The sequence below is a fragment of the Flagellimonas maritima genome (assembly GCF_003269425.1).
In the GTDB taxonomy this organism is placed as follows: domain Bacteria; phylum Bacteroidota; class Bacteroidia; order Flavobacteriales; family Flavobacteriaceae; genus Flagellimonas; species Flagellimonas maritima.
Genome location: NZ_CP030104.1, coordinates 1,679,275 through 1,736,945, shown reverse-complemented (window position 1 = coordinate 1,736,945; position 57,671 = coordinate 1,679,275). Strand labels below are relative to the sequence as shown.

Sequence of the window (57,671 nt, the reverse complement as noted above, 5' to 3'; positions counted from 1 at the left end):
CAAATTCCAGAATAGTTGTCTCATCTGGATTCCCTATGTTGATAGGCTCTACGTAATCGCTCATAAGCAAGCGGTAAATTCCTTCAATTTGATCGTCGATGTAGGTGAACGACCGTGTCTGCGAACCGTCCCCAAAAACGGTTAGATCTTCACCACGTAAGGCTTGTCCCATAAATGCGGGCACGACCCTACCATCGTTCAGACGCATTCTGGAACCATACGTATTGAAAATACGGACGATACGTGTGTCCAACCCATGATGACGGTGATAGGCCATAGTTATTGATTCCATAAAACGCTTGGCCTCATCATATACCCCTCTTGGGCCAATGGGACTGACATTGCCATAGTAATCTTCGTTCTGTGGATGTACCAAAGGGTCGCCATAAACTTCCGAGGTGGAGGCTACAAGTATTCTTGCTTTTTTCTCCTTCGCCAATCCCAGCAAATTGAGCGTTCCTAAAGAACCGACTTTTAAGGTCTCGATAGGTATTTTAAGATAGTCAATTGGGCTTGCAGGCGATGCAAAGTGCAAGATATAATCCAATTCCCCGCCAAGGTGCACAAAAGTCGAGACATCATGATGGTGGAATTCAAAATTTTCCAAGGGAAATAAGTGTTCAATGTTCTTTAGGTCTCCTGTTATCAAGTTGTCCATAGCAATCACATGATGTCCTTCTGCGATAAACCTATCGCAGAGATGTGATCCCAAAAAGCCTGCAGCTCCTGTAATTAGGGTTTTTTTCAACTGGTTTCTTTTTTTTGTTTGGTAGAAGGTTCAGCTTTTTTCTTGAGCGAATCAATTTTACGCTTTAAAAGAATTTTTTGCTTAAGGGTGGTAAAATTATAATTGTACTTGAAAAATATGTATCCCAAAAATATAACCACGCTAACCAACATAATTACCATGCCAAGATTTTTGGCCTTACTTCCCAAAATAATAAACAGAACCACGAAGAGCAAATTAAAGCAACCGATTATAAAGCTTGCCTGTTTATGAGAGAGTCCCCAAAAATCGATAAGTACGTGATGTACATGATTTCTATCCGGTGAAAACGGGCCTCTTCTGTTCGCTATTCTAATGGTAAAAACCCTAGCCGTATCAAATAAAGGCACAATTAAAATACTGATGGCAATTAATGGAGCATTTTCCAATAAAAATGGTAAGCCTTCATAGGATTCAGGTTTTAACGCCAAAAATTTCAAAGTAAGTACACTGATAATGAAACCCACAATCAATGAGCCTGTATCGCCCATAAAGATTTTTTTATCCGAAGAGATATTGAATCCAAAAAATGCCATTAAACAGGCATTCATAGTTATACTCAACAGCGCAAAGAAATACTCTCCTGAAAGGTAAAAGATAGTCGTGTAAATGACCATGATAACAATCCCTACAATAGATGCCAGCCCATCAATGCCATCAATCAGATTGTAGGAGTTGATTATGGTCAACATCAAAAAGCCTGCTATTGCCAAATATAGGAAATATGGGATTTCATAAATATTTAAAAACCCATTTAGTGATTCAATCACAAAACTGTCGTTAGCTAAAACGAATGCAATAGCCAATGTTTGGGCAATCAATTTTGATCCTGGGGAAAGTACGACCAAATCATCTTTAAGGCCAACAATAAAAAGTATGGTGAGGCCAGGTATCAAATAGATAGTTTCGTCAAATACATCACGCCCATTAATAAAGAAAAGAGCAAAAATAAGCGTGTAGAAAAAGGCCATTCCGCCAAGTGTAGGTGTTTTTGAGGTATGTGAACTTCTCTTATTGGGGTCGTCCATTAACCTTTTGTATTCAACCACACCAATTATTTTCGGTATGGTCAAATACGTGACCAAAAAAGCACCAATAAATACGGCTACCGCTGTTTCTAGAAAATACATTAGAATGGAGTACAGTTATATTTTATCAAATATAATTTTAAAAAAGAACTTCACTAGACTAAACTGTCTGGATAATCTGGTTGGTTCCTTTATCAAACGATACAACCATTCTATTCCCAATTTTATAAATAGCGCAGGAGCTCTTTTTTTCGTTCCTGAATAAACATCAAAACTTCCACCCAGTCCCATATACAATGCCTCATGTTTTTTTAGGAACTCAGCCATAACATATTCTTGTGCAGGGCTTCCCATCGCTATGAAAACCATATCCGGTTTTTTTTCTAGGATATCCTTGACCAAATTATCTTTGTCATCACCTTTTAAATATCCGTTTCTAAAACCTTTAATATTGATTCGAGGGTATTCCAGAAACAACTTGTCGACAGTTTTTTTTATAACCTCTTCAGAGGCTCCAACCAAATAAAATGATTTTGTTTCTTGATATTTTTTTATAATATCCAACCAAAGCTCGGCTCCAGCAATCTTTATAGAATTTATTCCTTTTTTTTTAAGTGCCCAAACAGCGCCTATTCCATCGGCGTAACCAATGTTTTGATTTATTAGCCTATCAAGCCGAGGGACTTTTTTATTCAATTTTTCTGCATTCAAAGCTACCAATATCGATTTTTTATCACAGATAAAATCAAGTAGTTGGTGTTTGCTTTTGAAAGCATAGATTTTCTTTCCGTTTATTTTAGCGGTTTTAATAGCTTTCATATTTGCAGGGAAAATATTTGGCCAGTATAAAAACTAGACATTAAATTAATATTTGATATCTACATTAGTAGGTAGTAATTTGATCGTTGTTTCTTTTGATACTTTTAATCAAACTCCTGAATTTTCTCAACGAATTTATCGTAAAAGCCTTGGGATGACCAATGATAACGAAATTATCGTGTTTATTATCAGTGTAGGCTTTATGCAATAGATTCGATTTTAAGCCATCCATAGATACAACAGAGTATGAAGGTAGGAACAATAACTTTAAGGCATGTAATCTTGACATTTTACTAGCGTTTCCATCTCCAAAACTACGGTGATGGGGATGGTTCACGACCTTATTAAGTATAAATTTCCAATAAAAGAACGGACTGATTTTTATCGAGGAAATAGGAATTTCCTTGAATCTGCCATTTGTCTCTTTTTTACAGGGATCCGTCTCAAACATCCACCAAGATTTATCTGGAGCTTTTCTAAAATCGTACCATTGGGCAGGTGTAGTGTTCCTTCCTTTGTAATAAACTGTACTATCAACCTTTATATCATTCTCCATAAAGGCTTTTTTTAATTTGTGAAAAGGCTGTATGCACCATCCGCCTGCGCGGTATACGAATGGTTGTTTACCCGTAATCTCCTTGAGTTCTTTGCTGTAGCTTTTAAAAATATCCACTATTTCATCCTCTGTAAATGAATCTAGACGATAGCGCGATAGGTTGAAAATCCATGACGTTCCATTATAAAATGAATCTTCCCAATGTGAATGAATATGTAATTGTATTTGATGGCCTTGCTGTGACAGAAATTTTATTTGAGAGGAAACAGCCTTATAATCCTCTTTAAGTCTAGGATAATCTTTCATGAATTTTTTTAGTGCCAAAAGATATCCTGAATCGACAAAAAAAACACATTTAAAATTAAATTCATCTGCAATTTCCAAAAGTCTTTTAGTTGGCTTAATCATACAGTTTTGAAATGAGCCAGAGTTGCCAAAAAAAAGCTCGTAATCTAGTGTAATATATATATTCAAAATCCTTTTTTTATGATTCTTTGCAAATCTCCATGCATATATGTATATAATTTTCCTCCTCTATTATCCATTGAATTGGTCTTTGGCTCTTTTAGAAATTGCTCCAATACAATTGGAATTTTATCCTGAAGTTTTTGTCGCATTTCTATAAATCCATCTGTTTTATTAATGTTTATTTCTTCTTTGGTTATGATAGCCCCTGTGTCAATTCCACTATCTATATAATGTAGGGTCAATTCGCATTTTCGATTTACCAAATAGTTCCATTCTATAGCATTCATGCCCCTAATTTCTGGCAACCTAGCGTAATGAACATTTACTATTCTTGATTTTACGCCTTCGACGAATTCCTTCGAAAGGATATGGTCGATTGCAACAAATAAATAATCATATTTGCCGTTCGCAATTTTAACAATAGATTTCTGTTCGTTAAATTTTCTAATTTTATAAACCGAAATCCCTTTTTGATTGAAAAATTCGATATTCTTGCGTTTACTGATTCCAACTTTTTTGGGAAGGACGACCCCGTTTCCGAATTTTCTTTTAATCAAATAAGCCTTTAAATATTCCAATAGATGTGTCTTACCATAAAATACATCAACATCATGTCCTAAGTCTAGGCATCTTTTTATGGCGACTTTTTTCCAATTGATATTATCTACCATAGGATAGTTAAACAGAAACGCTAGTCTCATATAAAAGCTTCTTTACTTTTTCTTTTAATAAAAGTACGTCCAAAAAATAACACAAGGTCCATGAAGGATATTTCATTGGAGAACCATACCTATAGATTGGAAATGTGTTGGATATATAACCTTTGGGGTTCATTTTTTGAAGGTACATTCCAATATCGAGCATATGAAATGCAGCACTGGAAAACCTATAATCCTTGGTAAATAAAGTATACCTCAAGAACAATTTGGAAATCAAGAATATTCCCGATAAACTCATACTATTGTCCCTTTTCAAGACGTTTGAGAAAATCGTTTTTCTTGACACAAAAAAATTATGTAGTGTTTCGTTGTGTTCGGTCAATATATCCAGAATACGGGAATCATGAGTGTCTTCGTATATATCAAAAAGTATATTGAGAAAGTATCCCAGCTCGTGACTAGTGGAAGATTTATGTTTCGTAAAAGAATTTGATTTCATAATTTCCGCAATGGATAATCCATTTGTCATCTTTATGGTATTAGATACAAGTTCATAATTGCTAATTCTGCCGGTCTGGTAATCAAACCTAAGTTTCAAAAGAAGTATATGAAGTGAGTATATTTTTAATTTCGATTCTGATACCTGGATTAAGTTTTTTATATGTTGCCCCAAAGAATGTTCGTCAAGGTTCTCGATTGTTAAGTATAATGTTAAAAAATTGAATAGCTCATTTTGATTCTTAATGTCCACATGTGTAAAAAAATAGTTTGAAAATCCGTTTGGCAATGTTTTTGTGCTATGAATTTTAACCAATAAATCAATATAGTACGATGTTGATTTTATGCACACTTTTTCAGACTTTAGCCCTAGAATGTTTATTTCTTTAATAACACCTTTTTCTTTGAGATAGTCTTGCCTCAAAATCTGTAAGGTTTTCGATAAATGGCGTTCGTCATTGTTTCCTGCAAATCGCCAGTATCTAAATACCCTAAAAAGAATAAAATGTGTGATTATGTCCAATGCCGATGTCATAAAATCAATATTTCGGAAATTTATTCTCTATCTTATAATTCATCCTTATAATTTCTCCATAAACTTTAAAAATTCCATTTCCACTTTTTGACTTTCGTATCTTTTTGCAGAGGTAACAGCATTTTCCTTAAATTGTTTGACCATGTTCTTATCAAGTTTTTGATACGCAATCAATTTCTTGGCCAAATCACCACTGTTTTCCCTTTCAAAAAAAAAACCATTATAACCATTTTTTATATAGCCTGTAGGGCCAGCAATATTGGTTGATATGACTGGGACTCCACACATTAGTGCCTCAATACCCACCAAACCTAAGCTTTCGTCCATATATGTTGGAAACACGAAAACACTAAATTGTGAGAAAATATCAGCAAGTCTTTTATGGGCCACACTGGGAATAACCGAAACGTTAATTTTTCTTTCTTCTATTTCTTTCAATATTTTTCTTTCGTCCGGTCCGTCACCTACTATAATTGCTTTAAAAGCTGGAAATCCATTTTTGGTTTTAAGGATCGATAGAGCTTCAAGAAAAATCCACCATCCTTTTCTATATGTAAAATAGGAAACGAACCCGAAAACCAATTCATCGCTCTTTTTCTTTCTGGGATAAAATATTCTTGGATCTACACCCCCTGAAGGATATACAAAGCATTTATCCTCTTTAACACCGAAAATGTCAATAATTTTGTTACGAAAGAAAGTAGATGGCACAATTATTTTTTGACAATTACTAACTACCGGTCGAAGCGGTTTTAAAAAAAACTTTTTCAAATTCGTATCGAAAACCGCGTCGCTGCCATGAAAATTAAGTATAAGCGGAATACCCCTCCATATATATAGATTCAACAAAAAGGGAAAGTATAGTGGAAAATGCACATATACCAAGTCTCTTTTTTTTACGGAAAATAGAAGTAGAAAAACTTTTAGGAACAATACCGTATATCCAAATATTTTTTTCAGGAGGCCTTCTTTCCTTGTCATAGTCAAAAGCTTTACTTCAAATCTCTTTGATAAGGTCTCGTGACATTTTTTGACAAAAATCCCGAACCGGACATTGTTATCCGACGGATACATATTTGAAATCAAGAATATGCGTTTACGCTTCTGTTTCGACATGATCCGTATTTAAAATTATAAAAGCCTTAATAAGAAAAATAGTTGAGAAGAATAATCACCCGAATAAACCTCGATTCTAAAACAAAGATATAGATTCTTTTGAGCGTTCCAGTAGTGTAATATGCTTCTTAGGGAAAATACTATATAAAAAAACGGTAAAAAACATTGCGATAAAAGTGATTCCAAAGTTCCTGTCAAAATAATTCTCGGTAAGACTGACACAGGTTATTATCAATCCTAATAGTGCGTAATTAAATTCCTTTGTCACAATAGCCAATCTTATGTTGGAGATTAAAAAGAATGAAAGAACCAATAATCCTATCGCACCAAAACGAATTGCAAATCCTATAAATTGGTTATGGGCATTATACCCTTCTTCAGCAGCATAAAATAACCCGTCTTTTTTAAACTGTTCTTTTAACCTTGGATATTCGTCGGCAACACCGTACCCAATAATCGGTTTTTCTTTTATCAATTTAAACGCGGATATATATCTAGAAAATCTGGGGTTGGAATGTGTTCTAGAATTGACCTTTCCCTCTGGGGTTGTCAACATCTCAAATCTGGCTATGTTTATAAAACGATCTCCTATATAGGTCGATGAAATTATATTGATGGACAAAATCAAAATTCCGCCGAATACGACAGTAAATAGAACAAGCTTCTTTATCTTCTTTAATCTTATATATTTTAGAGCCTTTTGTAGAGCCTTGAAAAAAACCAGTATAAATAAACCAATAAATACAACTCGTGAGTTCACAAGTAAAATACCTAAACATAATAAAATGATAGCTAGATTCTTTATTTGTTTTTTTAAATTAATATGTTTCAGAAACAACAATGCCGTCAGATAATATACGCCTAAATATGTTGGATGCTGATCAATTGGCCTTGTAAAATGAATGTAGGTATGGTAGTATCCCAAAATATCATATCCTATATGTAGAGAATCTTGGGAGGAAAAATACCTATAGAGATTGAATGCCGTCAAATATAAAATTGAAACTATTGATCCGTAGAACAATCCTTTTAATAGCATTCCTTTTATTTTTCTTAGTTCTAAGGGGCAGAAGTAGATAAAAACCAGCGGTACCAAAAGAAAAGATATTGTTTTTTCTAAATAATGAAAGCTATCACTGGAATAATCAGTATAGATAGCACCAAATAAATGAAGAATAAAGAGGGGCACAGTACTCAATAGAAGTATATTCCATTTAATACCCTTTAATATCACTTTACGATTTTTAACATGTTTATAGAACGAGAACAGCAATATGGAAACTAAAAAAAAGTTGCTTAGTCCCGTATATAGGGGAAGCATAAAGGCAAAAAGGAAACAAAATGCCGTTAAGTATCTCATACAACTCTCCTCAAATATGTCATAGCAAAAACAAATCCAATAAAAATTCCAGCGATACCCGATGAAAAAACATGACCGGCCAATGAAGATATTATCACCAATAGTATAAAGAATAAATAACTTAAGCGTGCAAATGGATAATTGACATTATCTTTTCTTTTGTAAAAGAGATAGCATGCTAAAAGAATAGTTCCCAAGAAAAGAAATATTCCGGTAACGCCATATGCAAAAAAAATATCCAAAAAATCCATTTCTATGGTATGGCCCGTTATTTCCTCATATCTGCTCTGCCCTATCCCTATTAATTTTTCCAATGTGTTATAATTATTTTTATAGATATCAAATGCTGTTTGAAAATAGAGGTTCCTACTGGAGAGTATAAGCGTTAACAGATCTACTTTATTGTAGTAATATAGAATCCTATTTTGAAACAGTTCAGAACTGACCACCCTATTAAGAAACCAAAATATTCCTAAAGGTATTACAACCGCGCTTACGACCATAAAGTTTCCCAGCTTTTTGGATGATGCCAATATTGCCAAGGGTCTAACTCTTAACAATAAAGCTACTAACAAAACTCCCAATATAGCGGATTTGGACCCTAGCACAAATGCTACATTTATTGTAAATGCAAAAAACACCCAGAAACGTATTTTTTTCCCCTTTGCGATGAGCTCAAACGCCAAAACTGCATAAAGGATTAAGAAAACTGTGGATATTTCATTACCTGCATAAATATATCCCTTACTTCCAATTCCTGATCTATACAATGAAAATCCCAAGCCTACAAACTTCATTAGAACATTGACGACAATAATTATATATGATATTCTAATAAAAAAAAATAATTTTTTAATCGTCCATATCCTATTCTGCAGAAACAGCTCTCTAAAGTAGACAAAGCAAATTATAGGTGTCAGGTATTTTACGATTTTAAGGCTATCTGAATATATACTTACAGAATACCCTTGTACAAACTGTAAAATAGTCGGGAGAAACAGAATGGAAAAAGTACATGCTATTATAAATAGAAAAAAAGCTTTTCGATGCAATCTAAGTAGTATGAGTAAAAGTATGCCCGTTTTATAAATTTGACTTATAGGAAATGTAAAACTGCTATTATTGAGTTTAAAGTAGCCGTTTATTGAATCGACCAGCAGTACTATACTCATCAGAAATATAATAAGCGCATCGATATGTTTTACTTTTATAACCAATATACATCTCATTAAAACAACATAAAAGTAGGAAGAAATAAAATTGTGAGAGCATCAGCCCGTTCCTAAAGCACAACAACTATACTCACATTCAATCTCTCAAATTTCCAAACAGTCCTAGAAAGTGCTAAAGAAAGAAAATGTGAATAAAATTGTCTTACTTTGATGCTTTTACGGTCATCGATTTTAAATCCTTAATTAAGATTGAAAAAATTAATAGAAAATAAAGGTCATTTCTTTCAGGCCTCTTGGCTTGGCATTGGAAATTCGATTGTTTCTATATTATCGATTTTATTGATGGTGGTCTTAAGCCGTTACTTAATGAAAGATGAATACGGTTCTTTCAGGCAAATCATGTACATCCATGTTACCATTATATCAATTATAGGTCTAAGTCTTTCAAAATTACCTTCCAACTATCTGCCTTTATTATCCTTGTCCCAAGGAAAAAATCTTATAAACAAAATTATGCTGGTCTTGGTTCCCACCGCAATAATTTTTGGTTTATTAATATATGCTGGAAACCCGTTACTATGTAAATTTTTTGGGAACCCTACGTTGAAGGAGCCTTTAAAAATCTTCTCTTGGGTAGTTCTTTTTACGATTCCTACATTGACAATCGAAGGAATTTACGCTACTTATAAAAAAACCCATTTATATGGCATTTATGTAGTAACAAGTAAGGTTTTGTTTTTTGTTTTATTAATAATTCCAATAGTAATTTACAACGCGAATTTAAATAAATTGATGTTATTTTGGGCTATTCATGCAATGTCATCACTTGTACTTGGAATCTACCTAATCTACCTCCCTTTTCTTAAAATCAACCCTTTGGATTGTAAGATATCATATAAGAATATTTTTAAATTTCTAGTCCCTCTAACTCTTACATCAGTTTTAGGAATTTTATTTACTTCTTCCGACCAATTTTATATTAGTAATTATTTCGGTGAAGAAACCTACGCCGATTTTTCGAATGGCTCAATAAAAATTCCCTTTATTGGTGTTCTGATCGGTTCAATTAGTGCAGTATTACATCCTTATTTTGTAAAAAAATTAAGTGATTCAGATTCGAGAAAAGAAATTACAAAAACCATACATAGCTCAATTTTAAAATCGATAACTTTAGTATACCCCATAATCATCTTCGTTTGGTTTTCAAGCAGAGACATTTTTTTTATTTTGTTTGGTGAAGAATATACAGATTCCGCTATTTTTTTTAAAGTAATTTCTATTTATAGTTTATTCTCGGTTTTTGTGTTTCTCCCAATTATAATTGCTCTAAAAGAAGTAAAATTCTATAATATTGTTCACGTTCTGGGTGTTTTGACGGTTTGGGCTTCGCAATGGTTAATTTTGAATTTTACCACTTCGCCCTTCGTAGTGCCAGTAATTTCTTTGTTGGTTAAAATTAGTATAATCGTTTTACTTATTTATAAAATAATATCACGACTACAAGTAAATTTCAGGAAATTAGTTCCCCTAACTTCTGCAATTACGCTTATTGTTGCATGTGTTTCAATATTAATTCCAATATATATTCTGAGAAATATGTTGATTTTAGAATTATGGCAAAATATTATTTTTGTAATAATCTCTTTTATAATATACTTTTCAATATTGTTTTTTACGAATAAGAGTTTCAAAGTTCGTTTTATTAATATATTTAAGCAATTTACTTCATCCTAATATAAGTTATCTCAAATATGGAAATCGATAAAATATGTATAACAATTTTACAAACTGGAAATATATGTAGATTATTTGCTGAATCCATAAGACAATAAGCTTCAAATTAAATTAACAACAAACCATTAAATACCTTTACGGACATGAGTTCTAAAATAGCCGTAGTAATCCCTGCATTCAAGGTTTCAAATTCTATTGAAGAGGTGATCCAAGGTATTCCAGAGATTGTTTCGAATATCATAGTCGTTGATGATAAATGCCCGAAAAATTCAGGTAAGATTGCTGGTAAGGTTCATATAAAGCAAGGACAGAAACTCCACATTATCTTCCATGACAAAAACAAAGGGGTCGGAGGTGCAGTGGTCAGTGGCTACAAAAAAGCTTTGTTGTTGAATAGCGATTGCGTAGTTAAATTGGATGGGGATGGGCAAATGGACATCAAATTTCTGGAGGTTCTAGTAGAACCTATATCAAAAGGATTGGCGGATTATTCAAAGGGAAATAGGTTTGTGGACTTTAAATCGTTAAGAACTATGCCGAAGGTTCGCCTCTTTGGAAACAGTGTTCTATCATTTGTACTTAAAATGGTCTCTGGATATTGGGATATTATGGATCCCACAAATGGATATACCTGTATATCGAAAAGAGCCTTAAAAAAGATAAACATGGAAAAATTAGCCAACCGTTATTTTTTCGAATCTGATATGCTCGTCAATTTGAACATCAATAAATGTGTGGTCAAAGATATTCCCATGCCATCAAAATATGGAGACGAAGAAAGCTCCCTAAACGTCAACAAGATATTATTTCAATTTCCCCCTTATCTTTTTGCTCGCTTTACTAGAAGACTATTCTTGAAATATTATATCTACGACTTCAATATGGCTTCGGTTTATATCTTAATTGGGTTTCCTATGTTAGTATGGGGGTTGTGTTTTGGATTATATAAATGGGTTGAAGCCCTTCAAAATAATACCTTAACATCAACGGGAACAGTAATGCTCTCTGTTTTGCCCTTAATTTTAGGCGTGCAATTAATCTTGCAAGCTATAAATATCGATATCAATTCCGTACCTAAGAAAAAAAATGAGGTTATTCACTAGAAAAGAACATTATTTTGAATTAATCATTGCGGTCATTTTCTGCTATGTTTTGGCTATGGGCCAACAAATTCGATGTCCAGGTCCAGACGCCAAACTCTATAGGGGTCTTTCCGTAAACATTTTTGCTGGAGAAGGCTACATAGATAATATTAGGAACGACTTTATTCTACCTTCCATTGGACACCCTCTGCTTTTGGGCATTTTTCAACAAGTAGAATTTGATGATGATATAGAAGTGATGATGTACTTATGTTTTCTATCCTTGGTCATTTGCTATCTTTTGTGCATTGTCTTGCATATAAAGTCTTATCTGAGTTTCTTTGCCGTATTCTTTCTGAACGATTTTTTACCAGCACTCACTGAGTGGGGAATTGAAGCTTCTTTGTTGTTCTCTATCTTATTGTTATGGTTTAGTGTTTGCCTGTTTTTTCGTTTTAAATCCTACCGCACTGCAATTTTCTTTGGTATAGCTTTGTTCATCAATCTTTTGATTAGACCCATGCTGGCTCCTTTATTTTATTTGGTGTTAATATCAGTATTTATTGCTTTCGTGTTAAACAGGGTCCAATTTAAACAGGAAGCTATTGCACTTGCAGTATCTGGAATCCTCTTTTTTGGTGTAAAGGGGTATTCAATGTTCGCATATGATGATTCCAGAATGGTTTCCGGAACTTATAGTGAGATTCCCCTATATTGTGCCTTTAACGAATTTATCCCCTTGGACAAGGAGTATAGATCCACCCATTGGAGAGCCTTATCAGATTCAGTCTATAAAAACGCTGTAAACTCTTTTGAGATGAAAACCACTTGGCAGGATAGAGCCCTATTGCTACGAAAAAAAACGGTACGCTTCATCAAACAAAATCCTGATCTGGCGTGGAATGGATATCTATGGAGATTGAAAAGGTACACCACGAATCAAGAATCTAAATATGGAACAGAACTTTTTTATATCTGGCTTTTTCTAGCTCCTTTCTTTATTGGAAATGCCAAGCGCACTTTAACATATAAATTGACTGTTGTTGGTTTACCTCTTTATGTTGTAGCGGTAATGTCAGTCTTCCCCTATATCGACATTAGATATGCTTTGACACCAAATCTATATTTTCTTTGTAGTATACTCTTTATGCTTTCATATTTAGATAAGAAATCCTATATAACCAATCAACTAGTGATTAGGTCAAAGATTGAGTCAAAAATGACTTAAACCTACTAATAGAGGGAATAATGATTACGATAACTATAAGTTTATAAACTTTGGAATTGACTTTTTCAATAGGTTGGCTTTTTTCAATTTTAGGAAATGTTATATGGTATCTATTGATCCCTGGTGCTATCCTAGTGACCCTAGTTAATTCTGAACGGAAAATTTATAAAAATATCTGTGTGTGTTTTCCGTGTGGATTTATTCTGTTCAGCTTTGTCTCATTTCTTGGATATTTGACCAATGCTTCCCTTGAGAGTATTAAAACAGTGATTCTTTTAATCAACGTGGTCGGTGTTATATTTTTTTTATATAGGGCTAGACAAAAGAAGATATTTTCATATCCACCTAAGATTAACATTTATTCGGACTCCTTTAAGGATTTAATTTTACTAAATGTTATCATCATCGGGCTCTTTGTTATATCCCTATACTCTGAATGGTATCCTAGGGGTGACGCCTCGATTCATCTTCAAGGTATTCAGAATCTTATAAGTGAGAAAAACTTGGTGTTTCCTTTTTATAGTCTATTCGATTATCCTATAATTCCAGATCATACTTATGATGCCTACTATGTACTGTTGGCAATGTTCAATATGGATTCAGGTATATCCTTAGATATCATCTGGCATTATTCTACTCCAATATTTATTCTATTTGTACCACTTGTATCTTATGATTTATTCAGATCACTTTCAGATGATAGGAAATTGGTAAGATTTTTTATTATATCATTCTTTATTTGTTCTACTACAATGCCTGGTTTGCTAAATGCGACCTTAACTGACGCATTAGTATACCCAAATAGATTTTACTTCTATCTAATACTGCCTCTAATGTTAAGTGTTTCTATAGATTATCTAAAGAAAGGCCATATTAAGAGTCTTGTGCTTTCTATTTTATGTATCAATACATTTTTCTTTGTGCATCAAAGTGGTTTTTTGTTTACTTTGTTATTATTGGGAGGAGCTTTTATATTAAATTTATTTTGCAAAGACTGGCGAGAATCGTTCAAAAAGTATTTAATCCTACTTATTTTTCTTATTGTTTCTTCTCTACCATTATTGTATCTTAAACTATCTCCAAACTTGAGCTTTATTCAAAAAGCTTCAGATGATATTTGGAAATCCCATTATCGCTTTGTGGAATTCTCTGAAGGTTTTTATGCTTTTCCTATAGGACGCTATGGTAAATGGGGGATGTTATTAGCCCTTTGTATTGCCATATACTTATTTATAAGAAAAAGAAAAGACAATAACTCGGTAATCTTGACAACGTCTCTTCTTACTGCTAGTATAATTTTTCCTTTACTTATCGTTTTCAACCCCATTATTGTTCCCTTTTTAGGAAAATTGATTTCATATCCTGCAATCGTTAGAATGTTAAGAGTCCCGATGTACTCTTGTATTTTTGCCTATGGATTCTATATTCTAATCAAGGACATAAAGATTTTAGCAAATAATAGTGCACTATCTAAATCAATAAAACTATTTTCTGTAATTGCTGTGGTTTATATGATAGCTATAACCCAAATAGCTGATAGGGATATTGGACATAAGGTTCCAATAATATCAGAAATCGTCAAACAAATACCATCAGGGAGTACCGTATATTCAGATCAAATGACGTGTTCAGACATGGCACAATTCAAAAAAATTAATGTTCCTATAATAAAGTTCAATGGTACAATTGATTTGGTACCGATAAATGAAAAAAAGATTGAAGTTCTTCATTTCTTTTCAAATGATAGTGATGAGAACTTCGTTCGTGAAGTTATTGAAAAGTATCATGTTGATTATGTTGTATTGAATAAATCTAAATTTTCAGGACGTATAAAATTAATTTTAAACAAATTGTTTATTAAGGTTTATGAAAATAAAAATTATTCACTTTACCAAACACCTGACTGAAACCAATATAAATCTATTAACATAAAACATAGTGTAAATGAAATCTTTCAAAGATGTAAAAAAGAAGTTTAAAAATACATTCCATAATATCCTTAAAACAACTCAAAATTATGAGTTGGATGAAGCTGCATTTCCTGCTTACGCACATAAAAATATCTTAATAGACCATCTTTTCTGGAAAAGAGTACAAGTAGCTTTTAACCATTCACAAAAAAACTCGGGCACCAAAAAAGCATTGGATTTTGGTTGCGGTTCTGGAGTACTTAGTTATCTTTTAGCAAAAAACGGATATAATGTTACGGGAGTGGACATAGAGTTCAGACCATTGGAACTTATTAGGGAAAAAGTAAATTTTCCTTCCAATATTGAATTTATTAAAGGTGATATTCTAGCGCTAAATCTTCCTCAAAAATCCTATGATGTTATTTTTGCTCTTGATGTATTGGAACACATTGAAAATTTGCAGGATTATATTGATTGTTTTAAAGGTTTATTGGCCGAGGATGGTGTAATAATCATTTCTGGGCCTACGGAGAATATTTTGTACAAAATAGGAAGAAAGATAGCCGGGCAGCGTTTTACCGGTGACTATCACGTCACCAATATTTCTAAGATTAAAAACGAATTTAAACAAAAGCTAGAAGTAAAAACCATAAAAAAATTGGTTTTTCCTTTGGTGCTGTTTGAGCTTTTTGAAGCCAGAAAAAGTAAATAAAACGTCATTTTCATCTACGCTATGGACCGTTTTGAATCCAGTCAATTTCTTTTTTCATCCTATTGGACCAGCTTTGTAGATTTCTTTCGGCCCAGGCTTTAGCGGTTTTTTTTAGACGAATTCTTTTTTCTTCGTTCATCAGTAAAGTTTCGAATTCCTTTTGAAGGTCAGATTTGTTATCGGGAGAAACTATAATACCATTCTTATTGTGTTCTATAACTTCTTTGGTAGTGCCATTATCTAATGTTATAATGCATTGTCCACATATCATTGCCTCAAACAAAGGATTTCCTAAATTACTAACATCGTAAAGTGACAAAAAGACATCCAACGCTTGCATGAGTTCGGCAACTTTTTCCCTGCTCTGTGCACCTATAAAATGAACCTTATCCGAAACTCCTTTGCTTTCTGCTAATTCAATCAAATCTAATTTGTGTTCTCCTTCGCCTACAACTATGAGATGAAGCTTTGGATGTTTCTTGGCAAACTTTTCAATTAAACCTATTGCACGGTCTACGCGTTTCCAATACGTGAGTCTAGATACAGTAAAAGCATAGAAATTTTTAGGGTCCAAACCCAGTTCTCCAATGGTCGCTGTTCTACTCTTTGTTTTTTGGAAACTTTGAAAATTAAATCCATTGCGGATAAACAATAGATTATTGTCATTGACATTTGCATTCCAATATTTAAGTGCTTCATCTCCATGGGTTCCATCATTTGTCATGATATATTTATCAGCCTTGTTCCTTAATATGCGGAACATTTCATATTTTCTTAAACAATAAAAATATTCTCTGTACCTATTGCCCAAAATAGTTCCCTGGAATCGATTTACCACAATCGACTTATCTTTGTATTTTCTCTTTAACATAGAAATGGCATGAACTGCTTGGGCTTCATAGGCGTATAGGATAGAAGGTGTCTCCTCCAAATTGTTCAAATAATCTTCTAGGGCATTCAAAAGGGTCTTTGGCTCATAATATAGTCTATTCAACTTGCCCAAAAATCTAGGTCCAAAAAAAATAGGCCCTTTTATTTTTTTTACCCTTAGAGTATTCAAGCCCGGTAAATCCAAATCTATATTTTGAGAATGGCTGATATTTAGTTTTTGGACATATTTTTGATATGTAATATAAGTTATTTGAAACCCATTATCAGAATATCCTTTTATAGTTTCATACAAGCTTGGGGCGCCTGCTCCAGTTTTCATTGACCAAGGTTCCAAAGCACTTAGGAGTACAATTGTTTTTTTCATCTTATAGAGCCATTATTGATTTAAGGTTTCCCAAATATCTTATTTCAATTATTTCGCTTTGTCCGCTTACTATCTGCCCAAATATCAAGCGCATCAAATATAAAAGAGTATACTATCTACAGAACAAGTTGGATTGAATAGTACTTTTTAATCAGCTGTTGTTGATTAGCTCATTTACGATTATTTCGGCCGCATTACCCTTTCCATAAAGATTAAGAGAGCTATCGACTTTATTATCCAAGTGACTCTTAATATTCTCATAAAGGGTTGAATCGTCAACATTCATCAATTTATTTACATTATTATCCACTAATTCGACCCACTCGGTACTATCTCTTAACGTTATGCAAAATTTATTGAAAAAATAGGCCTCTTTCTGTAAACCTCCACTATCAGTTATGATAGATGAACAGTTATCTATTAAATATAGCATCTCCAAATATCCCACTGGTTCAATACAATTAAATTTTACTGGTATTCCACTTGCCTCTATAATTTTCTTTGTTCTGGGATGCATTGGCCATAGAAAATTTTCACCATCAGAAGCAAGTCTATTGAGAGTCTCGATTATATTTTTCAATCTCTGGGAATCATCAGTATTCTCCTGTCTATGGATAGTTACTAGTATATAACTACTTTCATTTACAAGACCTATAGGTCTTTTCATTTTGGTTTTATAATGTAATGCACTATCGTACATAATATCCCCTGACATATATATTTTGGAATCCTTGTTTTCAAATCCTTCGCTTCTCAGGTTGTCGACCGCTATTTGCGTGGGACAAAATAAGATGTCACTTATTTGATCCGTAAGTATTCTATTGATTTCCTCTGGCATACGCATTTCATATGAACGTAATCCAGCTTCCACATGTGCTACCTTCATATGTAGTTTTTTAGAGGCCAATGCTCCTGCGATAGTAGAGTTTGTATCTCCATAAACTACGGTCCAATCCGGTCTTTCCAATAGAAGGATTTTTTCTATTTCTTCCAGCATTCTTCCAGTCATTGCACCGTGCGAAAGACTATTTATTTCTAAATTGTACTTTGGTTCTGGAATTTCCATTTCCTTAAAAAAAATAGCACTCATATTTACATCAAAATGCTGTCCAGTATGTATGATAATCTCTTCAATTTCATTTCTTTTTGCAATCTCTCTACTTAAAGATGAGGCCTTTATAAATTGTGGTCTAGCTCCGAGTATTGTAACTATTTTCATTAGACTTTTCTAAGAAATTTTTATTTAACTTTTTTATTTAACGAATATGGATGAAAATCTCCGTTGAGACCTATAGGCGTACTATTTCTTATATTATGGACAATTTCAATTGCAGTTCTGGCGGCCTCTAAGCCATACCCTTTACCCAAAAGGATATCTTTATAGACAATCGTATGCAAATCAGTAAATCCTCCACTAAACTCTAATTCTTCACCATTTATTGTAATCGACCTAAAGGTGGTCTGCCCTTTTTGTTTTACCTCTTCAGGAAGATATTCTGAATTTATAGAAAGAAACCAACGAACTCGAGCATTTTCAAATTCCAAATATCCCGACGCTCTATCATTTTCATGTACATGAACAATGTTGTTTTGTATGTTTCCAAAAATCCAAGAAAGCATATCGTAAAAATGGACACCAATGTTTGTCGCTATTCCCCCAGATTTGCTATGTTCTCCTTTCCAAGAGGTATGATACCAATTTCCACGAGAGGTCAAGTACGTTAAATCCACCTCAAACTTTTTGTCTTTTCCTGTTTCTGCAACTTTTTTACGTAGTGCTATAATACTAGGATGCACACGTAACTGAAGAATGTTGTAGACTTTCTTTCCGGTATTTTCTTCCACTTTCTTGAGTTTGTCAATATTCCATGGATTAAGAACCAGCGGTTTTTCACAAATAGCATCAGCTCCGGAGCGAAGTGCAAAACGGATATGGGCATCATGTAAATAGTTAGGTGAACATATACTGACAAAGTCCAGAAACATGTCCTTTTCGTATTTGAGTTTTTCAATATGTCTGTCAAAACGCTCAAATTCAACGAAAAAATCAGCTTTAGGAAAATAAGAGTCTATAACTCCAACACTATCTCCTTTGTCAAATGCAGCTAACAAATCATTTTTGGTTTCCTTGATAGCTTTCATATGTCTAGGAGCTATATAGCCAGCTGCTCCTATTAGTGCAAAATTCTTCATAGATATTCTTTCATTTACTCAACTTTTTTACAAAATTATTTGAAAGTTGATATTCTTGTAAACTTTCTTTACAAATTGCGATTCCCGAATCATTAAAGTCTAATCCATGTCCATATTGGCTGACCCAACCAATTTGTTTTGCAGGATTTCCTACTAACAGCGCATAGGGTTTAACATCTTTGGTTACTACTGCTCCTGCTCCTATTAAAGCATATTCGCCTATCTTGTTGCCACAAATTATAGTAGCATTTGCACCAATAGATGCTCCTTTTTCAACGAGAGTTTTTACATAATCATCTCTACGAATAATTGCACTTCTAGGATTCAATATATTAGTGAAGACCATAGAAGGACCTAAGAAAACATCGTCTTCACATATAACACCTGTATAAATCGAGACGTTGTTTTGGACTTTCACATTGTTACCTAAAATTACATTTGGTGAAACAACTACATTTTGTCCCAAGTTGCACTTTTCCCCCAGGACACTATTTGACATTATGTGTGAAAAGTGCCATATTTTAGTATCTTTTCCTATTGAACACCCTTTATCTATAACTGCCGTTTCATGAGCAAAAAAATTATCTGTTAGCATATTAGCTTTTTTTTGATGCTTTTATACCACAAAAATCCAAAACAACAGTTTCTTTATCAAATTTTAAACTTTTAAATTCTTCGTGAGCTACCAAAAAAACAACAATGTCTGATTTAATAGTAGCTTCTTTATAGTTTGTAAGCTTAAAGACCTTATGGTTCTCGATGTTAGGCTCTACAATATAATACTCCTCATCATTCGCATTCTGCAAAACTTTTTGTACAATATATTTCGCAGGAGACTCCCTTAAATCATCGATATTTGGTTTAAAAGCCAATCCCATTAAAGCGATACTAGGCTTTCGTCCGTTTTTCAGTTCAAACTCTAGTTTGGAATTTTTTATTTTCTCTGCGCACCAAAATGATTTATAATTATTGATTTCCCGTGCTGTTCCTATAATTTTTGATTCCATCGGATAATCTGCAACTATAAAATAGGGGTCAACCGCGATACAATGCCCACCAACACCGCAACCAGGTTGTAGGATGTTTACTCTAGGATGTTTATTCGCAAGTTCTATAAGTTCCCATACATCAATGCCTGCTTTATCACAAATAAGCGATAGTTCATTGGCAAAGGCGATTTGAACATCCCTAGAGGAGTTCTCTACCAACTTACACATTTCGGCAGTTCTTGCATTTGTCTTGTGAAGTTGTCCTTTGATGAACAGCGAGTAAAACTCTACTGCCTTATCGGTGGATTTTTCATCGACCCCTCCAATTACTCTATCATTATTTACCAATTCAAACATAACATTTCCAGGCAGAACCCTTTCCGGGCAATAGGCTATATATAACTGGTCTCTTAGCTCTGGCCTATTCTCATAGATTAAGTTCATCATTCTTTCAGTGGTTCCAATCGGTGATGTGGACTCAATAATATAGAGGTCTCCTTGTTTCAAAAGGGGAATGATAGCCTCTGTAGCTGCTTGAACAAATGACGTATCTGGTTCATTTTTATCCTTAAAGGGTGTTGGAACTACTATAAGATAGTTATTGGCTTCTAGGGGTGCCGTAGCTGCTTTTAGAAAACCATCCTTTACAGCATTTTCAACTGCTTTGTCGAGTTCGGGTTCAATAATATGTATCTTACCAGCATTAATTGTGTCAACAACATCAGAATTAATGTCTACTCCATGAACTGAGATTTTATTTTGTGCAATCAAAGCTGCTGTGGGTAGACCTATGTAGCCAAGCCCCATCATCACAACTTCTGGATTTCTATTCATTTTTAAATTTTAGAGATATGGTCTACAATTCTTTGACAAGCCATTCCATCTCCATATGGATTATGAAGTTTACCCATTTGGGAATATAGTTCTTCGTCCTCAAGTAATTTAGTGGCTTCCACAATTATTTTTTTCTTATCAGTACCAACCAAGAAAACTGTCCCTGCGACTACTGCTTCAGGCCTTTCCGTTGTTTTTCTCATTACCAAAACAGGCTTTCCTAAACTAGGTGCTTCTTCTTGAACTCCACCACTATCAGTAATAATCATATATGATTTGTTCATCAACCAAACAAACGCCGGATAGGATAATGGTTCAATCAAATTAATGTTCTCAATATTCCCCAAAATATCATAAACAGGTTTTTGGACATTGGGGTTCAAATGCACTGGATAGATAATTTGGACATCTGAATGTACAATTGCAAGCTCATTTAAAGCTTCACAAATATCAATAAATCCTTGTCCATGATTCTCCCGGCGATGGCCTGTAACCAATATTGTTTTCTTTTTATTATCCAAAACTTGTTTTAATTCTTCTATCTGACCATCATAAAATCCTTGGGAGGAAACTTTATCAACACTAAACTTTAAAGCATCAATAACAGTGTTGCCAGTAACCTTAATGGAATCCTTTTTTTTATTTTCTCGTTCCAAATTTTCCTTAGCTGTCGTTGTAGGAGCAAAGTGAACCTCCGCGATTATTCCAGTAACACTCCGGTTCATCTCTTCAGGATAAGGGGATTGCATATTAAACGTTCTAAGGCCAGCTTCAACATGGCAAACTTTTGCTCCGGAATAGAAGGCAGCGAGACTGGCTGCCATGGTTGTGGTAGTGTCTCCGTGGACATAGACAAAATCAGGGCCAAATTCTTCGAGTACCGGCTTCAGCTCGGTTATAATATCAGCTGTAAGCGAATACAAGTTTTGATTAGGACGCATTAGGTTTAAATCAAAATCGGGGGTAATCTCAAAAAAATCAAGGACCTGGTCCAACATTTCCCTGTGCTGCGCAGTAACACAAACCTTGGTTTCAAAATCATCGGGATACTTTTGGAATTCTTTTATTAATGGTGCCATTTTAATGGCTTCGGGCCGAGTTCCAAAAATTATAAGATTGCGTTTTTTCTTCAACTAATTAGCTTTTTTTGTGAAACCCATAGACTCAGAACAGTTATAAAACAATTTTTTGAGATGCGTTATTTTACTGCTTTAAACTAATAGCTCTTTTATTAATTTCAATCAACATTAGTATTCCAAAAAAAAGTATTGTTAGGATTAATGGTATTACTACAATACTTTTTCCAAAGAAAGCTTTTTTCACTTGTTGCGGTTTTCCAAAGTTTACAACATTAACAGGCTCTTTCTGTTCCTTTAATTCCAATCTTTTTTCTTCGATATCTTGTATTAATCGATTCTTTAAAGCGAAAAGACCCGTCACATCCATTCGCTCTTCAGAGTTCATAACAATTTGGCCATCAGTCTTCTGTTCTGCTTTATCAATCATATTTTTAGAGTAAGCAGAAATTAACCCATCGATTTGTTCAATGAAAATCTCGTTCTTTTTGATTCGTTCGAAAGCATTTTGATTGGAGATTATGGTCAATTCATTAAAATAATCGTTAGAATTAATGTAATCCATAATTTTCTCGGCAAAAACTTTTCCTTTGGATGAATCCTTGAACAGAAATGTAATTTTATGGCTCAGCGTACTCTTATTCAAGAATTCGGATTTTATTACCTCTGAAAATTCTTCATTACTCTGAAATTTTTCCAAGAGCTCGAGATATTCAAAGTCCGTTTCGACTTTCTTCTGATCATCTAAGGGTTCTATCGATATTTTAAACTCTGTCAAATTTGAGACATCAGCACCAATAGTCTTAAAAAATACGGTATCTCCAGACCTTAAATTATTCTCTATTTCATCTACTACATTGTATAGATAATTTTTACTTTCCAAATTAGGTTTTACAATAACCTCGATTTTTAATTTTTTATCTATTATCTGGTTCAATCCATAACCTGCGGCCAATCCTAAAATTATCAATCCAACTAATATTAATGCATATTTCTTTAGAAATAAAAACAGTCTTAAAAAGGCTATCCAAATTTTATGGAAACCTTTGCCGATCATCTGGAACAGTTGTCCCAAATCTATTTCATCTGATGAGTTATTATTTTGTGCTGGTCGGTCTGCCATTTTACGAATTAAATATTTGTTTTAAAATTCTATCGGTAATCAAATAGGTCGGTTTGACCCCGGTTGTACCCAAGCCCCCCGAGGCCAATGTACTCCCAGTCTCCAACGGATTGTCAGATGCATAATAAGCGTATCGTACTTTCACGTCTTTTTTAATACTTTTTCTGATTTTTGATGCAGATTGAATCGCTTTTTGGTAGTGTACCCCTTCCATTTCTAAACCGATTACGTTCCAAGTGGATTCATGAAAAAACCGTAAGATATCTTTGTTTTGAAGCGATGTTCCAAGAACAGTAACCATTGTTCCTTCCAAAATCTTTAATCCATTCCCCTCAAAATCTGTGGCGGAGAGTTCATTTTTAAAAGGATAATTATCCGCGGTACCTTCAAAAATATGTGCTGAAGGAATCATTAAATCTCCCTTTCCTCCTTCCAAAATACCTGCTTTGCCCATAATTGATATGGAATCTACATTTAAGAATGTCTTCTGGTCGTCCATAGAGATTGGTTTTAAAAGTTCATCTATGGTTTCAAACGCTTGTTCGCCAAATGCATAATCCATTACAAATATAACTGGTTTTTCATCGTTTGAAATAGCATTGGACAAATCATAGCAGCAAGTACCACCCCCTAATTTTGCCATATCAAAAATCTGGACATCGATATTGGCCCCGGATTTATCACCAATAAAAAACATTCCGTTCTTTTTTCCCCAATCCTTTACCTTTTTACGAAGTACTTTGTTTTTGGCAGAACTCAAAGCCTCATAAATATCCAATGACCTAGAATCTGGAAAATCTTTGGTCAAAGCTTTTTTGGCAAATAGGGAGTTCATAACACTGTGCATGTTGGCACTTATAATGTGAAGTGGCCGGTGCAATAAATCATGTTCCTTAAGTGTTTGTTTTATCATTTCTGCCCAGCGCTCTCCATGAATATGGTGTCCCAATCTTTCTCGCAGTATTGGGCTAAAGGTAATGGTGCGTTTATTACCGGTGGTCATTTCTTCAATGGCCAACTTTCCCAACCAATAGATAAAATTTAAAAAACGATTCGGATTCTCATGAGTATTGAGATTGTTCTCTATTTCAACAACATCTTCAAAAGTCCTGCCCAATATGTTGGCGGTATGTATCAATGCAACCTCGCGTTCTGCTTCGTCCTTTTCTTCGCTCTGAACAAATTCTGCCAACTTTATCCAATCCCTGGTCGTTACATTGGTTTCCTCCACTAAAACACGCTTGCATATTTTATCGGATTCAATGAACAAAAAAGTAAGGTGGGTGAGAATATCATAAATATCGCTTCTGCCACGTGTAATTTCAATATTCATCTGTTCATCATCGATCCGATAACAGTTTCTCCTTCTTTTTGGGGGTACAATTGCCTTTAAGTGGGATTTGGAAAAGCCTTCATCGGATGTTAAGTTGATAAACCTGCACTCCTCAATACCTTCTGGCAATCTTTCCAATACGTAAATAAGTCCATTGAGCTCTGCTTTTTCTTCTGCAACCGACCCGTAAATTTCAGGTCTTAGCAAAAGCAGTGCATTGCGAAGAGCATTACCGGACACACCTGAAGGTTTATAAAAACCCCTGTTGAGCAAGTGCCGCATTGTAATATATAAGCGCTCGATGGCATTTGTGGATTCCTGCGCCCTGGTATTTTGCTTTACTCTGGTGTTTATCATATATGCCCGCAAAAATACATGAATTCCAATGAAAGTTGAAGAGAATTTAAGTTAGTCGGCTTTAAAATCTTTTAGGCCATTGGCAACTTTTCTATCATTGGATAAACGCTGAACTTTATTCTGACCACCCAATTTTCCCATAAACCTCATGTAGTTTTTGAAGCCACCCAATTGTATTTGGGTAATCTTTAATGGTTGTAGAATATTCCCTTCAATCAAATCCAGATAATAACTGTTCTGCTCTTGCATACTTTTTTCTATAAAATTTGAAAAATCATCCATAATGGATGGAGCCTTTTCAAATTCTATAAACCATTCGTGATATGGAAGCTCGTTGTTTTCTGGTGATGTTTGAGGCGCAACCGTAAACTCGTTAACAATAGCATCCGTTTTGGTCACGGCAAGCTTTAAGGCTTCTTCCACTTCTTTGGCAATCACATGTTCCCCAAAGGCGGAAATAAAATGTTTAATTCTGCCGGAAACAATAATCTTAAAAGGACTATTTGAAATAAACCGAACGGTATCTCCTAAATTATACGCCCAAAGTCCTGCATTGGTGGAAATGATCATCACATAATCTATATTTAGCTCAACTTCCGCAATTGTCAACCTTTTGGGGTTTTCTGTAAAAAATTCATCTGCCTTTATAAATTCATAAAATATTCCGGAATTGAGCAAAAGGAGCATTCCATCATCTTTTTGGGAATTTTGATATGCAAAAAAACCCTCGCTTGCCGGAAAAAGTTCTATACTGTCTACTTTTCTACCGATCAGGTCTTCGAACTTGGCGCGATATGGTTCGTAATTTACACCCCCATATATAAAAAGCTGAAAGTTCTTAAAAAGTTCACCGACTTTTTTACCCGATTTTTTATTGAGCTTTTCAAAATACATTTGGACCCATGAGGGTATTCCCGCAATAACGGTCATGTTTTCTTTTTTGGTCTCTTCTACTATTTTCTCAACCTTGGTCTCCCAGTCTTCTATACAATTGGTCTTCCAGCTGGGCAATCTGTTTTTTTGTAGATAGTTAGGAACATAGTGGGCGGAAATACCTGAGAGCCTTCCCAATTTAATGCCTCCCTTGTCTTCTAAAATAGGACTGCCCTGTAGAAAAATCATTTTCCCGTCCACAAAATCGGCATTCCCCGTTTCATGAATATAATTGAGAATAGCATTGCGGGAGGCCTCAACTTGGTGTTTTATCGATTCATTTGTAATGGGTATGTATTTGGCCCCGGATGTGGTGCCCGATGTTTTTGCGAGGTAAATGGGCTTACCGGGCCACAGCACATTCTCTTTTTTGTTGATTATATCCTCTATATAGTTTTTTAAATCTTCATAATCCCTAACAGGCACCTTTTCGATAAAATCTTTATGGGTTTTTATCCCAGTAAATTCATGATCTTTTCCAAATTGCGTAGGCTCTGCCGAACGTATCAAGTATTCAAAAAGCCTTTGTTGGGCATTAATGGGGTCGTTCATCCATTTCGCCGTTTTTCTAGCAGTGTATTTAGCAAAAAGTCTGGCGGCGAAGGCTTTTAAGGACATTTATTTAAAATCTATATAGTTTAAAGGGTTTACCGGTTTACCGTTGCTCCAGAGTTCAAAATGTAGGTGCGGTCCAGTGGTCAACTCCCCCGTATTCCCTATGGATGCAATAACTTCACCGGCCCTCACCAAATCACCCTGGGATTTGGTGAGTGAGCCATTATGTTTGTATACAGAGGTCAAATTGTCTTTATGCTCAATAATTATTACGTAACCTGTTTCTGTTGTCCATTCTGAAAAAAGTACAACACCGTTTCCTATGGATTTTACAGGAGAATCTTTGGGAGCGACCACGTCTACAGCATAGTGTTTGTTCTTCAAATCAAACTCTTGGGTAACCGTTCCGTTTATCGGAGAAAACAATAACGATTCAATATTGTCCACATTTCTCTCAAAAAGATTGTACTTATCTTCAAGCTCAACCTCTTCGCGCAAAAGTAAATCCTCACGTATCGGTGTCAAATCAACAGTAGATGGGTCCAGCTTGTACTTTTCAAAAAGCGAATCCCTGTTCATCTCATTATTTTCGATGTCCCCGCGCAATACCGACCTTACATTATCTAAATATCTATTGGTATAGCTGAGCACGGTCACCAATGAGTCAGTTTTGTAGGTAAGTTCCGTTGCCTGTCTTTTTAAACGTGTTGATGAATAGCCCGGAATATATTCCCGTAACGGCGTAAAAGCAATGAAGAGGGTCGTTAACCCTATCAGTACAATAATAAAAAGGGTTCCCGTTACGAAAACATTGAGCCTGCTAAGTTTAAAAGAAATCTTTTCTTCAAAGGTGTTTTCGTTGAGAATGACCAGACGATATTTATGCAATAACTTGCGCTTTATCTCTTTTCTCTTTCTTTTGTCCTTTGCCATAATCAACAAAGATAACTTTAGATTTTAATTTAGCTGTTAAGCTTTTTAAAATGTAATAGGGCCATAAATATATATCTGAAACAATCTTAACAGCTAATTTTCGTTAATACGTAGAGCCTTTAGGTTCTTTTTAGTAATTTTACCCTTCATTTATAAAGGCATGTTGTTATGATTGCTCAAACTATTTTTCTTGGTATGCTCGGCCCTTGGCAAATTGTACTTATAGTCCTTGTTGTACTTTTGCTGTTCGGAGGCAAAAAAATTCCTGAACTTATGAGAGGTCTGGGAAGTGGTATAAAAGAATTTAAGGATGCTTCCAAAGAAGAGGAAAAACTGGAAGGCGGAAAAGAATCTGACGCCTAATTTGGCTTGACCTTTTTTTTGATGTTTCCTATACAAATGCTTCCTGTTCAAAAATGTATGTTTTTAAGAACAACATTTTTCATGTCTACATGCCACAAATAGCTTCTTTCACAACAAAAAATTATAGGAGCTCCCATCATACCTTATTTTAGCGTCTTAAACCAGCATTGGGCATTCTCGCTCAATGTTCAATAAATCCACCGGATGACGACCTCAACAGAAGGAGTGATTCTTAAGAGACTTATCTTGATCCTGCTATTTGTTTTTGCTACGGGCCTAAATGCCCAGATGCTTTCCTATATAGAATTTGAAGAGGATACAATATTCTCTGATGATGTGCCCACAAATAAAAAATCTACTACAGCCCATTATTCTAAAACCAATAAAAGCAAACGTAAAGAGTACACTTTAGAAAACGGAACCACTGCCAGATTGATCAAACAGGCCGATGCGTATTTTGATAAATTCTGGTATGCCGAAGCAGCTAGGCTTTATGACATGGTATTGGAAAAAAGAAATGCAAAACATAGTTTTAAACTGCTTTTAAGGGCAGGTGATTCCCACTATTACAACCGTAATCTTGAGAAGGCCCATAAATGGTATGATGAGTTATATAATTCTTATGAAAAGGACGTTACCGATGAGATTTTTTTTAAATATGCGCATTCACTAAAAGGTACTGGTCGTTACAGGAAAGCTGCAAAACTTGACAAGATATTCAAGGAAAAAAGGGAAGTGTCCGAAAAGGAAATTGAACGGGAAATCAAATCGTTGAGCGGCGGTACCGTAGAAATCAAAAACTTGGCGATCAATTCAGTGTATGCCGATTTTTCCCCTATGTTTCATAACAAAGACGAAATTGTATTTTCATCTTCCATGGACACCTCTTTTTTGACTACACGAAGGTACAAGTGGAACAACCAACCCTTTCTTGACCTTTATGTTGCCAAGAAAAGTGATGCCAATCAAGATTTGACCGGTTCAAAAAAATTCTCCAAAAATTTGAACACAAAATATCACGAAGCTTCTGTAGCATTTTCACCCGACCAGAAAACCATCTATTTTACCAGGAACAATTATGGAAAAAAGTTAAAGCGTGGAAAAAAGGGCATCAACCATTTAAAAATCTATAGAGCGGAACTTATTGAAGATGAATGGACAGAGGCGAAGGAAGTATCTTTTAACAGTGAAAATTTTTCCAATGGCCATCCAGCTATAAGTCCAGATGGCAAAAGAATGTATTTTGTCTCCGATAGACCGGGCGGTTTCGGATTTACAGATGTTTACGTAGTGGATATTCTAAAAGACGGTACATTCTCAGAACCCAAAAACTTGGGTAGGAATATCAATACCGATAAAAAAGAAATGTTTCCCTACATCACTGAAAATGCCCTTTACTTTTCTTCGGATAGGGCCATGGGTGTTGGAGGACTGGATGTTTACAAGGCCGATCAAGCCAACGGCCTTTTTGGCGTAGCCACCAATCTGGGCACTCCGATCAATAGTACAAGGGACGATTTTTCCTATATCATAGATGAAGATGGCCAAAAAGGCTATTTTGCATCAAACAGAGAAGGGGGCAAGGGAGATGATGATATCTATTCTTTTAAAAACATCATCAATTTAAATGCGATTTCCGGAATCGTTGACGATTTGGAAACAGAAGAACCTCTTGCCAATGCAACCGTAACATTGATTGATGAAAATAACGTTTGGGTAGCCGAAACAGAGACGGCATCCGATGGCAGCTTTACTTTTGAAAATCTCGATCCTTCTTCCACATATACCATCAATACCATAAAAGAAAGCTTTTCTGATATAAGCACTAAAATTTCGACCAGAAACAATGAAAGCGTCACCATTAATCAGTCCTTAAAGCCATTGAACAAAATGATCGCTGAGGAAAAAGGGACGCTAAAATTGGAGACGGAAGCTATTTATTTTGATTTTGACAGGTTCAACATTAAGTCGGCAGCGGCGGCAGAACTGGACAAACTTGTTGAGGTCATGAAGGAATATCCTGAAATGGTCATTAAAATTGAATCCCATACCGATGCCATTGGGGATAGCAATTACAACAAGTACCTTTCAAATAAGCGTGCTGCCTCTACTAAGGACTACATAGTTTCCCAAGGTATCGATGAATCACGAATTCAAAGTGCGATAGGTTATGGTGAGGAACAGTTGTTGAACGATTGTGCGGACGGAACAAGATGCGCCAGCACCAAACACAGACAAAATAGACGTTCGGAGTTTATTATCGTAGAGATGTAAGTTAAGTGTTAGGAAATCAGAAAATAGAGAAGAGAAAGAGACGTCACCCGCAACTATCAAATAATTCAAAATCTAAAACTTGGAAGTAAGCACTTAGAGCTGCTAGATAGTTGGAATTTAGGGATCAGGAGCTAGGATTTAGGGGTTAAAGGCTAAAGGCCAAGGGTTAAAGTTCAAGGGTTAAGGACCAATAGTTAGGAATCGTTAATCGAGAACTTCACACTTCGTAATTCCAAAATCGTAATTCTTTTTATTCTTTCGTCTATCCTCTATCCTCTCCAGTCTTTTTCCTGGTTCCTGGTTCTTGGTTCACGTTCCCGAACCTTCGGTCTCCTGCCACCCGACATTGGTGATTAGTCTTTAGTTTTCACATTTCGCATTTAGATCATTGGATTATTGGAGTCAGTAATCAAAAATTTCCCACTTCGTGATTCCAAAATCGTAATTCTTTTTAGTCTTTCGTCTCTCCTCTATCCTCTCCAGTCTTGTTCCTGGTTCTTGGTTCAGGTTCCCGAACCTTGGGTCTCCTGTCACCCGTCATTGGTGATTAGTCTTTAGTTTTCGCATTTAGATTATTGGAGTCAGGAATCAAGAAATTCTCACTTCGTAATTCCAAAATCGTACTTCGTTTCAGTCTTTTGTCTATCCTCTTTGGTCCTTGTTCCTGGTTCCTGGTTCACCTTCCCGAACCTTCGGTCTCCCAACATCCCGTCAACCCAAACGCCCCATCCGTCAACCACGGGCCCGTATCCGTGGATCGCCCGCCCGCTCTTTGGGCAACAATCGCCAACTTACAACCTTGAACAATAACTTTTACAAACAAGACAACATCATGAAATTACAGAACGTATTTTTCACTGCACTTTTTGCACTGGCACTGTTCTCCTGCGGCAAGGACGACGGCCCAACGACTACCAACGGCGCGCCCACGATGAGCGCACAGGCCTTTACCGCCTCCGAGGGCATTTCCGATACCCAGGCCATAGGCACCGTGAAGGCTACCGACCCCGATGGGGACGCCCTTGCCTTTGCCATCGTCGCCAACAGCGGCGACCTGTTCGAGATTGCCGCCACAACGGGCTCGATCAGCCTTGCCAGTGGCAAGAGCCTGGACTTTGGCCTCGCGGCCTCGCACGTGATCACCGTGGGCGTGAGCGACGGGGAGGACGATGCCTCCGCACAGATAACCATAAACGTCACCAACGTGAACTCCGCGCCCGTTGTGGGCGTAAAGGCGTTCAGCGTGCCGGAGGATGCCGTGACAGTGGGCAACATAGGTGCCACCGATCCGGACGGCGACGAGCTCACCTTTGCCATCGTGGAGAACGACAGCGACCTGTTCACGATCGGCGGTGATGGCGAGATAAGCCTTGCCGATGGCAAGAACCTCGATTTTGAGACCGCTACGCTGCACAGCATAACGGTGAGCGTGACCGACGGTGTGGAAACTGTGGAAGCGGGCGTGAACATCAACGTGGAGAACGTGGCCGAGAGCCTCGCCGAGGACCCCGCTTCCTTTATAACCACATGGAAGACCGATGCGGACGGGCAGGAAATAATAATTGCGCCCAATAATCTCTTCACCTATGACTACAAAATCGACTGGGGCGACGGAACGGTAGAGGATATTGCAACAGCTGATCAACAATCGCACGTATATGTTGCGGCGGGCACCTATACCGTGGCCATCAAGGGACAGTTCCCAGCAATACAAAATTCAATGATAGAATTGAATATACGAAAACGCCTGGCCAGTATAGAGCAATGGGGCGATATCGCTTGGAAATCGTTCCGTCAAGCTTTTATTGCATGCTCCAAAATGGAGTATAATGCCACGGACGTTCCGGACCTTTCCCAAGTGACCGACATGGGCGTTATGTTTGCTGATTGTACCAATTTCAACGGTGACCTTAGTGGATGGGACGTAAGCGGCATAACTAATATGATGATTATGTTCGCTTCTGCAACCTCTTTCAACGGTGATATAAGCGGATGGGACACGGGCAATATTACAAATATGAGTAGCATGTTTAATAATGCCCCAGCTTTTGATCAGGACCTTGGCGGTTGGAACATTTCCAAGGTAACCGATATGGGAGGAATGCTGAGCGGTTCCGGCATGAGCCCGGAGAACTATAGCGCCACCCTGATCGGTTGGTCCAGTAACGGCGAAAAAAACATACCTGACAATATTGAGTTGGGAGCGGTGGGGCTTACATTTTGTAATAATCCGGCGACCCTGACCGCGAAGACTGTTCTAATAGGTCAAAATACATGGACAATTGACGATAATGGCAGTGTCGACTGTAATTAAAAAATCGTTTTAGAACGTTCAGCATATATTTGATAAATGCACCGCTCTTTGGCAATATGCCGAGGGGCGGTTTTTTTTAGGTTGGACCGTTGGATTGGCGGATAGTTGGATGGTTGGAATCAAAAATTTCCCAATTCGTAATTCCAAAATCGTAAATCGTTTCAGTCTTAGGTCTTTTGTCTCTTGTCTATCCTCTTTTGTCCTTGTTCCTGGTTCTTGGTTCAGGTTCCCGAAACTTGGGTCTCCTGTCACCCGTCATTGGTGATTAGTCTTTAGTTTTCGTTTTTCGAATTTGGATAATTGGATAATCGGAGTCAGGAATCAAGAATTTCCCAATTCGTAATTCGTTTCAGTCTTTTGTCTCTTGTCTATCCTCTTTTGTCCTTGTTCCTGGTTCTTGGTTCACGTTCCCGAACCTTCGGTCTCCTGTCATCCGTCATTGGTGATTAGTCTTTAGTTTTCACGTTTCGCATTTTGATAATTGGATTATTGGATAATCGGAGTCAGGAATCAAGAATTTTCTAATTCGTAATTCTAAAATCGTAATTAGTTTCAGTCTTCGGTCTATCGTTTTTTTTCATTTCGCTCAAAGCTCAATTTCATGGCCTATACTTAAAATTTTTAGCCGTTTTATAGTCCAAACATCTAATTTACCTTCATCCGTCAATTCAAAAGGGCCATTCGTTGATCGTTATCCTTTTTAATGTAGATTTCTTTCTTTCTTGTCATCTATAGTACCAATCTTTTCATATAGTTGTTTATAAAGTTGATTCCCCCGGCCAATGGCCGGGGTTTTTTTGAACCAAAAAAGCCTACTGAACGATTGTAATGCACATATGTTGTAATTGATCTGCGTATTTTATCGGAAAAACCTTTTACTTCATAGATTTTTATAAAATCCCTATAATTTTCATCAAATTTTTGAGCGGTTCATCCCATAGTTTTTTGGTCAAGGCAGTAAATTCCAATCTTTGCCTTGTCTTTAAATCTAAAAGTTACGAAATATGAAAAATTTATTACTTGTAAAAGAAATATATCTAGAAGGTTTTAGGAATCTAGGGCATTTTGTGGTTGAAAAATATTTTAAAATTTTTGCATGGTTCAGTTTCGCTATGTTCTTTATCATGCTCTATGCTTTTGTATATAGAATTTCAACAGGGTTTGCTTTTGGTTGATCATTTCTAAGTCCTGATTTCAGTTTAAACGAAAAGCCCGGTTATTTTAACTGGGCTTTTCGTTTAATAAAAGTTTTCAAAATAGTCTCGCTTTCAGGAAGCAGATGAAAAACCAAGACTTTCAATTACTTTGGCCAACTCCTTTTCTTTTTGTGTGCCAACCAAGAACTTTTCTCCATTCTTCAATTGTAGGGAAAGCCCCTTGTTTCCTTTTACATTATAGACAGTTCCATAGCGCGTCCATAGTCGCATTCCCCACCCCCCAACAAAACCATAGTTGATGACTTTTGCGGACTTCACATCTTTCCATGATACCGTTCTATTGACAAAAGGGGCAAACCGAATACTAATTTCATTTTGGTCAATTTTTGTACTAAGTTTTATACAATAAAACCACGCTGTCAATCCTAACATTGCCAATGCGAAAAGATAAAGTCCAAGGTCGGACATGGGATTGTTCCCGAACGGTTCTTTCAGAACCACTTGTTTAAAGATTCCATAACCCGTGAAGAGTATAATTCCCATTAAAATTATCCAGACCCACCATTGGTTAAAACGCTGTTCCTCTTTAAACCTAAAGTGCATTATGGATTATTGTAATTTTTCTGGTGCGCTATTAAAACTGATGGTTCTCAATATGGCTTCCAGTTCAAACATATAATCCCGTTTTTCGGCAGAAGGGGCAAAGGTAAATCCTTCCAAAACAAGTTTTCTGTCATTTTCTTTGTCGTTGATAATGTAGGTCAAGAAAGGACCGGCCATAGGATATCCGTTAATTTCCCAGATTCCTTTTACCTCTGCTGCTTTCTTCCCTCCAATTTCTGCAGGAAAAACGTAGGGCGCAAAAGCTTTTTCCGTAACCATGAACGTGTTTTCATAGGGTCCGGGAATAAATTTTTTTCCTATTGAATCCCGTATCTTAACAATGTCACTAACAAAAGTTGAATCATTGTCAAAAGTATTCCAAGGCAATTGATAGGCTACAATGTTCATGGTACCCTTGGGAATCTGTATGTCCATCCATACAAAATTCTTTTCCCGCCTGCCCACTTTGTACAGTGATGGTATTTTCAGATCTATGCCAAACTCTTCCTGCAAAGCAGCATCCTTGTTCAAAGAGCGCTTAAACCTTTTCTGTGCTTCGGCAATCTCCACTTGTTTAAAAGAGGATATGGCTTTATCTGCAAGTGAGTCCAGATTACCTGCCAATTCATTGTACGTTTCTCCTTTGATTATGGCTATTCGTTGGGGTTTGGCATAAACATCAGCCTTTATATGGGCCAGTGAGAGCGTGTCCTGATCTACAAATAGTACCGACCTTGAATAGGCTGTAGCCCCTTTAAATACTTGCGGGGGAACCTGGGTGATCGTAAACTTAGGTTCTCTTTGCGGCAGTCCCAATACAGGTGCGGCAAAATGTTCCCTTATCTTATCTCCAATCCCACCTTTCCAGAGTTCGGTATCCATCACTACCATCAAAGAATTGATACCACCAGTAGATGGGGGTAGAAAACGTTCTTTTGGTCCAGAATCTTTACATGACAAAACCACCAGTAGAAGAATGGTGGTCAACAGTGTTCCTATTTTTTTCATCTTAAAGTAAATTTACGAAGAACAATTGCACAATTTAAGCTTTGTGCCCGGTTTTAGGTTATTACCACTAAGACCGTTCCATTCTCGTAAATTATCTATGGAAATTCCAGGATATTTTCTTGAAATAGTCCATAGGGAATCCCCTTCTTTAACTGTGTGTGTTTTTGACCCGCTTGCCAATGCTCCAGAAACGGGTTTTGATGTTTTGGTTTTTGCTACCACCGTTTTGGCAACGTAAGGTTTTCTTGGATAAATAGTAAGTCGTTGTCCAACCCTTAGATTGTTGCTGCGCAATCCGTTCCACCTTTTTATCTGACTGACACCTACGCCGTATCGCTCTGCTATTCTTCCCAAGTAGTCCCCGCTTCTGACTTTATATCGAATTTGGTTTTTAGTTTGCACCATTTGGGGAAGTGGTTTCTCTAAGGAATCCAACTCTTTTTTGGCATAGGCGTAGATTGCCTCTTCATTGCTCACAAATTTTCCAATTTTGGTTACCGGCAGCCTGAGTGCATAGGATTTTCCCTTTATTTTTGGAATAATATTTAGTTTATACGCTGGGTTCAGCATTTCAAGCTCTTCTGTGCTTATATCCACTAATTTGGATATTTGATCGAACGTAATCAAATTTTTTACATGAACCGTATCCGTTTCAAAATAGGGTCTATCGGCTTTTTTATATTGTAATCCATGTTCTTCTGCATACTCAAAAATGTACATCGTCGCCAAAAATGCCGGTAGATAGCCTGCTGTTTCGCGTGGAAGATTCCTTCTGATATTCCAGTAATTTTTATACCCACCAGATCTTCTTATGGCCTTATTTACATTGCCGGGTCCTGAATTATAGGCGGCGAGCGCCAAGTCCCAATCATTAAAAATACTATGGAGTTTGTAAAGGTATTTGCTTGCAGCTTTGGTGGCCAATATGGGATCGTGCCGTTCATCTACGTAACTGCTTACATCCAAATTGTACATTTTGCCCGTACTGTACATAAATTGCCATAGCCCTTTTGCACCAACCCTGGATTTTGCCCTTGGATTTAATGCTGATTCTATAATGGCCAAATATTTTATTTCTAAAGGAACATCATGATTGTCCAGTTCTTGTTCAAAAAGAGGAAAATAAAATTGGCTGGCAGTAAGCATTCGTTGCATTAAATCTCTTTTCCTGACCAAAAAAGATTTGATGACACTTTCCAAAGATGAGTTATAGGCTATATTAAAGGGGGTTTTTTCATCCAAAATAGCCAACCTTGCTTTAAGCGTATCGGTAGGTAAATCAACCAATGTGATTTCCTCGTCTTCTGTAATTGGTTGGTTCTGTATCTCCAAAGCCATTTCACTGAACAATTGTGCACTGGCATGTAGCTCCTTTAACCAAAGACTATCATATTTTCTAGCCTCTTCTAGATCTTTTAATTGAAATTCTCCCTTTTGGTTTTCGGTAATTATTAACCTGTTACCCTCTATCTGGCTTTTTTCAGCTTCTAGATTGAGAGGTTTTAATGGTTGTTCTGATAGGGAATCCCGCTTTAAAGATATCGTTTCTTTTTCTGAAGAATCAGTTTGTATTTCTTGTGCTACAAGAAGTGGTGCGGATAGAAAAAGTGATAGTATTAGGGCTATCTTTATGTTTTGAATCATTTTTGGACAATGTTTGATTTTTTGGGACAAACTAAAATGGTGTTTTTTTTCGAAATAGTAAAATTTTCGTCCAAAAACATGGTCATGGATAAGGTTTCTCCTACTAAATCATAACGTATACATTAGTCCATTATTGCAGCAATACCCGGCAGTGTTTTTCCTTCCAGACTTTCTAACATAGCCCCTCCGCCAGTAGAGACATAACTTACTTTATCCTCAAAGCCAAATTGCTTCACTGCAGCTACCGAATCGCCTCCACCTACAAGGGAAAAAGCTCCCTTTTGTGTGGCTTCGTCAACAAAATTCCCTACAGAAATCGTTCCTTTCGCAAAATTCTCCATTTCAAAAACTCCAACCGGGCCATTCCAAAGAATGGTCTTTGATTCCAAGATTACTTGTTTAAAAAGTTCAAGCGTTTGTGTGCCTGCATCAAGACCCTGCCATCCGTCCGGGATTTCATCAACTTTGACAACTTGGGTGTTTGCTTCGTTGTCGAAAGCGTCTGCGGCCAAAACATCGACCGGTAAATGAATTTTCACGCCTTTTGCTTCGGCTTGTTTTAAAATATCCAATGCCAAATCCATTTTGTCATCTTCGCAGATGGAATCCCCTACATTGCCTCCTTTTGCTTTTACAAAGGTATAGGTCATACCGCCGCCGATAATCAGGTTGTCTACCTTATCCAAAATGTTCTCTATAATTGTAATTTTAGATGAAACCTTTGCGCCCCCCAAGATAGCGGTTACTGGTTTTTCGCCTGTTTGCATCACTTTCTCTATAGCCTTGATTTCCTTGGCAAGAAGGTATCCAAAACATTTTTTTTCTGGAAAATAGTTTGCAACGATTGTTGTGGAAGCGTGTGCCCTGTGCGCCGTTCCAAATGCATCGTTTATATAAATATCACCGTGTTTGGAGAGTTTTTCGGCAAAAATTTCATCGCCAGCTTCTTCTTCGGCATGAAATCGAAGATTTTCCAATAACAGCACTTCTCCATCCTGCAGCCCAGATACGGCTTCTGTTGCAGCATCACCTACACAATTTTCAACAAACTTGACTTGAACACCTATAATCTCGGACACTTTTTCACAAATATGTGATAATGACATATCTGGATTGGCCTTTCCTTTTGGCCTACCCAAATGGCTCATTAAAACGGTGGACCCCCCATCTTCCAAAACTTTCAATATAGTTGGCTTAGCTGCTTCTATCCTGCTGGTATCGGTTACATTGAAATCAGCATCCAAAGGCACATTGAAATCTACGCGTATCAATGCTTTTTTTTCTTCAAAGTTAAAATCATCTATGGTCTTCATCCGTATCTATTTTAGGTGAGTCCAAATGTAAAGATTTCCTGCTTTCTGTTTGGATAACAATAGTCATATTTTTATGCTATTCACAAAAAATAGTTTCCGTATACAGAGCCTAAAAAATGTATCTTTGAAACATGCTTTTTAAGAATGTTTTGGGGCTTGAGCACATAAAAAACCATTTAGTGGCCACTGCTGATTCTGGAAGAGTAGCACATGCGCAATTGTTCATAGGACCTGAGGGTTCAGGCACTTTGCCTATGGCCATAGCCTACGCGCAATATTTGCTCTGTGGAAACAAGAATGGGGAAAACGATGGGGAAAACTCAGCTTGTAATTCAAAATGCAATTCACTAACCCACCCAGACTTTCATTTTGTGTTTCCAGTGGCCAATTCAGACAAAGTAAAATCCCATGCGGTAAGTAATCATTATTTGCAGAATTGGAGACAGTTTATAAAAGAACAACCCTATGGGAACCTTTTCGATTGGTACCGCTTGATCGGGGTCGAAAAAAAGCAGGGACAAATTGGTGTGGACGAAGCTCAGGATGTTGTAAAGAAACTTGCTTTAAAATCTTATGAAGGCGGCTATAAGGTGTTGGTGATATGGATGGCCGAGAAAATGAATATTTCTGCATCGAACAAGCTGCTTAAACTGATTGAAGAACCACCTGAAAAAACTGTTCTGTTACTGATCGCCGAGGAAGAAGAGCAAATTATAAACACTATTAAATCACGTTGCCAATTATTACATTTTCCCCCATTAGGCGAAAATGCCATCACCGAGGGACTGATCGGCAAGGGTGTTTCTCCAGGTGAAGCACTTTTAATTGCGCAAGAAGCAAACGGAAACTTTAATAAGGCATTGGATTTGCTGAACAAAGATTCTGAAGACCTTGTTTTTGAGCGTTGGTTTGTTCAGTGGGTAAGAAGTGCTTTTAAGGCAAAAGGGAATAAAAGCGCTATTCAGGAATTGGTTATGTGGAGCGATGAGGTTGCAAAAACCGGGAGGGAAGTCCAAAAGCATTTTCTCAATTATTGCCTCACCATGATGCGCCAGTCGCTATTGTTGAATTACGGGTCCGAAAGCTTGGTCTATGCAAAGATTCATATGGCGGGTTTCAACTTGAAAAAGTTTGCTCCCTTTGTACATGAAAATAATATTTTGGATATCGTAGATGAGTTGGAAAAAGCTATTTTTCACGTGGAGCGTAATGGAAATTCCAAGATTATTTTTACCGATCTCTCTATAAAACTAACTCGCCTGCTACATACCAAAGCGGCCTAAAACTTTTGCTATGGAAAATTTAACCACCCACGCAGTACAGATCCTTTTATTTTTATTTTTGGCGATTACTTTTTTACAGAGTGGTATTGATAAGATCATTGACTGGAAAGGTAACCTTGGGTGGCTTACCGACCATTTTTCAAAAACATTTTTTAAAGGTATGGTTCCTTTATTGTTAGGAACCATTTTATTGTTTGAAATGATTTCCGGTATTTTATCCTTGATAGGAGCCTTTCAATTTTTCATGGAAGGTGAAAGTCAACTCGGGTTCTACGGCGCAATTCTTTCCGCATTGAGCCTTTTGATGTTATTGTTCGGGCAACGTATTGCAAAAGACTACGAAGGCGCAAAAACCATAGTTATTTATTTTATCCCCACTATCTTTTTGATTTATCTATTGCAATAAATCTGGATAAAAATTCAAATCACCTACCAATCAGTAAATTTGGAGCATAAAAAAACCGCTTTAAAGAGCGGTTTTTTCTTTTGATAATTTTACAAAACTATTTCTTATAGTTGTCATTCAAGATTTTCAAAACTTCATCCGTTAGGTTTTGAGCATCTTCGCCATATAGAACGGCGCCACCATCTCCACCTCCAAGAATGTAGGTATAACCATTGGCCTTACCATACGCTTGGATTTCCTTCTTTACTTTATTCACCAATGAATCCATTTCCACTTGACTGCCCTGTTGTAGTTGTTGTTCCTCTTGCTGCAATTGTTGTCCTACAAACTGTCCCCTTTGTTGCAAAAGACCATACTCTTCTTGTGCATTTTTTTGAGACATCTTCTGAGCTTTGGTCTGAAACGCTTGAAGCTCTAATTGAAATGCTTGAGAAATACTATCCCTTTTTTTGGTAAGGGCGTCTACTTTCGTTTTGAACTTTGCTTCGACATCCACCTTCTCCGCATAGCCATCCATTAATTTAACATTGTCCACATAGCCTATCTTATTTTGTTGGCAGGAAATGGCGAAAATCGCTATTGCAAATACTATAATTTTTTTCATGATTGATTTTTAAAGATGCGCAAAAATAGAAAAGCTTTTTTGAATGGTCACAGAAATCTTTTTGTGAATCCAATAGGGAAATTGTTGGATATAAATAATATCTATTTAATTAAACATTTAAAATTGTTTTCTCTTATTTGATTGATTTTCAAAAACATTAATTATGGCTAGGTTCTCCAAAAAACAATATAATTGCATCAGATACTGTGCGAACCCTTCAGAAAACGTCTGAAAATGATTAATCTCTCTTTTTAATAATATAAATATGGGAAGAATACTCTTTTGAGAAGAATGCACTGATATTTGACCAAAGTCCTATAAAAAATGCGTTGAACCAGTATAATTTATTTCCCTTGTATTTTTCAGAAAGTAGGGATACATAAAAAGCATCGAAAAGCATGGGTTTTACTTTAATAACTTTTAAACCATAATTGTCGATAATTTTCGATATGGCTTTTTTTGAAAAATGCCATAGATGCCTGGGTACGTCATAAGCTGCCCAATACTTTCCGTAATAGGCTGCGTCGAGAGATTTAAAATTTGGGACCGCTATGAAAAGTACTCCATTCGGTTCGAGCAAATTATTGAGGTTTTCTATTTGTCCATTAAGATTTGGCAGATGCTCCAATACATGCCACAGTGTAATTATCTGAAATTTTCTATCCGCAATATCTCCTAATTTTGGATGAAGTATAACGCCCTTTTGTCTTGCATTGGATCTAGCCTTACCATTTGGCTCAATTCCTTCGACCACAAAGCCTCTTGCGTTTGCTTGTTTGACGAAATCACCTGTTCCAGCACCAACATCCAGTAAAGTTTTTCTTTTATCTATCTGATTATCAATTAATTGTAATTTTTTTGATATGCTATAGCGCTTAACCCATTGGTATAATCTGTCGAAAAGAGCGTTATTGGAATCCGTATGGGAAATATAGGTTTCACTTTCGTAAAACCTGTCCAAATCTTCAGGCTGAGGCTTTGTAATCAACATATCTAACTTTTGATCGTGATGTAGCTCAAAGGATTCTCCTGAAACAGAAAAGTCTTTAGTTCTTAAAAACAACTTCATTATAGTTCACCGTATTCATATACTCTTTCTTCAATTGCCCAAGATAAGGTAAAACCTTGATTCTAAATTTAGAATCTTCATGTAGACAATCCTTTTCAGAGTTATTAAAAACCTCAATTGCTATGTACCAATTTCCTTTTCTCGATGCATAAGCATCTTCAAGAATGAGATCCATATCCGTAGTTTGACTTAGAACACCGTCTACCATTAAAGGAAGTAAATTAATGGTTTTGGTTGGAATTTCTACTTCGTAAAAGGAGAAATAATATTTTTCATTTTCAATCTCAAATGGGACTTCAACGTCTACGTAATAATCTTGGAGCTGGAATTTAGTGTTGATGTAATTGTAAAATTCATTCTCATTTTTAGGGTCTTCAAAAATAAACATGTTCTTTTTGGGAAGCCCTCTTTTGAATCTTTTGCCCTTTGTTATTTTATGGTCTTTGATTTTTGGTGCAATTCTTATTGGAATACACGAGATGAACAGTGTAAAGGAAAGGAGTAAGATTAATACTTTCATTATAAGTGCTAGGTTGATTTTTGATATAGCATCAAAAATTAAACCAAAATTCCCTGTTTTCGATAGAAAAATTTTTGTTCCACGTGGAACAAATCCGAAGTTTACCTGCCTAAAAAGACAAGCAACACACTAATGTCTGACGGTGAAACGCCGCTTATTCTTGAAGCTTGCGAAATGGTAACTGGACGTATAGCTTCCAACTTTTCCCTGGCCTCATAGGACAATGATTTTAGTCTAGAATAATCAAAACTTTCTGGAATCCTTACATTTTCCAATCGATGCAATTTATCTGCATTGTTCTTTTCTTTTTCAATGTAACCAGAATATTTAACTTGTATCTCCGCTTGTTCCAATACTTCTGAGTCATAATCATTGCTGCTTACAAAATTAGAAACTGCATCTAATTGCATCATGTGGTCAATTGTCACTTTTGGTCTGGAAAAAACTTTAAAAAGTTTGTCTGACTGTTTAACTCTTGAAGACGAAATCGAATCCAATATAGGGTTCATTTCCTCAGGATTAAAACTGGTCTTTCTGAAAAAGTTGACAAATTCGTTAGACTTTTGTTGCTTCTCTTCCATCCGTTTAAGACGTTTTTCTTTTGCCAATCCAATTTCAAAACCTTTTGGGGTCAACCTTAAATCCGCATTATCCTGCCTTAGCAAAGTTCTATACTCCGCTCTTGATGTAAACATTCTATATGGTTCCTTTGTGCCTTTTGTTATTAGATCGTCAATAAGTACACCTATGTAGGCTTCATCCCTTTTTAAAATAAAAGGTTCCAGTTCATTGATTTTTAAGTGCGCATTTATACCCGCCATTAACCCTTGGGAAGCCGCTTCTTCATAACCCGTAGTTCCGTTAATTTGGCCAGCAAAATAGAGGTTATTGATAACCTTTGTTTCCAGTGTATGTTTTAATTGAGTTGGTGGAAAATAATCATATTCTATAGCATAGCCTGCTCTAAAAAATTTGACATTTTCAAAACCTTTTACAGATTTCAGCGCCTTATATTGTATGTCTTCGGGAAGCGATGTAGAGAATCCGTTTACATATACCTCAACTGTATGCCACCCCTCAGGCTCTACAAATATTTGATGTGAGTCTTTATCTGCAAATCGGTGTATTTTATCTTCAATTGAAGGACAATACCTTGGGCCGATACTTTTAATTCTACCGTTGAACATTGGAGATCTATCAAACCCTTCACGCAACAAATCATGAACCAAAGCACTTGTATGTGTCATATGGCAATCGCGTTGAGTTTTTAAAATTGGAGTTTCCAAATATGAAAATTTCTCTGGATTTTCATCTCCAGGCTGGGGTATCATTTTCTCATAATCCAAAGAACGGCCATCAACACGAGGTGGTGTTCCTGTTTTCATTCTTCCACTATCAAAACCAAAATCAACCAGTTGTTCAGTGATGCCTGTTGCAGCTTTTTCACCTGCACGACCTCCCCCAAATTGCTTTTCACCTATATGAATCAATCCATTTAGAAATGTTCCATTTGTTAATACAACTGCTTTTGCTTTAATATCCAAACCCAGCGAACTTCTTACGCCAACAACTTTGTCAGCTTCTACCAAAAGGCCTGAAACCATTTCTTGATAAAAGTCTACGTTTGGAGTATTTTCCAATTCCAGTCTCCATTCTTCAGCAAAACGCATTCTATCATTTTGAGCTCGTGGACTCCACATTGCCGGTCCTTTTGACTTGTTCAACATCTTAAATTGAATAGCGGATTTATCTGTAATAATTCCGCTGTAGCCTCCAAGCGCATCAATTTCACGAACAATTTGGCCTTTCGCTATTCCACCCATAGCAGGGTTGCAGGACATTTGCCCGATGGTCTGCAGATTCATGGTGATCAATAAGGTCTTAGAACCCATATTTGCAGCAGCAGCCGCGGCTTCTGCACCCGCATGACCTCCACCAACAACTATAACATCATATTCTTTTTCAAACATAGCTAACGTTCCACGTGGAACATTTTAATTTTCTCTTCTTCCTTTTTCCTCATGATTTCTTGCTCTTCGTCTTGCTTATCCCCATACCCCATAAGATGAAGAACACCATGGCTCATTACTCTAAGTAACTCCCTTTTAAAACTCTCTTTATATATTTTCGAATTTTCTACAACCCTTTCTATAGATATGAAAATATCCCCTGATAGTACTTTTCCACTAACGTAGTCGAAAGTTATAATGTCAGTATATGTGTCATGGTTGAGGTAGACTTTATTGATTTCCAGCAGGTAATCATCTGTACAAAAAATATAATCCACATCCCCAACTATAAAATCTTCACTTACTATTATTCTACTTATCCAATCGGAATAATCTGATTTATTTTTTAAAACAAATTCCGATTCAAAGTGAAAATCAATCATTTTTAAAATATACTTTTACTCTCTTTTGGTAATTTTGGTGCAAAGGTAACGCTTGCCTATTTAATATCTCAACATCGTTTTGGAAACCCTTTAGCTGATCTGGTTTTGTAGTAATGGGATTTGAATAGCTCTTGTTATTGGCATTGCTTTCCCTTTCACTTTTCTTACCTTGTTGTAAGGATGCATCTTTCAATTTTAACAGTTGATGTTGAATTGTATTCGCTTTGTTCTTGGTCCTATTCGTAATTCCATTTTCGAGAAGTTCATTTTCAAATTCCTCCATTTGCCTTATTAGTTTCTTGGCCAAATCTTTATCTGATTTATTGATTAAATCATTCAACTGCTTCTCCAACTGCTCACGTAAATATTGTTGTTCTTTATAAATCTCGTAAATTTCACTTAACCCCGTTTCTTCCAAAGAATTTCCGTCTTGACCCTCATTACCGTTTTGTGAATCAGCTCCACTTTTTCCATTTCCATCACCTTCGGTTTTTCCATCACCATTCTTTTCATTTTGCCCTTTTTGTCCTTCTCCTTCGCCAATTTTTTCTCCCTCCCCTTGTTTTCCTTCACCTTTTTTTCCTTCTTGCCCACTCTGCCCCTGTTTTTCTTGTTGGCCCGAACCATTCATTTTTTCTTGAATGCTTTGCTGACCCTGAATAATATCTGGCAATTGAAAATCACCGCTACTTTGTCCACTCCCTTGGCCAGCTTGCATGCTTTGCTGCATATTATCCAAGATATTGGCTAAGAAATCTGCCAATTTGTTGGTAGCATTAATAACATATTGTTGATAAGAAGCGCTTTGGTAAATCTGGTTTTCTGCAACACTTTCCAGAGATTTATCAATATTGTAATACACTTCGGTTATTTGTTCGTTTACAAACTCGGACAATTCTGCACGTCTTAAGGAAAGTGCGAACAAACTATCGTCGACATGTTCAAATAGTCTCCGTAATTCTTTTTGGTCTCGTACTTTTTTGGAAAACTGTGAAACATCAGCGCTTGCATTCTCCATTTCCTCAAATAGATTTTCTTGTTTAAACGAAAATGTGATGAGATTATCCAAAATTTGACGAAGCATCTCCGCATCTTCCGTAACTGAAGAACCGCCGCCGCCCATAGAACTTTGCTGTAAAGATTTACTCATCTCCTTCATTTTTTGAGCTGCAGATTTCTGCTTTTGTGAAGCTTTTTCTTTTGAAGGTGAATTATCCTGTTTGTCTTGTTCCAATGCCTCACTTTTGTTAAGCTCTTCAAGAGCATCTTTCTGATTATCTTTTACATCATCTTGTTGTTTTTTGGGAACATCGATATCCAGAGGCTTTTTTAAATCACTGTTATCCTTTTTAAGGTCATCCAATTCCTTTGCAAGTCGTTCAAAAGTATCATTCAACTTTTTTTGATCTTGACTTTTATTGTTCTTCTCATCTATTGAAATATTTTCTTGTTCCTTAGACAATTTATCAAGTTCTTTGGACAATTGTGAAGCTTTTTCAGTAACATAATATCGCTTTGTCAATTCTAATATTTGCTCTAGGTTGCGCGCTCCTGTATTTTGTTTTTTGCCTAGCTCGTCCAACTTTTTTTTGAGCTCTTCTTTATCTATTTTGTCTGCCAGCTTGTTTAATTCCTCAAGGAGCTTTTCATTCTTTCTTGCTTCCATCTCCTGTCGCTCCAAACGTTCTTGCAGCATTTTTTTAGTTTCGTTATTTTGATCATCCTTGCTTAAACTTTCCTTTAGTTGTTTACTGAATTTCTCCATCAACATTTCTTGTTCTTCCTGTTTTTGTAGAAAGTTTTTTATCTGGTTCTTATCCTCAAAATTCAAGGTCTTTTCTTCTTTTTGCTTATCATTTATCTTTGATAAGGTTTCTTCTTGCTCCCTATACTTCTCCAAAGATTTATCCATTTTATCCAAAATAGAATTCTGAAAGTCTAACTCTCTGTTTTTTAGTTGGTTATCATCAAAAATAGTTATATTGAATATCTGACTTCTTGTAACTTTACCGCCTCTAATTCCGTCATTATCAACAACTTCAAAATATAGTTTATAAGATTTGCCTTCAGCAAGTTTTAATCCAGATGGAAATGTATAATAAAATCGATGCACATTCGTGTTAGGTGATTCTAAACTGATTCGTTGAAATTCCTCTTCATTATCCGAGGGATAGCAAACCAACCTTATTTTGCTCAATCCATAGTCATCTGCGGCTTGACCTGTGAAATAGGACTGATTTATGTTGATTGAATCAAGAATCTGTTCAACTTTAATGGCTGGGTTTTGATCCTTGATAACATCCAGGTTATAGGCTAATTTCTCAAAATCTTTAACATAAGCATTGGAGGTGCTCAATTGATAAGACAAATCATTATATAGGGTATTGGTATGTTCAAAACCACCTTCGTTTTTTTCAAAAGCCAGTACAGTATCCTTGGTGACCATAGTAATATCCTCCACATGCTGACCTTCAATCTGCCATATTATTCTGGTTCCTTCAGGAATAATTGCATTTCCGGTAGCAGTGATAATTTCCCCTCTTCTTTTCAAATATCCCGGAAAATTCAATTTCATCTTAAAGTCTGCCAAAACAGGGGTTTTATAGCTTTTAATCATATACTTTCTTGAGTTCCATCCGTTGGCAGTCAAATAGAAGCTGCTTTCCGAAACGGGGGCTTCAAACAATTGCGTGTATATTTCCCCATCCTGTTTTAGCAACAATTCTTCCCCGTTGATTATCATAAATACATTATCAGGCTTTACATCACCCACCACAGCGACATTTATTTTCAATGGCTCATTGTCCAAAATCTCCAAGCTTTCGTTCAATAATTGAAACTTGAAAGGTGCAGGCTGCTCAAAAGCCAAATCATAGTTGACAATTCTTTTATGCGAATTAAAAAAAGAGACAATATTCCCAGATAACCAAATAAAGCCAAGCAGCAATAGTGGAACCACAACATATTTGGCATATTTTAAGCTTTCCTTAAAATTTATCGCTTCAGTAAAAGGAACTATGCTTAGCGTGCTCGCCCTTTGTTCTATGCTTGCCAGTAACAGTTCAGATTCCTTCTGATTCTCGGAAAGCTCCAGCAAATTGAACAATTTATCGTCAACTTGCGGAAAATGCTTCCCTATAAGTCGTGACGCTTCTTTGTTACTAATTCCATTTTTTATTCGGAAGATGTAAAACAACGGAATTAAGATAAACCTATACAAAAGAAACAATTCCACTAACAAAAAAACCAAAAACAAGGCCAGTCGCCATTCTTGATCGAGCCAAAGCACATATTCCAAGGTTAATATCCCTATCCAAAAAAGCAGTCCGAGGGTTAGAAAAAGCAGCCCACCCTTGATCAATTGCTTGGTATAAAGTTTTTTGGTAAAGCCATTAAGCTTTTCCAATATTCTGTGATAACTCTTCAAAATCTGCTATATTTATTACCAAGATACCCGATACCAAGAGATTGCGCTGAAAATTTTTGTTAAAACCGTTATTATGAAAGATTTTAAATACCTCGCTGCCATGACCATTCCACTTTCTGCGGTCATTAGTATTTACTTTAAGGGCTATTGGAGTTTCTTTACCCCGTTTTATGCATTTGCCATAATTCCATTTTTGGAAGTGCTCCTGCCACAAGACCCCAATAACCTTTCAAATGAGCAACGTTTGGAAAAAGAAAAAAGCAAATTCTTCGATTGGATGCTCTATCTCAATATTCCCATCGTATTTGGGTTTTTGTTTTACACCTTGTGGGACCTTTCCACTACAAGCTATGCTTTGTATGAAATTATAGGCCTCATTTTTTCCGTAGGTATAGTATTGGGCGTCAACGGAATCAATGTAGCGCACGAACTTGGGCATCGGAAATCCACCAATGAGCGCCATTTAGGAAAACTTTTGCTGCTTCCATCTTTCTATATGCATTTTTATATAGAACATAATTTTGGCCACCATGCCAATGCCGCTACAAATGAAGACCCCGCTACGGCCAAATATAACCAAAGCCTCTACTCCTTTTGGTTCAGCTCCACCTTACACCAATATTTTAGCGCGTGGAAACTTCAATCCAAATTGCTCAAAACTGATGGCGATCCGTTCTTCAGTATAAAAAATGATATGTTGTGGTACACCGTTTTTCAAACCACCTATTTGTCAGTTGTTTTTTATCTCTTCGGTTGGGATGGGTTAGTATTTGCTTTGGCTACAGGCGTTGTCGGATTCTTGCTTCTTGAAACCGTAAACTATATTGAACATTATGGGTTGATTCGGAAAAAATTGCCTTCGGGAAGGTATGAACGCGTTAGGGAAAGTCATTCTTGGAACAGCAATCACGTTATCGGTAGGATTGTACTTTACGAGCTTACAAGGCATAGCGACCATCATTACAAATCGGCCAAAAAATATCAATTATTGGATTATCACGACATTTCACCACAGATGCCCTACGGTTATCCTACATCCATGGTGTTGTCATTTTTACCTCCTTTATGGTTTAGTATTATGAACTCCCGCATTCCTGCAGAAATGAAAAAGACGGATTCTTAGCCCTTTTTTTCCGTTTTTATGCACCGTATCTTTGCCACTCAACAAAATAGCTCATGAGTCAAAAAGTTCGGGTTCGTTTTGCCCCAAGCCCTACAGGTCCATTACATATCGGTGGTGTGCGCACTGCATTGTTCAATTATCTATTTGCCAAAAAAAATGGTGGAGATTTTGTACTTCGAATTGAGGATACGGACCAGAGCCGATACGTAGAGGGAGCCGAGAAATATATTGTAGAGGCATTGAACTGGTGTGGAATCCCTTTTGATGAAGGCCCCTCTCATGTTAAAATTCCCAAAAAGGGCGATTTTGGCCCATACCGCCAAAGTGAGCGCAAGCACTTATACGAAGCATACGCCATGGAACTTGTTGAAAAAGGACACGCCTATTATGCATTTGATACTAGCGAACGTTTGAATTTTCATCGTCGGGACCATGAAGCCAAGGGCAAGACCTTTATATATAATTGGCATAATCGTCTAAAACTTTCCAATTCACTTTCCCTATCTGCGGATGAAGTACAACAAAAGCTGAATGCAAGAGAGGACTATGTGATTCGATTTAAATCGCCGCAGGATGAAGAATTGGTTTTAAATGATGTAATACGGGGTGAAATTAAAATAGATACCAATGTTCTTGACGACAAAGTCCTGTTCAAGAGTGACGGGATGCCCACTTATCATCTGGCGAATATTGTTGATGACCATTTAATGGAAATAAGCCATGTTATTCGTGGTGAAGAATGGTTACCTTCTTTGGCCTTGCACCAATTGCTATATAACGCTTTTGGCTGGAATGCTCCAGCATTTGCCCACTTACCACTTATTATGAAGCCAACGGGCAAAGGCAAATTAAGCAAACGTGATGGTGAAAAAGGAGGGTTTCCTGTTTTTCCTTTATCGTGGAACGAGTCGCAAGGATATCGAGAAGCAGGATATTTCCCAGAGGCAGTTGTCAACTTTTTGGCACTATTGGGGTGGAACCCAGGTACGGAACAAGAACTTTTCACTTTGAAAGAACTTATTGAAGCATTTACTTTGGAAAGAGTAAATAAATCCGGTGCGCGCTTTGATCCCGATAAAACCAAATGGTATAATCATCAATATCTTCAACACAAAAGTGATGCTGAGTTGGCTAGTCTATTTAGTTCAATACTTAAAAGCAAAGAGAAGTCTCGCGAGGCTTGGAATGACGAATCTGTGCTAAAAGTGGTCACTCTCGTTAAAGAACGCGCAGATTTTGTGTCTGACTTTTGGGAACTGGGCCACTACTTTTTTGAAGCACCAACGACTTATAATGAAAAAGCGCTAAAAAAACAATGGAAAGAAGATACTCCTAAATTGATGCAAAAAGTTGCTGACATTTTACAAAATACTGAAGATTTTAGCGCTGAAACCATTGAAACCAATATAAAATCCTGGATTACGAACAACGAGCTTTCTTTTGGAAAAGTGATGGGACCTTTACGCTTGATTATCGTTGGTGACATGAAAGGGCCACATATTTTTGATATTCTCGCTGTGCTGGGTAGAGGAGAAAGTGTTATAAGGATCGAGAGGGCTTTGGGGGTTTTGGGGTGATCTTCCTCTTTTTAATGTCCACGATCAATTTCTGTTTCTAGATGTATTCTATGAATTACTAGTTTTCTAATTCTACTTTTTCTACTATCGAAAATCCTTTTGTTTTACTAAAATTCATATTATGTACAAAATTTTGCATACTGTCAGAAGGATCAATCATTTCTAAATTAAGACTCTCAATTGTTTCTGGCACAAACATAACAGACAAAATAGGTTGCTCTTCTAGATGTCCTGTTTTTTTATTAATAATTTTGGATAGGGCATTAATTCTAGCGTATTGAATTGGTAAATAGGCAAAAACTTCTCTAGCTACACGCATAGAAGCACTACAAATATGGTCTTGATATAACTCATTGAATCTTGACTTGGGCATATTTTTCCTAGATAGTTTACCAGTAGAAGTTTGTCTAAGTTCATAATCTGGAATTACATCCAAGCTATTCACATGTAAGTCAACATCAATATTATTCTTATTGAATTTTAAGCTAATTTGACTACCTAATTCTCCAATATCAGAAAAAGGTTCAAAATACTCAATAGCCTTTTTATAACTTTCTATTTCCTTTTGCTTAATACCAAAATTAATATCTTGAAGTTCCTGCCAATTTTTTAATTCAACTAAATAGTTATCATGAAGAATGTCATACTCCTCTTTATCAGTAACTTTTGCCTGCTCTAATTGCTTATTCAATTGTTCTATCTTCTTTTTATCAGAGCCAAATAATTTATCAAAAAAAGAAGGTTTAAAAGCTTCTAGTTTATTTTGAATATTAGTTTCATTGATTGATTTATGCTCTGGTTCGATGGGGTTTTGAGTATTCTCTATTTCTTTCCAATTAATAGGTTCGGTACAATTTTTATGGACAGACTGTATTGTTTCAACATAATTGTTCCAATCGAAAACAGCCTGTTCTGCATTTTCAATTTCTTGTTGTTTCTGTAAAGCCTTAAATCGTTTGGCAGCTTCACGAGCTTGTCGCTGTTGTTCTCTTTCCACTCTTCTGACCGCTGCTGCGTATGAACGTATTGCACCATTAATCGTAGCCATAATACTTAATTTTGAAAGTCCGGTTTTAGTATAATAAGAATAATATTAAAGATAAGAAAATTCCTATTTCCTATCAAGTAACCCCTAGTTTCCCTCCAATTGTAATAATTCTCTCCTAAATCCTACCTATGTGTTACTGTCTTTTTGTATTTTAATCACATAACTTAAAATCTACATACTATGGGTAATTTTTTATTAATACCAATCATTCTATTTGGTCTGGTCATTCTTTTTTCATCCTTTTTTATTGTAAAACAACAAACCGCTGTAGCGATTGAGCGTTTTGGGCGTTTTCATAGCATCCGCCAGTCTGGCTTGCAAATGAAAATTCCATTGGTGGATCGTATTGCTGGACGGTTGACGCTAAGAATTCAACAATTGGATGTTATGATAGAAACCAAAACTCTGGATGATGTTTTTGTGAAAATCAAAGTTTCCGTTCAATTTGTCGTCATTCGAGAAAAAGTGTACGATGCCTTTTATAAATTGGAGTATGCCCACGATCAAATTACCTCTTTTGTATTTGATGTGGTCCGTGCCGAAGTGCCAAAAATGAAACTGGATGATGTATTTGTTAAAAAGGATGATATCGCCATTGCGGTAAAACGCGAACTACAGGAATATATGTCCGATTATGGTTATGACATCATTAAAACCTTGGTAACCGATATTGACCCTGATTCACAGGTGAAAGCTGCCATGAACCGTATAAATGCATCAGAGCGTGAAAAAATTGCTGCGCAATTCGAAGGGGATGCCGCTAGAATCCTAATTGTTGAAAAAGCGAAGGCTGAAGCTGAAAGCAAAAGATTACAGGGACAGGGTATCGCAGACCAGCGTCGGGAAATTGCCAGAGGTTTGGAAGAGTCGGTAGAGGTACTTAACAAAGTGGGCATCAATTCTCAAGAAGCTTCTGCGTTAATCGTCGTCACACAGCATTATGATACTTTACAATCCATTGGTGAAGAAACGAACACCAACCTCATTTTGCTTCCAAACTCGCCGCAGGCTGGTAGTGATATGCTTAACAATATGGTCGCTTCGTTTACTGCAAGCAACATGATTGGCGAATCGATGAAAAAAACAAACGTGAAGAAGGATAAAGAATAAAATTTATAATTGAACTCCTTTTCTAAAAACAGACGCTTTTAAAACAGACTCCAATGTGATATTGGAGTTTGTTTTGAGGTTAATTCATGAAATTCTCTATATAAAGAACGCTACTTAATGAACTCAACAATACCTATATCTCAGGATTAATTAAACTTAAAGTAACCAGAAAAGATATTTAAACCGTTTGGTATTTATAATTAAAATCTATTGGACTTCTTAAACGTATAGAAACATCTTATTAATTAGATTTTTGTTCCAATTTTGCCCAAGTATCTCTTAATGTTACTGTTCTGTTAAAGATTAGATGGTCTTCTGTTGAATCCAAATCAACATTAAAATAGCCCAAACGTTGAAACTGGAATCGGTCACCAATTTTGGCATTTTGCAAACTTGGCTCCAAGAAACCAATTAGTTTGTTCAGTGAATCCTTGTTTACAAATTCCATAAAATCTTTATCCTTATGGGCATCTGGAGTAGCATCGGTAAAAAGTCTGTCATAGATTCTTATTTCGGCTTCAATAGCATGGGGAATGGAAACCCAATGTAGTGTGCCTTTCACTTTTCTTAAACTTTCTTCGGTCCCACTTCCACTTTTGCTCTTATGATCGTAAGTGCATTGTACCTCCGTAATATTTCCATCAGAATCCTTTGTGCAGCTTTCCGCTTTTATAATATAACCATTTTTGAGTCGAACCTCCCCTCCCAGCTTCAGCCTAAAAAACTTACGGTTTGCTTCTTCCCTAAAATCCTCTTGCTCTATATAGATTTCTCTGGAAAAAGGTACTTTTCTACTTCCCGCTGATTCATCTCCAGGATTATTCTCCGCTTCCAACCACTCTTCCTTTCCGTCTTCGTAATTTGTAATCACAACTTTTAAAGGATTAAGTACAGCCATTACCCTTGGTGCAATTTTATTTAGATGTTCACGTACATGAAATTCCAATAACGATACATCGACTACATTATCCCGCTTAGCGATTCCGATTGTTTCCGTAAAATTCCGAATAGATTCTGCAGTATATCCTCTTCTTCTTAACCCTGAAATAGTAGGCATTCTTGGGTCATCCCAACCGTTTACTACCCCACTCTCCACCAATTGTAGTAGCTTACGTTTACTTACAACAGTATGGCTAAGGTTTCTACGGGCGAATTCTCGCTGTTTGGGGCGGAGTTTTTTAGAATCTACCAATTGGTCTAAAAACCAATCATAAAGTTCTCTATGCGGTAAAAACTCCAACGTACACAATGAATGTGAAACTTGCTCGATATAATCGCTTTCACCGTGTGTCCAATCATATAATGGATAAATACACCAATCGGTATGTGTTCTATGGTGTGCTTTATGCAAAACCCGATACATAACAGGATCGCGCATAAGCATATTTGGCGAAGCCATATCAATTTTTGCCCGGAGTACGTGCTCTCCCTCACCAAATTCTCCATTCTTCATGCCTTCGAACAGTTTCAGATTTTCTTCTACAGAACGATTTCTGTATGGGCTGTTCCTTCCAGCTTCTGTGGGGGTACCTTTTTGCCGTGCAATTTCTTCAGACGACTGACTATCAACGTAAGCCTTATCCTGTTTTATCAATGTAACTGCCCAATCGTATAGTTGTTGGAAATAATCGGAAGCATACCTTTCGGTATCCCATTCAAAACCCAACCACTCAACATCTTTTTTTATAGCCTCTACATACTCTTCCTCTTCTTTTGCGGGATTGGTATCATCAAACCGCAAGTTTACCGGTGCATTATACCTAAGTCCAAGTCCAAAATTCAAGCAAATAGAACTTGCATGACCTATGTGGAGATAACCATTAGGTTCAGGGGGAAAGCGAAAACGCAGCTCTTCCGTCTTATATCCATTCTCAAGATCTTCCTCTATGATGTGCTCAATAAAATTCAGTGATTTAACCTCTTCTGCCATACCCAAAAATTGAAGCGCAAATGTAATAAAAACAAGCGTTTAAAGCTATAAATGATGATTTGGTGTATACAAAGAAAGCCATTTCACAACACTTTTGGTAAAGCCCACAACAATATCTTTTTATTGGTTGGAATTAAAATCATATTTGTATTAGAATGTTATATGAAAAAATGGGCGTCTTCGGATGCCTTTGAGAACTGAATAAAATTAAGGGGCACAATTTTAATAGGGCATTATTGCCCAAAACCTCTTAAAACTAACTCTAATGAAGACAATTGGTTCACGTTATAGCATTCACATAATTGCCTTTGCATTATTATCGCTTTTGGCAAACACCGTTCATGCGCAAGGACTAAACCAACCTACTACGGTTTGGACGGCCGCATGTGCTTCTGCTGGATTCAATGAATATGCCGTAAGCTTTAAATGGACTCCTCCTCTGGTAGATTCAAACAATGAATTTATACTTGAATTGTCCGACTCTAATGGAAATTTTGGCTCACCAAGGGAACTTTCCAGAGTATCGGACAAAAACACGACATTCAATTTTGATTTTCTTTTTTCTGTTCCAACAGATATTAATGGAGAAGGTTTCAAATTGAGAGTGCGTAGTACAAGTCCCGCTAAAACAAGTCCCGCTACGGAGGCGTATCCAATGTATTATATAGATTTCAACTCTCCACTGCTCATCAGTCAAGATGGTAACGGTACAATTCCACCTGGGGGAGCACTTGAAATTTGCGGAGGAGGAGCAGTAACTCTTTCCCCACATAATGTGCCCAACGCAGATAACCATAGCTATAATTGGTATCGAAGCGGTACTTTACTTTCTGAAAAATCATCTGAAATTACGGTTTCCAGTACAGGAATGTACTACGTAGAGTTAGATTATGGAACTGTATGTTCAGGATCTGCCAATACGCTTTCCAACACTATTGAAATATCAAATGGTTCTAGCCAGGGTATTGCTATAGATGGTTCCAAGGACGTAGAGCTTTGTTCTGGAGACCCTTATGTGCTTCAAGCCAATATTACTGGCGCAGGACTTACATATACCTGGTTCAAAGATGGCGCCATCATATCAGGACCTACCGTAAATGGGGATAACTACACCGTTGACTCCTCTGTAACGGGCTACGAAGGCAGCTACGAAGTAGAAATTGACGGATCAGGGGTGTGTAGGGAACGTTCCTCATCAGTAACTATAAGAAATAAAGGTGGTTTTGAGGTAACCAGACAAAATGTGGGCGATATTGTTCTGTTGCCATCGCGGACCGAAATACTTTCTGTAACAACAACTGCAGATGCTCCCGAGTACCAGTGGTATAAAGATGGGTCGCCTATAACTGATGCCGATGAAAGCTCTATAACCATAAATGATATTGGGGTTTATTTTGCCAGAGTAACAGAAACTGCTGCAAGCAGTTGCTCTGCAACACCTATAGATTCGGAAAAAACAACGGTTGTCTCTCCAGATTCTTTTGAATTTGTGGTTGACTATGCCAGTTCTTACAATTCCTGCCAAAATACGGAAGTAACGCTGAGCTTGGCCACTATAAACGCAATCAGTGGTTCAGGAGTAAAAACTGATGTGACTACTGATTTATCGTCATCTTTTACTTATCAATGGAATAAAGATGGAAGTGCTTTTGACGGAGAAACATCCAAAACCATAACAGTTTCAGATTTCGATGAAAATGGTACATATAGCCTAAATGGTTCTCTAAATACTTTTAATGCTTCATCCAATAATCTATCTGTTAAATTGGCAACAGGTGAATCGGTTCAGATTACTTCTAATGGAACCGTTCTTTGCGAAGGTGCCGATCCTATAGTTTTCAATAGCTCAGAAAGTCTTGGAGATGAAGTTTTTGAATGGGTAAAAGATGGCCAGGTTATAGATACGACAACTGAAGATTTTATTGCCACTCAAGTTGGTGTTTACCAGCTAATCATTAATACGAACGATTGCCCAATAGTTTCCAACGAAATCACGGTACGTGCATTTGATGAATCTTTATTGGCACTTGACAAACCAAATGATATCATAATTATAGAAGGTGAAACAGAAACGGTAACAGCGAGTGGCGCCGAATCATACCAGTGGTTTGACGCGAGTAATACACTTTTGGGAACTCAGGACTTCTACAATTTTGAACAGGAAGGTGAATATCTTCTAGTGGCAAACTTTGGAAACTGTACCATAAATAGAGTGGTGACCGTAACCTTTAGAGACACATTTGCTATCCCTAATGTTATTACTGCTAATGGTGATGGAATAAACGATTTATGGGTTCTCCCAAATACATATTCCAGAGATCAAAATGTACTTGTGAACATATATAATGAACGTGGCGAAGAAATTTTTAGCCAAACCAACTATGAGAATAATTGGCCACAATCCACCACAATGTTCAATAAACCAAATGCAATTTTTTATTATAAAATCACACGGGGTGGTCAAAGCCTGAAACAAGGAACCATAACTGTTATTAAATAAACAGAATGCTTACAAACAAACCTCTACTACTACTCACCATATTACTGCTTACTCTTTCTGGATTACGCTCCCAGGAAGATGAGACACAATTTGTGGAATATAATGTTCCATCACAGAACTTGGTAAAATTTAATAGATTTTTAATCAACCCTACTTTTTCAACTGTAAGAGAGGATAAATCATATATAAATCTATTTCATAGAAACCAATCGGTTTCTTTTAATGACAACAACCAAGTATATTTTTTAAGTTATAGTGGTAGAATAGGTGATAAAAGTGGTGTAGGTGTAAGTTTGTTTACCAATAGAGAAGGGCTTTTCAATAATTTTGGTATACATACCAACTACGCTTATGGTATCAAATTAAGTGAAAAAAGTAATTTCACCTTCGGTGCTAATTTCTCCTATTATCAAAGTGCATTCAATCAAGACCGTGCCAATTCCGTAGAGGAAGACCCTTTTCTTAATACTTTGGAAAGTAGCTCCTTAATAACATTTCAGCCAGGTTTTAATTTATCATATGGAAATTTTGATATTGGCGGATACGCTGAAAACCTCTTTGACTACAATTTGAAGAGCAGTGAGTCCGTCACCGAATTCAATGAAAAAACATATTCGGGCCATTTACAATATACCCATCAGTTTAAAAAAGCTTCTGGCATTTTAGAACAGGGTAGGTTGATGCCATTGGCACGTGTTAGAAAAACAGGTGAAGAGAATCTTGTACTTGGTGGTAATCTTCTCTTAGACCTTCCAAAACTCGGATGGATTCAAGCAGGATAT

Annotated in this window: 47 protein-coding genes (2 of these 47 only partly in view); 16 read left to right on the top strand and 31 right to left on the bottom strand. The window is 36.5% G+C overall.

The window, feature by feature from the left end:
• From HME9304_RS07620 to HME9304_RS16955, 9 genes are all read right to left on the bottom strand, one after another.
• A protein-coding gene (locus tag HME9304_RS07620; RefSeq protein WP_112378020.1) for a UDP-glucuronic acid decarboxylase family protein crosses the window boundary here: on the bottom strand, positions 1 to 748 show its 5' portion. It extends 230 nt beyond the left edge of the window; the window shows 748 of its 978 coding nt (coding positions 1–748); the start codon lies at positions 746 to 748; its stop codon lies off the left edge, out of view.
• Positions 745 to 1,896 carry a glycosyltransferase family 4 protein gene (locus HME9304_RS07615; protein ID WP_112378019.1) on the bottom strand — a complete coding sequence of 384 codons (1,152 nt, stop codon included), beginning with the start codon at positions 1,894 to 1,896 and terminating at the stop codon, positions 745 to 747. The genes HME9304_RS07620 and HME9304_RS07615 overlap by 4 nt, the downstream gene beginning before the upstream one ends.
• Before the next feature lie 15 nt (positions 1,897 to 1,911).
• Complete coding sequence (locus HME9304_RS07610) at positions 1,912 to 2,613, bottom strand: WecB/TagA/CpsF family glycosyltransferase (RefSeq protein ID WP_112378018.1); 702 nt, start codon at positions 2,611 to 2,613, stop codon at positions 1,912 to 1,914.
• Between the two features lie 64 nt (positions 2,614 to 2,677).
• Positions 2,678 to 3,577: a polysaccharide deacetylase family protein gene (locus HME9304_RS07605; RefSeq protein WP_112378017.1), complete on the bottom strand. Its 900-nt coding sequence runs from the start codon at positions 3,575 to 3,577 to the stop codon at positions 2,678 to 2,680.
• Positions 3,578 to 3,639: 62 nt separating this feature from the next.
• The gene (locus HME9304_RS07600; RefSeq protein ID WP_112378016.1) at positions 3,640 to 4,338 is read right to left on the bottom strand and encodes a formyltransferase family protein; all 699 of its coding nucleotides are present in this window, start codon (positions 4,336 to 4,338) and stop codon (positions 3,640 to 3,642) included.
• Positions 4,316 to 5,329 (bottom strand): hypothetical protein, encoded by a 1,014-nt coding sequence (locus tag HME9304_RS07595; protein ID WP_112378015.1) that lies wholly within the window; start codon positions 5,327 to 5,329, stop codon positions 4,316 to 4,318. Before HME9304_RS07595 ends, HME9304_RS07600 begins: the two co-directional genes overlap by 23 nt.
• Before the next feature lie 45 nt (positions 5,330 to 5,374).
• Complete coding sequence (locus tag HME9304_RS07590) at positions 5,375 to 6,310, bottom strand: glycosyltransferase family 4 protein (RefSeq protein ID WP_164674800.1); 936 nt, start codon at positions 6,308 to 6,310, stop codon at positions 5,375 to 5,377.
• Positions 6,311 to 6,521: 211 nt separating this feature from the next.
• Positions 6,522 to 7,679: an O-antigen ligase family protein gene (locus HME9304_RS07585; protein WP_164674799.1), complete on the bottom strand. Its 1,158-nt coding sequence runs from the start codon at positions 7,677 to 7,679 to the stop codon at positions 6,522 to 6,524.
• Between the two features lie 122 nt (positions 7,680 to 7,801).
• Positions 7,802 to 8,977, bottom strand: coding sequence for an O-antigen ligase family protein (locus tag HME9304_RS16955; protein WP_206170504.1), 1,176 nt, complete (start codon positions 8,975 to 8,977; stop codon positions 7,802 to 7,804).
• A 249-nt stretch (positions 8,978 to 9,226) separates the two neighbouring features.
• Between HME9304_RS16955 and HME9304_RS07575 the strand changes: the two genes are divergently transcribed.
• The 5 genes from HME9304_RS07575 to HME9304_RS07555 all read left to right on the top strand — a co-directional run bounded on the left by HME9304_RS07575 (position 9,227) and on the right by HME9304_RS07555 (position 15,643).
• Positions 9,227 to 10,711, top strand: a complete 1,485-nt coding sequence (locus tag HME9304_RS07575) for an oligosaccharide flippase family protein (RefSeq protein ID WP_112378011.1) — start codon at positions 9,227 to 9,229, stop codon at positions 10,709 to 10,711.
• A gap of 143 nt (positions 10,712 to 10,854) precedes the next feature.
• Positions 10,855 to 11,814 (top strand): glycosyltransferase family 2 protein, encoded by a 960-nt coding sequence (locus HME9304_RS07570; RefSeq protein ID WP_112378010.1) that lies wholly within the window; start codon positions 10,855 to 10,857, stop codon positions 11,812 to 11,814.
• Complete coding sequence (locus HME9304_RS07565) at positions 11,798 to 13,021, top strand: hypothetical protein (protein ID WP_123877405.1); 1,224 nt, start codon at positions 11,798 to 11,800, stop codon at positions 13,019 to 13,021. The genes HME9304_RS07570 and HME9304_RS07565 overlap by 17 nt, the downstream gene beginning before the upstream one ends.
• A 50-nt stretch (positions 13,022 to 13,071) precedes the next feature.
• On the top strand, positions 13,072 to 14,928 hold the full coding sequence (locus HME9304_RS07560; RefSeq protein ID WP_123877402.1) for a hypothetical protein: 1,857 nt from the start codon (positions 13,072 to 13,074) through the stop codon (positions 14,926 to 14,928).
• A gap of 37 nt (positions 14,929 to 14,965) precedes the next feature.
• Entirely contained in the window at positions 14,966 to 15,643 is a 678-nt protein-coding gene (locus tag HME9304_RS07555) for a class I SAM-dependent methyltransferase (RefSeq protein ID WP_112378007.1), read from the top strand.
• A 19-nt stretch (positions 15,644 to 15,662) separates the two neighbouring features.
• On the opposite strand, the gene HME9304_RS07550 is transcribed toward HME9304_RS07555, so the two are convergent.
• The 10 genes from HME9304_RS07550 to HME9304_RS07505 all read right to left on the bottom strand — a co-directional run bounded on the left by HME9304_RS07550 (position 15,663) and on the right by HME9304_RS07505 (position 27,224).
• Entirely contained in the window at positions 15,663 to 16,898 is a 1,236-nt protein-coding gene (locus HME9304_RS07550) for a glycosyltransferase (RefSeq protein ID WP_112378006.1), read from the bottom strand.
• Between the two features lie 151 nt (positions 16,899 to 17,049).
• On the bottom strand, positions 17,050 to 18,117 hold the full coding sequence (wecB, locus tag HME9304_RS07545; protein ID WP_112378005.1) for a non-hydrolyzing UDP-N-acetylglucosamine 2-epimerase: 1,068 nt from the start codon (positions 18,115 to 18,117) through the stop codon (positions 17,050 to 17,052).
• A 20-nt stretch (positions 18,118 to 18,137) separates the two neighbouring features.
• Positions 18,138 to 19,091: a Gfo/Idh/MocA family protein gene (locus tag HME9304_RS07540; RefSeq protein ID WP_112378004.1), complete on the bottom strand. Its 954-nt coding sequence runs from the start codon at positions 19,089 to 19,091 to the stop codon at positions 18,138 to 18,140.
• 10 nt (positions 19,092 to 19,101) lie between these two features.
• On the bottom strand, positions 19,102 to 19,686 hold the full coding sequence (locus HME9304_RS07535; RefSeq protein WP_112378003.1) for an acyltransferase: 585 nt from the start codon (positions 19,684 to 19,686) through the stop codon (positions 19,102 to 19,104).
• A gap of 1 nt (position 19,687) precedes the next feature.
• Complete coding sequence (gene wecC, locus HME9304_RS07530; RefSeq protein ID WP_112378002.1) at positions 19,688 to 20,914, bottom strand: UDP-N-acetyl-D-mannosamine dehydrogenase; 1,227 nt, start codon at positions 20,912 to 20,914, stop codon at positions 19,688 to 19,690.
• A gap of 2 nt (positions 20,915 to 20,916) precedes the next feature.
• Positions 20,917 to 21,993, bottom strand: a complete 1,077-nt coding sequence (gene wecB, locus HME9304_RS07525; RefSeq protein ID WP_239023427.1) for a non-hydrolyzing UDP-N-acetylglucosamine 2-epimerase — start codon at positions 21,991 to 21,993, stop codon at positions 20,917 to 20,919.
• A gap of 124 nt (positions 21,994 to 22,117) precedes the next feature.
• The gene (locus tag HME9304_RS07520) at positions 22,118 to 23,113 is read right to left on the bottom strand and encodes a hypothetical protein (protein WP_112378000.1); all 996 of its coding nucleotides are present in this window, start codon (positions 23,111 to 23,113) and stop codon (positions 22,118 to 22,120) included.
• Between the two features lies 1 nt (position 23,114).
• Positions 23,115 to 24,803, bottom strand: coding sequence for a DUF6909 family protein (locus tag HME9304_RS07515; RefSeq protein ID WP_112377999.1), 1,689 nt, complete (start codon positions 24,801 to 24,803; stop codon positions 23,115 to 23,117).
• A gap of 51 nt (positions 24,804 to 24,854) precedes the next feature.
• Positions 24,855 to 26,354 (bottom strand): GH3 family acyl-acid amido synthetase, encoded by a 1,500-nt coding sequence (locus HME9304_RS07510; protein ID WP_112377998.1) that lies wholly within the window; start codon positions 26,352 to 26,354, stop codon positions 24,855 to 24,857.
• The gene (locus HME9304_RS07505) at positions 26,355 to 27,224 is read right to left on the bottom strand and encodes a M23 family metallopeptidase (RefSeq protein ID WP_112377997.1); all 870 of its coding nucleotides are present in this window, start codon (positions 27,222 to 27,224) and stop codon (positions 26,355 to 26,357) included.
• A 168-nt stretch (positions 27,225 to 27,392) separates the two neighbouring features.
• On the opposite strand from HME9304_RS07505, the gene tatA reads away from it, so the two are divergent.
• The 4 genes from tatA (at position 27,393) to HME9304_RS16950 (ending at position 33,350) form a co-directional block, all read left to right on the top strand.
• Entirely contained in the window at positions 27,393 to 27,587 is a 195-nt protein-coding gene (gene tatA, locus HME9304_RS07500) for a twin-arginine translocase TatA/TatE family subunit (protein WP_112377996.1), read from the top strand.
• A 204-nt stretch (positions 27,588 to 27,791) separates the two neighbouring features.
• Positions 27,792 to 29,861, top strand: coding sequence for an OmpA family protein (locus tag HME9304_RS07495; protein ID WP_112377995.1), 2,070 nt, complete (start codon positions 27,792 to 27,794; stop codon positions 29,859 to 29,861).
• Between the two features lie 832 nt (positions 29,862 to 30,693).
• Positions 30,694 to 32,175, top strand: coding sequence for a BspA family leucine-rich repeat surface protein (locus HME9304_RS07490; RefSeq protein ID WP_112377994.1), 1,482 nt, complete (start codon positions 30,694 to 30,696; stop codon positions 32,173 to 32,175).
• 1,004 nt (positions 32,176 to 33,179) lie between these two features.
• Complete coding sequence (locus HME9304_RS16950; protein WP_164674796.1) at positions 33,180 to 33,350, top strand: DUF6747 family protein; 171 nt, start codon at positions 33,180 to 33,182, stop codon at positions 33,348 to 33,350.
• A 93-nt stretch (positions 33,351 to 33,443) separates the two neighbouring features.
• Here the strand turns inward: HME9304_RS16950 and HME9304_RS07485 are convergent, their stop codons facing one another.
• From HME9304_RS07485 to HME9304_RS07470, 4 genes are all read right to left on the bottom strand, one after another.
• Entirely contained in the window at positions 33,444 to 33,935 is a 492-nt protein-coding gene (locus tag HME9304_RS07485) for a hypothetical protein (RefSeq protein ID WP_112377993.1), read from the bottom strand.
• Positions 33,936 to 33,941: 6 nt separating this feature from the next.
• Entirely contained in the window at positions 33,942 to 34,943 is a 1,002-nt protein-coding gene (locus HME9304_RS07480) for a DUF4837 family protein (RefSeq protein ID WP_112377992.1), read from the bottom strand.
• A 12-nt stretch (positions 34,944 to 34,955) separates the two neighbouring features.
• Positions 34,956 to 36,587 carry a lytic transglycosylase domain-containing protein gene (locus tag HME9304_RS07475; protein ID WP_112377991.1) on the bottom strand — a complete coding sequence of 544 codons (1,632 nt, stop codon included), beginning with the start codon at positions 36,585 to 36,587 and terminating at the stop codon, positions 34,956 to 34,958.
• 122 nt (positions 36,588 to 36,709) lie between these two features.
• A complete protein-coding gene (locus HME9304_RS07470; protein ID WP_112377990.1) occupies positions 36,710 to 37,900 on the bottom strand; it encodes a phosphoglycerate kinase in 1,191 nt (396 codons plus the stop codon).
• 131 nt (positions 37,901 to 38,031) lie between these two features.
• On the opposite strand from HME9304_RS07470, the gene HME9304_RS07465 reads away from it, so the two are divergent.
• Both HME9304_RS07465 and HME9304_RS07460 read left to right on the top strand, forming a co-directional pair.
• Positions 38,032 to 39,183, top strand: coding sequence for a DNA polymerase III subunit (locus HME9304_RS07465; protein WP_112377989.1), 1,152 nt, complete (start codon positions 38,032 to 38,034; stop codon positions 39,181 to 39,183).
• A 10-nt stretch (positions 39,184 to 39,193) separates the two neighbouring features.
• On the top strand, positions 39,194 to 39,589 hold the full coding sequence (locus HME9304_RS07460; RefSeq protein WP_112377988.1) for a DoxX family protein: 396 nt from the start codon (positions 39,194 to 39,196) through the stop codon (positions 39,587 to 39,589).
• A gap of 97 nt (positions 39,590 to 39,686) precedes the next feature.
• On the opposite strand, the gene HME9304_RS07455 is transcribed toward HME9304_RS07460, so the two are convergent.
• The 6 genes from HME9304_RS07455 to HME9304_RS16945 all read right to left on the bottom strand — a co-directional run bounded on the left by HME9304_RS07455 (position 39,687) and on the right by HME9304_RS16945 (position 47,601).
• Entirely contained in the window at positions 39,687 to 40,193 is a 507-nt protein-coding gene (locus tag HME9304_RS07455; protein ID WP_112377987.1) for an OmpH/Skp family outer membrane protein, read from the bottom strand.
• A 238-nt stretch (positions 40,194 to 40,431) separates the two neighbouring features.
• Positions 40,432 to 41,262: a class I SAM-dependent methyltransferase gene (locus HME9304_RS07450; protein ID WP_112377986.1), complete on the bottom strand. Its 831-nt coding sequence runs from the start codon at positions 41,260 to 41,262 to the stop codon at positions 40,432 to 40,434.
• Entirely contained in the window at positions 41,240 to 41,782 is a 543-nt protein-coding gene (locus tag HME9304_RS07445) for a hypothetical protein (protein WP_112377985.1), read from the bottom strand. The genes HME9304_RS07450 and HME9304_RS07445 overlap by 23 nt, the downstream gene beginning before the upstream one ends.
• Before the next feature lie 101 nt (positions 41,783 to 41,883).
• Positions 41,884 to 43,752: a tRNA uridine-5-carboxymethylaminomethyl(34) synthesis enzyme MnmG gene (gene mnmG, locus HME9304_RS07440; RefSeq protein WP_112377984.1), complete on the bottom strand. Its 1,869-nt coding sequence runs from the start codon at positions 43,750 to 43,752 to the stop codon at positions 41,884 to 41,886.
• 2 nt (positions 43,753 to 43,754) lie between these two features.
• On the bottom strand, positions 43,755 to 44,174 hold the full coding sequence (gene ybeY / locus HME9304_RS07435; RefSeq protein ID WP_112377983.1) for an rRNA maturation RNase YbeY: 420 nt from the start codon (positions 44,172 to 44,174) through the stop codon (positions 43,755 to 43,757).
• Positions 44,167 to 47,601: a DUF4175 family protein gene (locus HME9304_RS16945; RefSeq protein WP_164674794.1), complete on the bottom strand. Its 3,435-nt coding sequence runs from the start codon at positions 47,599 to 47,601 to the stop codon at positions 44,167 to 44,169. The genes ybeY and HME9304_RS16945 overlap by 8 nt, the downstream gene beginning before the upstream one ends.
• A 73-nt stretch (positions 47,602 to 47,674) precedes the next feature.
• Between HME9304_RS16945 and HME9304_RS07420 the strand changes: the two genes are divergently transcribed.
• Together HME9304_RS07420 and gltX are read left to right on the top strand one after the other, a co-directional pair.
• On the top strand, positions 47,675 to 48,724 hold the full coding sequence (locus HME9304_RS07420; protein ID WP_112377982.1) for an alkane 1-monooxygenase: 1,050 nt from the start codon (positions 47,675 to 47,677) through the stop codon (positions 48,722 to 48,724).
• Between the two features lie 53 nt (positions 48,725 to 48,777).
• On the top strand, positions 48,778 to 50,301 hold the full coding sequence (gene gltX / locus HME9304_RS07415; RefSeq protein WP_112377981.1) for a glutamate--tRNA ligase: 1,524 nt from the start codon (positions 48,778 to 48,780) through the stop codon (positions 50,299 to 50,301).
• A 58-nt stretch (positions 50,302 to 50,359) separates the two neighbouring features.
• Here gltX and HME9304_RS07410 read toward each other — a convergent pair whose 3' ends face one another.
• Entirely contained in the window at positions 50,360 to 51,349 is a 990-nt protein-coding gene (locus tag HME9304_RS07410; RefSeq protein ID WP_112377980.1) for a hypothetical protein, read from the bottom strand.
• A 180-nt stretch (positions 51,350 to 51,529) separates the two neighbouring features.
• Between HME9304_RS07410 and HME9304_RS07405 the strand changes: the two genes are divergently transcribed.
• Positions 51,530 to 52,459 (top strand): SPFH domain-containing protein, encoded by a 930-nt coding sequence (locus HME9304_RS07405; protein WP_112377979.1) that lies wholly within the window; start codon positions 51,530 to 51,532, stop codon positions 52,457 to 52,459.
• 241 nt (positions 52,460 to 52,700) lie between these two features.
• On the opposite strand, the gene HME9304_RS07400 is transcribed toward HME9304_RS07405, so the two are convergent.
• A complete protein-coding gene (locus tag HME9304_RS07400; RefSeq protein WP_112377978.1) occupies positions 52,701 to 54,389 on the bottom strand; it encodes a glutamine--tRNA ligase/YqeY domain fusion protein in 1,689 nt (562 codons plus the stop codon).
• Between the two features lie 265 nt (positions 54,390 to 54,654).
• Between HME9304_RS07400 and HME9304_RS07395 the strand changes: the two genes are divergently transcribed.
• The gene (locus HME9304_RS07395; RefSeq protein WP_112377977.1) at positions 54,655 to 56,889 is read left to right on the top strand and encodes a T9SS type B sorting domain-containing protein; all 2,235 of its coding nucleotides are present in this window, start codon (positions 54,655 to 54,657) and stop codon (positions 56,887 to 56,889) included.
• 5 nt (positions 56,890 to 56,894) lie between these two features.
• On the top strand, positions 56,895 to 57,671 hold the beginning of the coding sequence (locus tag HME9304_RS07390; RefSeq protein WP_112377976.1) for a PorP/SprF family type IX secretion system membrane protein. 1,284 nt of this gene lie beyond the right edge of the window; the window shows 777 of its 2,061 coding nt (coding positions 1–777); the start codon lies at positions 56,895 to 56,897; the stop codon falls past the right edge of the window.

Bases quoted from the DNA above. Each gene is read 5' to 3' on its own strand.
- HME9304_RS07555 (WP_112378007.1), top strand. From the start codon at position 14,966: ATGAAATCTTTCAAAGATGTAAAAAAGAAGTTTAAAAATACATTCCAT.
- HME9304_RS07400 (WP_112377978.1), bottom strand. From the start codon at position 54,389: ATGGCAGAAGAGGTTAAATCACTGAATTTTATTGAGCACATCATAGAG.
- wecB (WP_112378005.1), bottom strand. From the start codon at position 18,117: ATGAAAATAGTTACAATACTCGGAGCTAGACCACAATTTATAAAGGCC.
- HME9304_RS07485 (WP_112377993.1), bottom strand. From the start codon at position 33,935: ATGCACTTTAGGTTTAAAGAGGAACAGCGTTTTAACCAATGGTGGGTC.
- HME9304_RS07460 (WP_112377988.1), top strand. From the start codon at position 39,194: ATGGAAAATTTAACCACCCACGCAGTACAGATCCTTTTATTTTTATTT.
- HME9304_RS07515 (WP_112377999.1), bottom strand. From the start codon at position 24,803: ATGATAAACACCAGAGTAAAGCAAAATACCAGGGCGCAGGAATCCACA.
- wecC (WP_112378002.1), bottom strand. From the start codon at position 20,914: ATGAATAGAAATCCAGAAGTTGTGATGATGGGGCTTGGCTACATAGGT.
- HME9304_RS07505 (WP_112377997.1), bottom strand. From the start codon at position 27,224: ATGGCAAAGGACAAAAGAAAGAGAAAAGAGATAAAGCGCAAGTTATTG.
- HME9304_RS07395 (WP_112377977.1), top strand. From the start codon at position 54,655: ATGAAGACAATTGGTTCACGTTATAGCATTCACATAATTGCCTTTGCA.
- HME9304_RS16950 (WP_164674796.1), top strand. From the start codon at position 33,180: ATGAAAAATTTATTACTTGTAAAAGAAATATATCTAGAAGGTTTTAGG.
- HME9304_RS07445 (WP_112377985.1), bottom strand. From the start codon at position 41,782: ATGAAAGTATTAATCTTACTCCTTTCCTTTACACTGTTCATCTCGTGT.
- gltX (WP_112377981.1), top strand. From the start codon at position 48,778: ATGAGTCAAAAAGTTCGGGTTCGTTTTGCCCCAAGCCCTACAGGTCCA.
- HME9304_RS07475 (WP_112377991.1), bottom strand. From the start codon at position 36,587: ATGATTCAAAACATAAAGATAGCCCTAATACTATCACTTTTTCTATCC.
- HME9304_RS07570 (WP_112378010.1), top strand. From the start codon at position 10,855: ATGAGTTCTAAAATAGCCGTAGTAATCCCTGCATTCAAGGTTTCAAAT.
- HME9304_RS07610 (WP_112378018.1), bottom strand. From the start codon at position 2,613: ATGAAAGCTATTAAAACCGCTAAAATAAACGGAAAGAAAATCTATGCT.
- HME9304_RS07535 (WP_112378003.1), bottom strand. From the start codon at position 19,686: ATGCTAACAGATAATTTTTTTGCTCATGAAACGGCAGTTATAGATAAA.
- HME9304_RS07615 (WP_112378019.1), bottom strand. From the start codon at position 1,896: ATGTATTTTCTAGAAACAGCGGTAGCCGTATTTATTGGTGCTTTTTTG.
- ybeY (WP_112377983.1), bottom strand. From the start codon at position 44,174: ATGATTGATTTTCACTTTGAATCGGAATTTGTTTTAAAAAATAAATCA.
- HME9304_RS07540 (WP_112378004.1), bottom strand. From the start codon at position 19,091: ATGAAGAATTTTGCACTAATAGGAGCAGCTGGCTATATAGCTCCTAGA.
- HME9304_RS07495 (WP_112377995.1), top strand. From the start codon at position 27,792: ATGACGACCTCAACAGAAGGAGTGATTCTTAAGAGACTTATCTTGATC.
- mnmG (WP_112377984.1), bottom strand. From the start codon at position 43,752: ATGTTTGAAAAAGAATATGATGTTATAGTTGTTGGTGGAGGTCATGCG.
- HME9304_RS07595 (WP_112378015.1), bottom strand. From the start codon at position 5,329: ATGACATCGGCATTGGACATAATCACACATTTTATTCTTTTTAGGGTA.
- tatA (WP_112377996.1), top strand. From the start codon at position 27,393: ATGATTGCTCAAACTATTTTTCTTGGTATGCTCGGCCCTTGGCAAATT.
- HME9304_RS07470 (WP_112377990.1), bottom strand. From the start codon at position 37,900: ATGAAGACCATAGATGATTTTAACTTTGAAGAAAAAAAAGCATTGATA.
- HME9304_RS07520 (WP_112378000.1), bottom strand. From the start codon at position 23,113: ATGGCAGACCGACCAGCACAAAATAATAACTCATCAGATGAAATAGAT.
- HME9304_RS07410 (WP_112377980.1), bottom strand. From the start codon at position 51,349: ATGGCTACGATTAATGGTGCAATACGTTCATACGCAGCAGCGGTCAGA.
- HME9304_RS07455 (WP_112377987.1), bottom strand. From the start codon at position 40,193: ATGAAAAAAATTATAGTATTTGCAATAGCGATTTTCGCCATTTCCTGC.
- HME9304_RS16955 (WP_206170504.1), bottom strand. From the start codon at position 8,977: ATGAGTATAGTACTGCTGGTCGATTCAATAAACGGCTACTTTAAACTC.
- HME9304_RS07510 (WP_112377998.1), bottom strand. From the start codon at position 26,354: ATGTCCTTAAAAGCCTTCGCCGCCAGACTTTTTGCTAAATACACTGCT.
- HME9304_RS07450 (WP_112377986.1), bottom strand. From the start codon at position 41,262: ATGAAGTTGTTTTTAAGAACTAAAGACTTTTCTGTTTCAGGAGAATCC.
- HME9304_RS07600 (WP_112378016.1), bottom strand. From the start codon at position 4,338: ATGAGACTAGCGTTTCTGTTTAACTATCCTATGGTAGATAATATCAAT.
- HME9304_RS07490 (WP_112377994.1), top strand. From the start codon at position 30,694: ATGAAATTACAGAACGTATTTTTCACTGCACTTTTTGCACTGGCACTG.
- HME9304_RS07590 (WP_164674800.1), bottom strand. From the start codon at position 6,310: ATGACAAGGAAAGAAGGCCTCCTGAAAAAAATATTTGGATATACGGTA.
- HME9304_RS07605 (WP_112378017.1), bottom strand. From the start codon at position 3,577: ATGATTAAGCCAACTAAAAGACTTTTGGAAATTGCAGATGAATTTAAT.
- HME9304_RS07465 (WP_112377989.1), top strand. From the start codon at position 38,032: ATGCTTTTTAAGAATGTTTTGGGGCTTGAGCACATAAAAAACCATTTA.
- wecB (WP_239023427.1), bottom strand. From the start codon at position 21,993: ATGGCACCATTAATAAAAGAATTCCAAAAGTATCCCGATGATTTTGAA.
- HME9304_RS07420 (WP_112377982.1), top strand. From the start codon at position 47,675: ATGAAAGATTTTAAATACCTCGCTGCCATGACCATTCCACTTTCTGCG.
- HME9304_RS07480 (WP_112377992.1), bottom strand. From the start codon at position 34,943: ATGAAAAAAATAGGAACACTGTTGACCACCATTCTTCTACTGGTGGTT.
- HME9304_RS07550 (WP_112378006.1), bottom strand. From the start codon at position 16,898: ATGAAAAAAACAATTGTACTCCTAAGTGCTTTGGAACCTTGGTCAATG.
- HME9304_RS07565 (WP_123877405.1), top strand. From the start codon at position 11,798: ATGAGGTTATTCACTAGAAAAGAACATTATTTTGAATTAATCATTGCG.
- HME9304_RS07405 (WP_112377979.1), top strand. From the start codon at position 51,530: ATGGGTAATTTTTTATTAATACCAATCATTCTATTTGGTCTGGTCATT.